Genomic DNA, 57,671 nt, shown 5'->3' on the forward strand with positions numbered 1-57,671 from the left:
CGTGTAATCCTGGTTGAATATGGGTGGACCATCATCCAAGGCTAAATACTACTTACTGACCGATAGTGAACCAGTACCGTGAGGGAAAGGCGAAAAGAACCCCGGAGAGGGGAGTGAAATAGAACCTGAAACCGTTTGCGTACAAGCAGTGGGAGCATTTCTTCGGAGATGTGACTGCGTACCTTTTGTATAATGGGTCAGCGAGTTACTTTCAGTGGCGAGGTTAACTGAATAAGGAAGCCGTAGAGAAATCGAGTCTGAATAGGGCGCGAGTCGCTGTGAGTAGACCCGAAACCGGGCGATCTAGTCATGTGCAGGATGAAGGTTGGGTAACACCAACTGGAGGTCCGAACCGGGTAATGTTGAAAAATTATCGGATGACGTGTGACTAGGAGTGAAAGGCTAATCAAGCCCGGAGATAGCTGGTTCTCCCCGAAAGCTATTTAGGTAGCGCCTCGTGAATGATTACTGGGGGTAGAGCACTGTTTCGGCTAGGGGGCTGTCATGGCTTACCAAACCGATGCAAACTCCGAATACCGGCTAATTGAATCACGGGAGACACACGGCGGGTGCTAACGTCCGTCGTGAAGAGGGAAACAACCCAGACCGCCAGCTAAGGTCCCCAAGTACTAGTTAAGTGGGAAACGATGTGGGAAGGCACAGACAGCCAGGAGGTTGGCTTAGAAGCAGCCACCCTTTAAAGAAAGCGTAATAGCTCACTGGTCGAGTCGGCCTGCGCGGAAGATGTAACGGGGCTAAAACTAGTCACCGAAGCTGCGGATGTGTACTAAGTACACGTGGTAGGGGAGCGTTCTGTAGGCTGATGAAGGTGGATTGAGAAGTCTGCTGGAGGTATCAGAAGTGCGAATGCTGACATGAGTAACGATAATGAGGGTGAAAAGCCCTCACGCCGGAAGTCCCAGGTTTCCTGCACGACGTTAATCGGAGCAGGGTGAGTCGGCCCCTAAGGCGAGGCTGAAGAGCGTAGTCGATGGGAACCAGGTTAATATTCCTGGACTTTTTATAAGTGGTGAAGTGGGGACGAAGAAGGCTAGATGAGCCAGGCGTTGGTTGTCCTGGTATGTGCATGTAGGGGGATGGTTTAGGCAAATCCGGACCATTACTAACTCTGAGGTGCGACATGGTGCTGACACTTCGGTGTACAGCGAAGTCATTGATGCCCGGCTTCCAGGAAAAGCTGCTAGCCATAACTTATAGAGAACCGTACCGCAAACCGACACAGGTGGACAGGTAGAGAATACTAAGGCGCTTGAGAGAACTCGGGTGAAGGAACTAGGCAAAATGGTACCGTAACTTCGGGAGAAGGTACGCCCTTTTTGGTGAGGAGATTTACTTTCTGAGCTGAAGAGGGCCGCAGAGACCAGGTGGCTGCGACTGTTTATTAAAAACACAGCACTCTGCAAATTCGTAAGAAGACGTATAGGGTGTGACGCCTGCCCGGTGCCGGAAGGTTAATTGATGGGGTTATCTTCGGAGAAGCTCTTGATCGAAGCCCCGGTAAACGGCGGCCGTAACTATAACGGTCCTAAGGTAGCGAAATTCCTTGTCGGGTAAGTTCCGACCTGCACGAATGGCGTAACGATGGCCACACTGTCTCCACCCGAGACTCAGTGAAATTGAAATCGCTGTGAAGATGCAGTGTACCCGCGGCTAGACGGAAAGACCCCGTGAACCTTTACTATAGTTTTGCACTGGACTTTGATGATAACTGTGTAGGATAGGTGGGAGGCTATGAAGTGAGGACGCTAGTTCTCATGGAGCCAACCTTGAAATACCACCCTGTTGTTATTGAGGTTCTAACTTGGTCCCGTAATCCGGGATAAGGACAGTGTATGATGGGTAGTTTGACTGGGGCGGTCTCCTCCCAAAGAGTAACGGAGGAGCACAAAGGTACCCTCGGTACGGTCGGACATCGTACCAAGAGTGTAAAGGCATAAGGGTGCTTGACTGCGAGAGTGACGGCTCGAGCAGGAACGAAAGTTGGTCTTAGTGATCCGGTGGTTCTGAATGGAAGGGCCATCGCTCAACGGATAAAAGGTACTCCGGGGATAACAGGCTGATACCGCCCAAGAGTTCATATCGACGGCGGTGTTTGGCACCTCGATGTCGGCTCATCACATCCTGGGGCTGAAGCAGGTCCCAAGGGTATGGCTGTTCGCCATTTAAAGTGGTACGCGAGCTGGGTTTAGAACGTCGTGAGACAGTTCGGTCCCTATCTGCCGTGGGCGTAGGAAAATTGAGAGGAGCTGCTCCTAGTACGAGAGGACCGGAGTGGACGAACCTCTGGTGTACCGGTTGTCACGCCAGTGGCATTGCCGGGTAGCTAAGTTCGGACGGGATAACCGCTGAAAGCATCTAAGCGGGAAGCCTCCCTCAAGATGAGTTTTCCCATGAAGCCCGTTGAAGACTACGACGTTGATAGGCAAGGTGTGGAAGCACAGTAATGTGTGAAGCTAACTTGTACTAATTGGCTGATTGTCTTGACCATATAATCTGAGTTACTTCAGATTTTGATTGCGAATACGGATACGAGAAACAACAAATAGTGTACTTCTTTATTTACCTAATGCTTGATTGAGGTATAATGCCTGACAATCAATGCAAAACCAGTTTTCCTGGCGACCATAGCGGTTTGGAACCACCTGAATCCATCTCGAACTCAGAAGTGAAACGAACCCGCGCCAATGATAGTGTGAGGTTTCCTCATGTGAAAGTAGGTCATCGCCAGGGTTTTATTCTTAGAAAGCGGCTTTACGGCCGCTTTTTTTTTCTGCACTATATAACTATAAATGACTCACAGCTTTTAGGCCGTTTCTATGAGCACGATGAATTGAAATATATTCTTGTCTGCTTTTAATTTAGTTTCCGTATTACTGTTATTTCTTGTAAAGTCTAAATAATTGATTTTTATGTGACTTTAGTTTAAGTTAATTTTATTTAAGGATAGGTTGTAGTTTATGTTAGTCCAACGAATTTTGGATTTTATTCAAACTCTAGAAAAGGAAAACCCTCTCATTCTATGTGATGCAAAGTTACATGAATGTCTTTCTGGTCGTTTTTCGAAACGAGGACCCAGTGACAATTTGACCCATGATGATTTTAATTTCCTTCTTACTTGCTATAAAAGCCGCTGGGAAGCAATTGTCGATCGTGATGATGATTATACACGTAATCCCTCGGTTATTAATCAACACTGGATCGATCTGGCTAAAGAACTGGCTCCCTTAGTGAGGATTAATTATTTAAAAATTCTAATACCAACTTTAATCAATGAAAAGGATTTAAATGATTTTTCATCGCTTGATGAAACTGTAAATCTCTTTAATTTTTATCTTGGTCATGGCGGGAAAACTCTATATAGAAAATTGAGCTTTTGTAAGCACCTAGAAAGTTGGCAGTTTGAGTTATCGACCTACAGAGAAAATAAAAAACTAAGCGTTGTTACGGTAGATGAATTGGCTCGTCTCAAATTATGCAAACAAACTTCTCGAGAAGTAGCCGTAGACTCTGAACGATTCAAAAATTTTTGGGATCTTATGCGTAAAAAGGTTTTTGTTAATTTAAGAAATCATGGCCGCATGCCTATAGCTTTTTTGCCTCATTTACTGGAGTTAATTGAACAATACTGTCATATGAAAGCGGAAGGGTCACCGTTTGCACATTTCAAAATGGAGATTAATAATCTTTTCCGCCGCTTATATGATTATAATTTAGCTGATGTGAATTTCTTGTATGGTACGAAAATTAAGTATAAGGAAAATGAAGAGTACTTGTTGGATTTATTTATCGCGCTTCAAACTGCAAATAGTTATAATGAGATAAATTATGAAGTACAAATGCTCGGCAAATGGTTATTTGAATATAATTCCGATTTAAAAGCCTCAAGTATGGAATTACAACCTGTTTATCAAACTTCTGCTGAAGAAAGCGAAAAGGAGCAATTTATTAAAACAGATGCTTTTGTGAATTGCTGCAAGCTACTTGTTTCATTATTTACTACTCAATTTGAACTTTCGATTTTCTTCACCCGGCAAACTCACAGTTTATGGGATAAAAAAAATAACGTTTTTCCAGAAGCATATGGAATTTTTACTGTTTTGTTGCCACTTATTGCAGCGAATAAGCCTAAAGCTTTGGAAACAGCTTATGCAGAAATTATCGAGGATATTGTTATTCCTGCACGGAGAGATAATAGTTGGTGTACATGGTTTACTCGTGATCGATCAACAACTAAATGGTTGGAGTTAGTGCAAAATTGTAAGCTAAACGAACTAGGTGTTCACTGGTTTGAGCCAGAATTGTTATTTAACGCATTACAGCTTTTTGATACAAAGAATCCGTCGGTGCAAATGCGGATTAATCATTTATTAGATGACATAATTCAAACTTATGCTCAAAACCAGAATGATCTCATGAAGCAGTTTCGTGTCAATATCTTATTTACTGAATTCCTTAATGGATTAAACAAAGACCACTCTAAGCGGTTATTGATTTTAATCAAATTATGTAATTTAGAAATCGCAAAGTCTCAATTTCTCAGTAATTGCACTAAACATATCAATGAACAAATAGCTCAATTGGGTCAAGCTATTGATAGTTCGTCGTCAGGTTTTTTCTCTCGTACCCGTAATAAGCTAGACAGGGTTAAATTATTTAATTTGCCTGAAAAAGCAAAGGATGTTGAATCAATGATTGTTGCGTATAAAACTTACTTATCTGGACTCTCTATGGAGCCTAGAAAAGCAGAGAGTATAAGTACATACTTATTTAAAATAGGCCAACCTATTTTAACCGCGACACAAAAAGAAAAGGCTAAGAATAGCGGCAGAACTACCCTTGATTATATAGCTCAATATACTTAGAAATTTTACAGTCCTTAATCGAATTGAGAAGAGGGATTAAGCGAGCGATCTACGAGTTATAGCTTTGTTTTCATCCAGGACTTAAATGGTCAGTTTGGTTGCGAAATAGGTTTTATTTAGTATATTGTGTACAGAGCTTGAGGAAATTTTCATATCTTTTTTCTGAAATCAAGCCGTCATTTTTGGCCTTAATAATGGCGCAATGCGGGGTGTCTTTATGACTGCAATTACGAAATTTGCATTGCGACACGTAAGGCCTAAACTCAGGGTAACCGCGTACAATTTCAGCAGTATCTATATGCCATAGGCTAAACTCTCTTACTCCAGGGGAGTCAATTAAAGCCCCGCCGCTGGGTAGATGATAGTAGCGAGAATTGCTCGTGGTATGCCGACCTAATTCTGATATTTCAGAAATTTCATTTATCGAGATATTTTGTTCGTGAGGTAGAATACTCGAAATAAGCGATGATTTCCCCACTCCAGATTGACCTACAAAAACACTGATTTGATGATTTAATCTATGTTTGAGTTGCTCCATGCCCTCAGAATAGTTTTTATTAGTCAGTAGAATAGGATAATTAAGAGCTCCATAGTCCAGAAGTAATTGTTCTTTAAGAGAATCACAGGGTAAGTCGGTTTTATTTAATAAAATTACTGCATGTAAGTGCAGTGTTTCAGCCATAACCAAATAGCTATCAAGCAATGGCCAAGATATTTCTGGTTTGGGTGCGATAACAATAATGAGTTGCGTAATATTCGCTGCCACAGGTTTTACCTGCCCTGAACTGGTTGGTTTTGCCAAGACACTGCTCCGTGGGTAGAGGCTGACTACCACTCCTTGATTTACTCCCTCTACTTGCCAAATTATCCTATCCCCGGCTACCACTGTTTCTAGGTTTGGCCTGATGGAACAATGTATCTGTTTCCCTTGATTGTCTTCGACTACAACGTGCTTGCCAAAGCGAGTAATGACTAAACCATCAGCCAGATCATCATGACTTGTTTTATTTTCATGATAATTTTGTTGGATTTTTTCAATACGGGCAGATTGTTGTTTACTAATACGTCTTTTACTCATCGTTCTGATCTATATTATAATTATTAAAAATATCCTTAGCTCAGGGAGAAAAGCCAGAGCTAAATAATCATACAGTATGAAGGTAAATTAAATTTAATGAAAGTCTACTTGGTTGGTGGTGCTGTTCGTGATCAATTATTAAATCTTCCAGTTAAGGAACGCGACTGGGTTATTGTAGGCTGTAGTCCTGAGGAGTTACTAAAAAAAGGGTTCAGAAAAGTTGGTCGTGATTTCCCTGTTTTTTTGCATCCCAAGACCAGTGAGGAATATGCTTTAGCACGAACAGAAAGAAAATCAGCGCCTGGATATTACGGCTTTTCTTGTGATTTTAATAAAAATGTAACTTTGGAAGAGGATTTAGTCCGACGTGATTTAACCATTAATGCAATGGCCCGGGATGAACAGGGGCGACTCATTGATCCCTACAACGGGCTTAAAGATTTAGAGGCTAAGTTACTCCGTCATGTATCTCCTGCTTTTATAGAAGATCCTGTGCGTGTGCTGCGTGTTGCCCGTTTCGTCGCACGCTTTCACCATTTGGGTTTTAAATTAGCTGATGAAACACGTTCATTGATGTATACAATGGTTCAACGAGGTGAATTGGCTCATTTGGTGGCTGAACGAGTCTGGCAGGAATGGCAAAAAAGTCTGGAGGAAAAAAATCCAGAACAATTTATTGCGACCTTACGCTCTTGTGATGCATTGCGTATAATTTTGCCTGAACTTGATGCGCTGTTTGGTATTCCTAATCCTTATCGCTACCATCATGAAATAGATACTGGAGTTCATACTTTGTTGGTTTTGCACGCTGCAGTGACGTTAACTTCAGATCCGGTGATCCGTTTTGCTGCATTAGTTCATGATCTAGGTAAGGCTTTATCGCCAACACACAATTGGCCAAGCCATCATGGTCATGAAGAACGAGGTGTTCCTATTATTGATGCTTTGTGTTCTCGTTTACGGATTCCTAATGATTATCGTACTCTCGCAACTATGGTTTCACGATTTCATTTGAATATTCATCGTTTATTTGAGTTGCAAGCCAGTACTATTGTAAAACTTTTGGAACAATGCGATGCATTTCGTCGGCCACAACTTTTCTATAATATGTTAATTGCTTGTGAATCTGATGCAAAAGGTTGTGGCCGAGATATTGATTACCGACAGAGTAAACTATGGGATTACGTACTCGCTGAGTGCGCTAAAGTAAATAGCCAAACGATTATTGCTGAAGGTTATAAGGGTGATGCAATTAAACAAGCCTTGCATCAAAGACGAGTGGCTTGTGTAGAACTGATACTAAACTCCTGGAAGACAAATGAAAAATAATCAAAATTTAATTTGGATAGATTTGGAAATGACTGGACTTGAACCTGAAAAAGACAGGATCATTGAGCTAGCTACGGTGGTGACGGATCCCCATTTAAATATAATTGCTGAAGGACCGGTTTTTGCTATTTCTCAACCTAAAGTATTGCTGGATGGAATGGATTCCTGGAATACCCGACAACACGGACAATCTGGTTTAGTCACTCGAGTTTTGCAAAGTCAAGTCAGCGAGGCAAAAGCAGAACAATCAACCATTGAATTTCTCAAGCAGTATTTGGATAAGGGGAAATCACCAATGTGCGGTAACAGCGTGTGCCAGGACAGGCGATTTTTGTATAAGTACATGCCGGATCTCGCTGCGTTTTTTCATTACCGAAATTTGGATGTGAGTACATTAAAAGAGTTGGCCATACGTTGGAGACCTGAATTGTTAAATGGGGTGGTTAAAGAATCAAAACACCTTGCATTAGATGATATTAAAGATTCCATTGCAGAATTGGTATATTATCGTCACCATTTTATAAATTTGCCGGATGTAACAAAATGACGCAAAGAGAGCGATTAGAACTACCTAACAGTGCAGATAAATTGTTATTACATTCCTGTTGTGCCCCCTGTTCTGGCGAGGTTATGGAAGCGCTCCTCAGTTCAGAAATTAATTTCACTATCTTTTTTTATAATCCGAACATTCATCCTGTTCAAGAATATGAAATCAGAAAAGATGAAAACATTAATTTTGCACAAAAACACAATATCCCATTTATTGATGCAGATTATGACAAAGATAATTGGTTTACTCGGGCTAGGGGTTTGGAATGGGAACCTGAGCGGGGTAAACGATGCACCATGTGTTTTGATATGCGTTTTGAACGCACAGCCCTATATGCTCACGAACATGGTTTTCCTGTGATCAGCAGTTCTTTGGGAATTTCACGCTGGAAAGATATGAATCAAATTAATGACTGCGGTATTCGAGCTGCAAACAAATATCCCAATCTGGAATATTGGACCTATAATTGGCGAAAAAATGGGGGTTCAGAACGTATGTATGAAATTGCCAAGCGCGAAGGATTTTATAAGCAGGAATATTGTGGATGCGTGTATTCTTTACGTGATACAAATGCTTGGCGTAAACAAAAAGAACGTAATCGAATAAAAATTGGTATTAATTATTATTCTGAAGAACAAAAAGATGAAGGTGCGTTATGAGTATGCACTCACACGGCGGGGGTTCCCATCATCACCATCATCATGGGCAAGAACATACTGCGGCGACCTATAATAAAGCGTTTATCATTTCCATAATAGCCAATGGTCTTTTTGTAATCATACAAATTGTTTTTGCCTATTTATCTAATTCGACCAGTTTATTGGCCGATGCGTTTCACAATTTAGGTGATGTTTTAGGTTTGGTTTTAGCCTGGATTGCTACAGTACTTATGAAACGCGCACCTACGATGAAAGCGACTTATGGTTTAAAAAAAATATCAATTCTCTCAGCATTAGCAAATGGGATCTTGTTAGTCTTTACATGTGGAATTATTGCTACTGATGCTATTTATAAATTATTTTCACCAACAGAGATACAGGCTTTATCCGTAATGATCGTCGCAGGGATAGGTATTGTAATTAATTCGACTACTGCATTATTGTTTGCGCACGGTTCTGATGACTTAAATATTAGAGGTGCTTATTTACATTTATTTTATGATGCTTTAGTTTCAGTTGGCGTAGTTTTGGCAGCGGCATTATTGTATTGGACTGGTTGGCTTTGGATAGATCCTGTAGTCGGTTTGTTGATTGCATTAATTATGCTCAAGGGTACCTGGACTTTATTTGCAGGGAGTTTCAGATTAATTATAGATGGAGTGCCAGATAATATTTCCTGGACGGCTGTGAGTGATTTTCTATTAAGCAAACCGGGCGTAAAAGGATTTCATGATTTACATATTTGGGCGCTCAGTACCCAGGAAAATGCGATGTCAGTCCATTTACACATGCCTGATGAAGAGCTTTCTGATGCATTAAGGGCTGAATGGGTTGAACAATTACGGCATGAATTTAATATTCAACATGTAACCATCCAAGTAGAAAAAACCAAGACAGATTGTAATGATGCATGTCATCACCCAAAGTTCTTATAGATAAAAATGAGCTAAAAGCATCGTTCGGGAATCTGGTGGGGCAAAGCCTAATTTACACTTTCTACGTGGCTGATATGTAATAGTTCAGTGTTCACGTTAATATAATACATTTTTCTTGAAGAAATAAATTGTAACGTAATGGGTCAACTTTAAAATCCTCAAAAATAGGGATGAGGATTCTAAAGTCAATCAGCATTAATTTTTATTGCAACTACCCTATTGGATATGCTGCTTTTAATTGAATTGAATTGATTGAATAATTTGAAGAACCGGTAGAACCTACCCATCCAAGAGCAATGCTACCTCCTGATTTCTTTGTTAAATCAAGCCAAATACCCAGCGATCCCATATTTTGAGGAAGGTTACCCACAATAAAATTGTAATTGAATTCTGGGCCTAAATTCGTATAAAAGAGTTCTTGGGATTTATTACCTCCAGAGTTGTAACTGTATTGAGTTCTTGCGGATGGAGTGAGTATCCAAGTTTCAAATGCAATGATTTTTGATAGAAAAACCCCTGTAGACCATGATGTATTTGAGGAATCCAAAGAGTTAAAAGTTAGCGCCATAGGGCCACCTTGTTCCACAAATTGGTTTAGTTCGGCAGATACTATATCAGCGCGGCAAAATAATTGAGTAATTACAGTTTTTATTGTGAATAAATTAGATATACTCAAAGAACCATAAGTCATTTTACCATTTCTATTACTAAGAAGGGTTTCACCACTGAGCTCTGACCGGCGTCTGTTTGAAAATTTAGGCTCTCCATAACCTATTAATGCGTCCACAAACCAATTATTTATGGGCTGGTAGGTGGCATAGCCGGTGAGGGATAATTGATGGGCGTTGCTTACAGAAGTAAAGTGATTAATTGAACTTTTGTCAGTTGCATATCCTACAGCAAAACCTGCAATCAGTGATTCTTTAGCTTGAAAATCAACTCCCGCCGTTAAGCCTTCCAGAGTAAAATTATTACGACTATTTCCTGGATTATTTATCTTACCGTAACTGGTATTACCATTACCCCATAAAGACATGGAGAGATTATTAACCAAGAAACTATTTAGAGTTAAGTTATTCAATTCATACGAATCTAAATTTGAAAGTGGATAATTACTTGAATTTTGGTTATCAATCTCATTTGATGTGATAAGAGGCGCAGTACCAGAAGCGAATGCTAACTGTTGTTTATCATATTGGTTGATCATCCTTCGAGAAGCGGAAGAATACTCTTGATATTGCTGAGTTAGCGGAGTATGAAATCCTAAGGTCACCTTATTTTTTTTAAGATCAAAACGATGTAATTGTTGTAAATGATCCGTTATTTGTATTATGTGCCCTTCGGCAAAGTGTTGTGTAGCAACTACTTGTGCATTAATTAACCCAGTCATTGAAGTATCTGAAGTAGGATTGGGTGGGGTAAAAGCGGAAATGATAAGGATGAATGACTGAGTGGCAGGATTTCCTATACCATTTGTTGCTGTAAAAGTAATTGGATAATTACCTGTTTGGGTAGAAATGCCTGAAAGAACCCCTGTTGAAGAATTGAAAGTAATACCTGTTGGCAATGTTCCTGTTACTGTCAGTGTAGGCGTTGGTGATCCAGTTACAGTAACGATAAATGAGCTTGAAACCCCAAAGGGAAACGTGGTTGAAGCTGCTGAGGTAATTGCAGGAGGAGATGAACCAACGACAGACATACTTTGTTGTACTTGAGGAGCAGGAGCATAATTTACATTACCCGGTTGATTTGCATTGAGAATACAATTCCCAACGCCAATAAATGAGACAACACCTTCGCTTATGGAACAAATGTTACTACTGCTCGTATCTACAGTAATCGTCACGGGTAAGCCCGATGTAGCAGTAGCTGTCGGGATATAAGTACTGCCATCTACACTAGGATTGGTTGGGGCTATGCTAGTAAAAATGATAGTCTGATTCAATTGATTTACGGTTAATATTGCGGCGCTACTTATCACAGTCCCAGCCGAATTGGATACATCAACGGTATAGTTTCCTGCATCTGCTAATACTACACTTGGGATGTTATAGCTTGCTGCAGTGGCTCCAGCAATTGCTATCCCATTTTTTTTCCATTGGTAGGAAAGAGGGGCGGTACCGGTTGCGATTACCGAGAAGGTTACAGATTGCCCAACGGTTACTGTTTGGCTAACGGGTTGTGTGGTAATTGACGGGGGAGTTCCGGAATTTACAGTTAATACTGCAGTACTACTTGTTACAATTCCAGCCGAATTGGATACATCCACTGAATAGTTTCCTGCATCTGCTAATACTACACTGGGGATGTTATAGCTTGCTGCAGTGGCTCCAGCAATTGCTATCCCATTTTTTTTCCATTGGTAGGAAAGAGGGGCGGTACCGGTTGCGATTACCGAGAAGGTTACAGATTGCCCAACGGTTACTGTTTGGCTGACAGGTTGTGTGGTAATTGACGGGGGAGTTCCGGAGTTTACAGTTAATACTGCAGTACTGCTTGTTACAGTCCCAGCCGAATTGGATACATCAACGGTATAGTTTCCTGCATCTGCTAATACTACACTGGGGATGTTATAGCTTGCTGCAGTGGCTCCAGCAATTGCTATCCCATTTTTTTTCCATTGGTAGGAAAGAGGGGCGGTACCTGTTGCGATTACCGAGAAGGTTACAGATTGCCCGACGGTTACTGTTTGGCTAACGGGTTGTGTGGTAATTGACGGGGGAGTTCCGGAATTTACAGTTAATACTGCAGTACTACTTGTTACAATTCCAGCCGAATTGGATACATCCACTGAATAGTTTCCTGCATCTGCTAATACTACACTTGGGATGTTATAGCTTGCTGCAGTGGCTCCAGCAATTGCTATCCCATTTTTTTTCCATTGGTAGGAAAGAGGGGCGGTACCTGTTGCGATTACCGAGAAGGTTACAGATTGCCCGACGGTTACTGTTTGGCTAACGGGTTGTGTGGTAATTGACGGGGGAGTTCCGGAATTTACAGTTAATACTGCAGTACTACTTGTTACAATTCCAGCCGAATTGGATACATCCACTGAATAGTTTCCTGCATCTGCTAATACTACACTTGGGATGTTATAGCTTGCTGCAGTGGCTCCAGCAATTGCTATCCCATTTTTTTTCCATTGGTAGGAAAGAGGGGCGGTACCTGTTGCGATTACCGAGAAGGTTACAGATTGCCCGACGGTTACTGTTTGGCTAACGGGTTGTGTGGTAATTGACGGGGGAGTTCCGGAGTTTACAGTTAATACTGCAGTACTGCTTGTTACAGTACCCTCTAGATTGGATACATCAACGGTATAGTTTCCTGCATCTGCTAATGCAACGCTGGGTATGTTATAGCTTGTTGCAGTGGCGCCAGCAATTGCTACCCCATTTTTTTGCCATTGGTAGGAAAGAGGGGCCGTACCTGTTGCAGTTACCGAGAAGGTTACAGATTGCCCGACGGTTACTGTTTGGCTAACGGGTTGTGTGGTAATTGACGGGGGTATAAATGTACTCGATATGGGTGATTCCACATTCGTGTTGAAGTCGTGGCCCAAATGAGGATTTGCAAAAGCATTATTAAGTTGCCCGAATTGCAATATAAAACCCAAGAAAAAACAGAACATCACAAAGAATGACCTACATGGTCTCATTATTTAATCCAAAAAATTTAAGACAATTTCACATTAATTTAAAATTTAACATTATTGCTTTCAAAAAGAAATTTGTTATATTTACTTATTAAATTGGAATTAATTAAATTAATGAGCTTGCTTAGCAAAAATTTTTCACAACCCGATCAAACCTAACTGGTTCCTGATTAGGAGCTAAGAATTTACGTGGATATGGTTTTAGGTTTCTTTTGTTATGAGTTCTAAGCCCTTCTTATAGCTTTTACATGCAAGTGACTCTTCGCCAAGCTTTTCATGCAACTGTCCTTGAATTTCGTAGGCCAAGGCTGTCGGTTCGATCTCATTTGCTTTTTCAAGATAATACTTGGCTTTGCCCCAGAGCTGTTGTTTTATGCAGATTTGCCCTAAAGATAAATAAAGTGCTGCTGAATGCGCATTTTTTTTGAGTAACCCTTCAGCAAAAGCCAATTGCTTCTCATCAGATGGTAATAGGCTATAAAGCCTAATCAATTGAGGACTGAGATCTTTACGCAGTGCGCGTTGCAGTAGATTACTTGCCGTACCAAAGTCCGCTTTTTTTAATAAGAAACGTACATACTCTGCGATAATATTTGGCTCATTAGCCAAAGGTTTAGGGACCGAATGAAAAAAGGCATCTACAACTTCTGGTTGATTTTGCTTCACCAGGTCAATAAGCCTTTGCAAATAAGCATTGTATTGTAATAACTCAAGTTCTTGCTGATTAACAACCCGATGCTTTTTTAAATCAGGCAAAATAGCAATGAGTTGCGGCCAGTCTTTTACTTCCTGATAAAGTTGCATGATGAGTTTTAAGACGTAAGGATGGCGTGGGGCTATATCATGTAAATGTTTTAAGGTCGCCAAAGCTTGTTCCCATTGATGATTTGCCAGTTGTAATTCTGCTTGGGTTAATTCAACAGCAATTTTAGCTTCTGGCATTGAGTGCTGTGCTTCACGCAAATAATCATCACGTAATTGATTGTCTCCCATTTTTTGAGCTGCTCGGGCTGCTGTTAAATAATTTAGTAACGGTGTATCGGTATTAGGTAAGGCCTGAATCAAATGATTTTTTGCTTTTAACCAATATCCTTCACTGTATTCAATTAATCCTTTTCGAGTAATAGCTTGTGCTTTTTGAGCAAGTCGTTTTGAATGCCATCGGGTTAATGAGCGTGGGGTATGCGAAATTTTCTGACATAAACGAAGAATAAGATACAAAACAATGAATAAAATAATAATACCAAAGACGGCTACCCAGACCGTAGTTTCAATGGTCCAATGATTGATTGCAATCAATACATAGCCTGGATCTTTATTGAGTTGAATTCCTAAAACTACCGCACCCAATAAAATCAAAAAAGCAAAGAGAAGACGCATCATTATTGATTTCCTCCTTGTTCGCTATCTATGGATTGATTTGCTGATTTTTTGGTGTCAATTAATTCATTGAGCATAGGGAGTGCAGAACCCATACTGGGTCTTTTTTGAGTTATATTTGTTTGGTGTAACTCAGTAAGTTTTTTGATTAAAGCCGCTGTATTTGGCGTATTTGCATTAAAATTCATTTTAAGACTATCAATTGCCTGTTTTAGAACCAGTTGATAAACAAAGGGCTCATTATTTAAAATTGCCCATTGTGCTTCTTGCAGATTAAGCCGGAGCTTTTCTTTAAGTATGGCTTCGAATGCGGGGGATATAAGTGGTTTAATCTCCTGATCATGACGTCGAATCACAACAAGTTTCTCCAGTACATTCATGCTGTTTTGAAAGCGATCGCGCCAAGTAGGTGAGCTATTGGCTGGCGTTGTTGTTTTTTTTGTTGAGGTCAGATTCTCATTTAGCGGTAATGGAGTTCTCAAATCATTAATGCTGCTCTGTGCCGCATCCAATTGGCTAAGCAATCCAGCAACATCCACAGAAGGTAGGGCTTGGGTTTGAACTATATCCTTAGCGATGGCTTGCCGTATATCCAAAATTTTAGGGTCGTTAAATTGTTTTAAAAGCTGATCTGCTTGTTTTAACAATGCTATTGTGGGGTCAACTCCATTGCTCCAATGTGCATTGATTTGTGCTAATTCAAGGTAGTAACGTGCTTTGAGAAGAAGCCAGTCCTGATTTTGATAAAACTTTTGGTTCATTGCATTTTGTAACTGTTTGCTTAAACTTTCGAATTTAGTTTGTAATTGTTTCTGTATTTCTTCAGCATTATTTGTTTTTGCATTGAGCTGCTCTTGAGCTTGATCTTGTTTTTGCTCTAGTTGTTGTAGGTGCGCGGAAAAATTATTTTGCGTTTTATTTAATTGCTCATGCAATTGTTTGTTCAGAAAAAGAGTATAGGCAGCGACGCCAAGCGCTACCAGCGCAACAATAAAGCTTAATACAAATATTAGATATTTATTTTTACACACAGTGGAATTAATTTTTGGTGTCGTCTTTTCATTATGTGTTGTTTTGACTGCCTTTTTTGCTTTTTGTATTTGTTCTTCTTTGCCGCTTGCCATAAGTTAATCCTTGTTTATGTAGTCAAACAATGTATTCATTAGTTGATTAGGATTGCATACCCTAATATTTTTTATATTCATTGAAGAGGCAACTTGAGCCAGGCGCTCACTAATTATTAGCCATTTTTTATTGCGAAGCCAATCATGGGCTTCCTTATCAAACAGTTTAAAAAGGTGATGCAAAGACTGTTCGCTTGTTAACAGTATAATGTCCACTAAATCATCGCGCCATATCGATTGAATAAATTGACGGCTTATTTGAGGAATAACCCTTTGATATACTTTGAGAATAATCAGGTTAGCTCCTCTGTGCATCAATTGTTCTTCAATGAGAGGCCTGCCTCCTTCACCCTTAAATAGTAGCACATTTTGTTTTTCTGGTTGTTGTAATGTTTTTAATGCCAATAAATGTTCACTGTCAGGTACATCAGGAACTGCACTCACGCGGATGCCGAATTTTTGCAACGCCGCAGCACTACCTTGACCAATTGCAATGACTTGAATCGAAGATGGCCACTTAATATGTCGCTGGTTTAATTGAGTAAAACAATAATGAACAGCATTTGCACTAACAAATATGGCTTGATCCACTTTTTCTAAATGAGGCAAAGAATTGATCCAATTGCTGTTTGCTGCTTCAATTTCTAGAGTTGGAAGTTCAATTGCTATTCCTCCCGCCTCACGAATACTTTGGCTCAACTGATGTGCTTGCTCTCGTGGGCGAGTATTTAAAATGCATAAACCGTGAAGCGAGCTACTCATTGTGGAACTGATGCGAGAAGGTTTGCTGCACCTTGGACTTGCAAAGATTGAGCACAGCGCTCAGCCAAGCTGGTTGCCTGCTCTATTGGGCCGGTTTGCGTGCTCGTGATGATCTGTGATCCATCAAGGGCTAAAATTTTTGCTTGCAAAGAAAGTTGTTTGTTTTCTATTGGAGCGCAAAAAACTGCTAAAGGCACATGACAATTACCGCCAAGCAGAGCATTAACCTTTCGCTCTGCGTGGACACAAATAGAGGATATGGGATCATTGAGCTCACTAAGCAGGGCTTGGATTTTGTGATCGTCACTTCTGCATTCGATTGCTAAGGCACCCTGGCCGCACGCAGGAAGCATGATGTGTGCTGATAATTGTTCGGTGATGACATTAGTGAAACCCATACGCTCAAGGCCTGCAGCAGCAAGGATAATTGCGTGATATTCTCCTGATTTGAGTTTCTCAAGTCTAGTATTGATATTCCCTCGTAAGGATTTAACACTTAAATCCGAGCGGTACGCTAATAATTGCGATTGCCGTCTAAGGCTAGAGGTTCCAACAATAGATTGGGCTGGCAATGTGTGCAAATTGTTGTGTTGGTAACTGACAAAAACATCGAAAGGGTTATCTCTTTTACAGATTGCAACTAAATCGAGGCCTTCAGGGAATTCTGCGGGCATATCTTTTGAAGAATGAACAGCAAAATCTGCTCGTTTATCTAACAACGCTTCTTCTAATTCTTTTACAAATAAACCCTTGCCGCCAATAGCCTGGAGTTTATCCTTAAGAAATTTATCTCCAGAGGTACTCATGGGTAATAATTCAATCTGCAGATTCGGCCATTTATTTAATAATAAATCGCGAACATGATTTGCTTGCCATAAAGCGAGGGGGCTTTGGCGCGTTGCTATACGTAGTATTCTTGAGTGCATAAGGATACCGCATTTTGTAAAGAATGCAGTATCATACTATGTTCATTATAAGGATGCACGCACCGAAAGAGCGATAAAAATATAAGTCCAACCATTAACAATCATATCAATAGCAATGAACATTCCTATAACCCATAAACCACTAATTGGCCATTGCATGATGATCAATATTCCAAGAATAATGGCAATAATTCCTGCAAATACGAGCCAACCCCATCCCTTGGTGTCTTTTAAAGATAGTGCGAGAATTATTCGTATGATTCCGATAACAATCAGTACTCCGGCCAGAAACGCTGTAATTAAAGTAGATGCTAAAAAGGGATCATACAATACCACTCCAGCACCAATCAGGTATAAAATTGCGATTATTGTTTGCCAGAATATCCCTTTCCAGTCTCTATGTTTGAAAATATCAAGAAAATGAGATATTGCGGAGATAATTAACAAGGCGCCAAAAAAATACATGCTGACCAATGTTAAGCCAATGACCATGCTCAAGCCGATACAACCTAGAAAAACAAGTAATATCCCCAATCCCAAGAGCCATCCCCAATTCCTCCTTAAAGCGTCTGGAGTGTATGTTTCATTTATGTTTGCCATACCATTTCCTTATTGTGATCCATTCATAATGAATTACCTCAATTGAAATATAACCTAACGCTCAAAGAGTTGTCGAATGAAGTTTTAAGTTGCTTTTTATATCCTAAGATGTGTTCATCGTGTTTAAAGCAAAGCGGAGCCCGGATTTTTCATTGTATAAAAATCCCCGGGCACGGCAGCGCTTTATTCAGGTGACAGAATAAGAATACTATTTGCAGTTATCATAAAGGGCATAAGATTTTTGTTTATAATAAGCCCAGTAACGGTCTCCGTAAGACCAATGCCAATATTCATTGCGATAATTAACGAAACCAACTGCTTCTAAGACATAACTCATGATTTTGCGATTTTGTTTTGCTACCTCGGGAATAATTTCTGAGGCAGTAAGTGAAAGAGAGCCATCTATGTCTTCCATCCAATCTTTAGGATGAATTCCCATTTCAATGGCCTCTCCTTGCTCATTGATTAAATATACATCAATTGCCGCGCCTGTTGAGTGCGGTGGGATATTGGGTGAACCGTCTTGGTTAATTACTGGAGAAACCATTCGAGTAGTTTCAATGAAGATCTGTTCGGGTGACCATTCAGGATGTTTGTTCTTCACTTTCTCATAACGTGTATCAAAGAGCGATTTTTGTAATGTCAAACTCCGATAACTTTCATACAAACAAAAACGTAATCCATTAGGTAACAAGAATTGGGCTTGTTTTAATTTTTCATAAACCGTTTTCCGCATTTTTGTGTAATCAGTATTGTTGGGGATTTCCGGAGAGGGACCATAACTTATTTCTCGAAGATCCACTAAATCAATCATTGGTTCGAGATTATCAATCACCGGGATAGCGACTATTTTAGGATCTGCAATGAGCAAAATCGGATCCAACTCAGTGTATTCTGACATTTCAAGCCCTTATAACATCACTTATTTTTTGCCATTGATGTGAAGAAATCTGCTGCGTTTTTTCTGATTTCCTCATCGGTTAGATCTCGGGTATGCGAGGCAATCATCCAGGAATAGCCAAAAGGATCTTTAATATGTCCGGCACGATCTCCCCAGAACATTTCCGATACAGGCATGGTTATTTGACCACCAGCAGCTACTGCTTGTTGAAAAACGGAGTCTACGTCAGCAACATAGATATAAAATCCTATTGGCGAGTTGCCAAGGGTCTCAGCGCTTTTAGAGCAATTGTCCCCTTCCATTTCATCACCCATCATCATAATAGAATTACCAATTTGGAGATGGGCATGCATAATGCCTTTTCCATCCAAAGATGGGAAAACATCCAGTGCTTTGGCATTAAATGCCTTTTTATAAAACTCAATTGCTTTCGCACAATCTTTAAAAGTAAAGGTTGGCGTTACCGTATGAAAGCCTTCAGGAATTGCTCGCACCATGTTTTTATCTCCATAAAATTTTGGCTAGAAGAGTCATTATAGTTTGAAGATTGTCTTATGGGAACAAAGGTCTGAGGGATCGTCGGTTCTCATTTTAAATTTCTCAGCGTACCGCTTAAATTTCTCTACGTACCTCTTAAATTTCCTATGTACTGCTAAATTTCTCTACGTACCGTGCTTTATGCACGGTATCCAGATGGATATTTTAAGATGCGGCGGAGCATTTCTAGAGCAAAATCCTCTGGATACCGTGCATAAAGCGCGGTACGTAGGCGAAAAAATTAAGAGTGGTGTGCTTCGATACTCGAAAATCAGGCCATTTTGACTCAAGCTTGCGAAAGGTAAAACAGCTCCCTTTGTATCTAGCTGGAAAAAAAATTCACTTCTAGGTATTATGTCAAATTATTATCTTGCAGGGTAAACGCAGCTAATTTGTAAGCATAGCGTAGCTCTACTTGTTGTGTTTTATACAAGGAATCCAGTCGATGGAGTAGGAAGACTAAAGCTGGATTTCGCGCATAAAGTGCTGAATGTGGGTATTTTTTATTATCATTTTATTAAATGTATTTTACCCTGTATTATCATGAGGTGTCTGGGCATGAAGTTGCAGTTTTTGATGTTATTGTCTTGTTTTTCATTTGCACTGTATGCAAGTAATGAATTGCAGCAACGAGAAATCCAATTAAGAATTCAACCTGTAGGAAAGGTTACTGTACAGGGCCAGACTCAAATAGATAATAAAGAAATGAGTTCTACCGGAACAAAAACAGAGCCCGGAGAAGAAACATATCAACAATATTGTATTGTGTGTCATCGAGATGGTCTCGCGGGGGCACCAAAATTCAGAAATGAACAGGATTGGCAACCGCGTTTATCGGGGAGAGAATTAAATGATTTACTTGCTTCTTCAATTAAAGGTTTGAATGCTATGCCCTCAAAAGGAACATGTATTAAATGCAGTGATGATGATCTTAAAGCGGCTATATCCTATATGTTGCCAAAATCATGAAAAAACTTACTTATAAAAAAATTCAAACTTTTAATGCAATGCTGACTGTATTTGTATTGTTTGCTTCTTTTTATTTTCAATATATGGTCGGCCTTGCTCCATGTCCTTTATGCATTATGCAGCGCCTATGTGTTTTTTTATTGTTAGCGGTTATGGGATTAAGTTTTCGAACTTTAAAGAGGGCGCGTGTTATCAGTTTGCTGCAAATCATCATTGCCTGCGCAGGGTTATATTTTTCTTTACGTCAATTATGGTTACAGTCTTTACCGGCAGGTGAAGCACCCGCTTGTATGCCAAGCCTGGATATTTTAATTCGTTATTTACCCTGGCAAGATGTAGCGAAAGCTTTATTTTGGGGAACTGGGGATTGTGCTGAAGCCAGTTGGCATATGTTAGGAATCTCAATGCCTGGATGGGTTGCCATATACTTTTTATTCATGGCCCTTATGGGATGTTTTTTGTTTTGGAACACCCGATCCAGCGTGCTCCATAATGATAATTTATAGTCGCTAGGCGTTTTATAGCCCTGAGTTTTATTTCCACAGGTATTTAAATTGTTGTTGAGGTATTGAATTGCAGATTTTTCCCGGCAATACCTTCATATTCTTGTGCTGCTTGGGATAAATTAGCAATGGGCTGATTTCTTTCAGGATGAGCGAAACGAAGCATCTGATTTTTAAAATGAGCGATGCGGGCAGCTGATTCTGGTGATTGAGGCAAGTTGATTTTTTGCACCAGTTCTAGTACTACGTGACGCGGTTGATGGCAGACGATTAACATATCACAACCTGCTTTAAGCGCTTCCTCTGTGCGGGTCTTTAAATTGCCTATATCGGCACCCGTCATACTCAAGCAATCACTTAAAACCAAACCTTTAAATTTCAATTCATGGCGTAAAATCTCTTGCAGCCAAATTGTTGAAAAACCAGCAGGTTTATTTGCATCAATTGTTTTATATGTTACATGCGCGGGCATGACCGCACTGAGCAGTCCTTTCTTGATCAGTTCGATGAAAGGTTTTAAATCTTTAATTTTCAATTCATCCATCGAGACGAGAGAAATGGGCATCGCAGTATGTGAATCAGCACCAACTGAACCATGGCCTGGAAAATGTTTGGCAACTGCAGGCATTCCAGCTGCATTCATGCCTTCAATAAAAGCACTTGCCAAAGCAATAATGACATCAGGATTATGGTGAAAAGCGCGATCCAAACGTGCAATGACCAGACTTTTGTCATGGAGATCAAGGACCGGAGCAAGACTTAAATCGATACCAAATGCTAATAAATCTTTGGCCATAATTTCGCCATATTGTCTCGCAAGGCGGATGCCCACTTCCGGGCTTAAATCATACACATCACCATAGACTCGAGGGGCAGGCAGGGAGCGAAATCCTTGGCGCAAAAAACGTTGCACAAAACCACCTTCATGATCGGTTGCTATAAAAATGCTGGGATTGATTTCGCGAATTTCATGAATTAGGTGTTCTAACTGCTGTGGACTTGTAAAGTTGCGTGTGAAAAGAATCACGGATCCGACATTAGGATGTTTTACGATTTCCCGTTCAAGGTCTGAAAGTTCAGTATTTTCTATATCAATCATGAATAAGTGAGAATTTGAACTGGGCATATACGTGTATCCTTTTTAGAATGGATGAATGAGGCCATGCTTCCATCGGTTTTGCGGATGATATCATAGATTATACTTCTTTCGAAACGTTACTGTAGCGGCAAATTGCTTCGTTGAGGCAGTGAATTTTCATGTGACCTGAATCTTCTATACATTGCTGAAAAACCAGTCCAGCTCTTATTCTGATTTCCCGCGGTCTGTCCGCGGAGGGAGTCAAGAGACTGCTCACATGAGTGTAGCTCTACTCCATTGCTGCTGCAGCAAGTTGGGGTTGATAAAAGAAGCCTACTGATTCAAGATTAATCATGACTAATGCTGGTAATCTGGGTTTGACTTAGCTATCATCGGCATTTTGAATAATTTTTAGCAGATGAAAACCTTTTCTTGTGACGTCTTGTATCAGCACTCAGCTACCCAGGCACGGGTGACACGTGTCACTACTGCTCATGGTGAATTTATTACTCCGGTTTTTATGCCGGTTGGCACACGTGCAGGTGTAAATAATATGACCCCTGTAGAATTGCATGATGCGCACAGTCAAATCATTTTAGGGGGTAATACCTATCATATGCTGTGCGCCCCAGGTATGGAAGTCATCGAAAAAGCAGGAGGCATGCATCCTTTTATGGGATGGCATGGACCTATGTTAACGGATAGCGGGGGCTTTCAGGTTTTTAGTTTATCCAAGAATAAAGAAATCTGTACTATTGATGAGGAAGGAGCGCATTTTAGATTACCAAGCAGTGGCCGATTAATCCATATGACACCGGAAATGTCTTTGGAAACCCAAAAGATCATTGGTGCAGATATTATCATGGCTTTTGATCAATGCACACCAGACAGTTGTACCAAAGATGAAGTAAATCATATCATGACGCGTACACATCGTTGGTTAAAACAATCCATGCAATACCATCAACAATACCCCAATTCACGATATGGGTATGAGCAAGCGCTTTTCGGTATTATCCAAGGGGGTACTTTTAAAGATTTACGCCGTGAAAGTGCGGATTTCGTATCTTCCCTGAATACGGAAGGTATTGCGATTGGTGGTGAAACCATAGGTTTTGATATGAAAACCACGGTTGAAGTTATCCGGTGGGTACGTGATTATCTTCCAGAGAATAAACCGCGATATACCATGGGCGTTGGAATGTCACCCCAAGATCTTTTAGATGTAGTTGCCGAAGGAATTGATATGTTCGATTGTGTTGCTCCTACACGTAACGCGCGGCATGGGTCTTTATACTGTGGTCAGTTGATTCAGGAAGGCAATTGGCTACGTTTTGCCAGTGAGTACGAAAATGAACGAATTCAAATAAAAAAATCATGTTTTGCTGATGATATGTCGCCAATTATGGCACAATGTTCTTGTTATACTTGCCTTAATTATTCACGTTCCTATTTGCATCAGTTAGCAAAACAAAAAACAAATTTATTTACTGCATTAGCAAGTATCCATAATGTTCATGTAATGCACGATGTTTGTGATAAAATGCGTGAGTTGATTATGAGTGACAGTTTGAACTAAAAGACAACTCATGTCATTTACGTCGCATAACGAATATTATCCTGTAAAAAGCAACGTCTTTTTATATATAGGATCCATCAATTAATTTAAAAAATGACAGGAGATATAATGGTTGTAATTAGTACATCTAAAGGTGATATTCATCTACAGTTAGATACAGAAAATACTCCGACTACAGCAGAAAATTTTCTTAATTATGTGCGCAGTGGTTTCTATAATAATACAATTTTCCATCGTGTTATCGCCGGTTTTATGATTCAAGGCGGTGGGTTTGATTCAGATATGAAACAAAAATCGACTCACGAACCCATTAAGAATGAAGCCAAGAATGCGAAGCCAAATAAGCGAGGGACGATTGCAATGGCACGAACTATGGATCCTCATTCTGCAACGGCACAATTTTTTATTAATGTTGCGGATAATGCATTTTTAAATTACAGCGGTGAGCACATGCAAGGATTTGGGTATTGTGTATTTGGTGAAGTTGTGGAAGGAATGGATGTTGTAGATGCTATTGCCAAAGTAAAAACGGGACAGAGTATGGGGCATGCTGATGTACCCATCGAAGAAGTGAGTATTCTTGAAGTTAAAGAAATTTAAGTGTGATTCGTAGCCTGCCTGCAACTGAATCTTCTACACATCACTGAAAAACTAATCCAGCTCTACTCCGACGTTCCGCGGCTTGTCCGCGGGATCCAGGGGATCTTCGCTAAAACACTGGACCCCGCGGACAAGCCGCGAGGCGTAGGCTGAGATGTTATCAAGAGACAGTTGCAAGCAGCCAGGCAGGCTACTGCTAGGATTTCCTTTTGCGTTTTTTGATACTTTCCGAATAATCAAATATCGGTATTTCAATGTGGAAAAAAATGGCTAATAGACGTGCAGTAAAAATACTGATTAGGGTGATGATTATATTAATATTTTCTGAAATATGAAAATAGTCGAGCGCAATAAACAGTACTGCGCCAGCCAAGGCAATGACTGCATAGAGCTCTTTTCTTAATACTAATGGAATATCGTTGCATAAAATATCTCGTAACATCCCCCCACAAATACCGGTGATCATCCCGCTAATGACTGCAATACTTGGTGATAAACCATGATTTAGTGCTTTTTGAGTGCCAATGATCACAAAAGTGGATAGTCCCAGGGCATCCAGGATTAAAAATATTTTCATGATTCGAATCAATGAATGTGCAATAAATATGGTGAGGAATGCAAATAATGATGTGTAAAGTAAATATTCAGGATGAATAACCCAGGTCAGAGGATAAGTATTAAATAGAGCATCTCGCACAGTACCACCACCTAATGCTGCAATGCAGGCAATCAACATGACACCAAAAAAATCCATTTTTTTGCGACCGGCAGCTAATGCGCCAGTGATCGCTTCAACACAAATACCTATGATGAAAAGACAATGGAGTAACATATAAACTCAGTGTTTTTTTAAAATGCAATAATACCACTATTAGATCAATGGTGGAACATATTGTTAGGCGTTAATTTTTGCGAGCAAGAACTATCCATAGGACAAGTTGGTATTATATCGCTTGCGAATGACTAAAATGTTTCACTGTAGATAAAGCCAAATCAATGATTTTTTTAGATTGTTCTTCATCCGCATTAATTAGGCTGACATCACTGATTAATTCCATTAAAAAATTAGGTATTTCCTGTTCCATTAGCGTGCCGTTATAAAGGCTTGATGCTTTGGCGAAAATATAGTGAAGCAAATTTTTATTAATTGATATTTTTTTTGGGGTGATTCCCTCATCATTATGGGAGTCTCCAAATAATAACCATCCTGGTGAAACATGAATTTTTACTGCGATTTCTCTTAATTTAACGGGATCGGGAATGGCTTCACCGCGGAGATACTTACGACAAATTTGTACTGAATAACCTGTAATTTCTGACAACGTATGGATGCAGACCCCTGAAGTAGAGCGTTGCGAATTAAATCCAGCCGCAATCATTGCATCACGCAAGCGGTTAGCGAACTGTTTTGCTAGGTTAACTTTTTCCATGATGATACAAGCCAGCTTTTAAGGATATGAAGTATAACAAATCGATATGATTTATGCAAAAATAAGGAATTTTGGAAACTTATAGTTTCCAATAGAAATTTATTGTTGACATTGGAAACTAAAAAAGTATAATTTCACCGAAACCTAAAGGAAAAGGTTTCTAACTTGCCTCCAATAAGGGCAACTCGTGATATACGATGGAACATATCACATAGTACAGTCCAATGAGAGAAAAAAGTGGCATAAATCATAGCGGTTACCTCGCAATATCATGGCTTGAATGGTTCCCCCTCTATTCAAGCCTTTCTAGCGAATTCAAAAGAGTTCCTAAAATTCAATCAATAGTGAGGTAAAAAGAGATTATTTAACACTTTACTGAAGCGACTAAATCTAAAGTAATTCATATTCCAGGGTGGTATTTAATTTCATGAATGTCATGAAAATTTATTGAAGGATAGGTTCCTCATCATATTTGTATTTTAAATTATGCGAATTTTCTTTATTATTTCTGTAATTAGGTTTTAGAAAGACGGTTTATTGCTCTATTTCCGTTTTTATGCTCCGCAAAATGGATATTTTGTTTTTTCTATTGTGTATGGGCGCGGGTTGTTTAATTTTCGCTTTTGGATTAGCGTCCAAATGCAACAAGGGATTTGATTATGATGATGATGGACATTTTAAAATTTAGGAATTTAATCAGATATCGAAACTGGTTTATGCGATCTCTATCATATGTCCTCACTACTATTTTGTTATGTTTTTCTATATCCCTCTACGCCGTGTCATTAGCTATTCCTCAAATTCCCCTGGTTATCGCTAGTCCAACACATCCTCAGGTATTGATCCTGATAGGAAATTCTCAATCGATGGATGGTAACTTTAGCGGTGCGATTATGACTGGTTCAGGTTCACTGTCAAGCAGTCTAATTTCACTTTACAATTCAAGTTCGCCTGTTAATTATCAAGTCCCACCAGGATTTACTCCACCCGTACAAGCCCCAGATGCCAATGGATTCGCGCCTTATACTGTTACTCAGGGAGGAACTAAAATTGATAATAGCCCCAGTCGATTAAATATCGCCAAAGCAGCTGTCGAAGCCATTATTGAACATTATATACCTTCAACGGATTTTGCCTTGGGGACCTACAGCACGAGCAGCATCAGCATTTTTAATACGTGGGTTTATTACATGTCGCCTCAAGGGAGTAATTTTGTTTTTACAAATACTCCAATTGTCGGTAATCGATATGTCACTAATCCTTGCTATAACTATAGCTCAGCATCGTCTACCATTGCGAGCAATTGCGCATCCATCGCTACGCTTTATGGGGCCAATGAGGTGTCTTCAAACCAGTATATGCAAATTGGGGATTCCAGTGACGATCCAGTAATTAATGATATGCTTTTTAGTTCAGGTGGTCTTCCAGGGGTATTCGTGAGTTATAATGGTCCCACCCCATCTAATCCTTATCCTCCTAATTATACCCTATCCAATTATAATCAAGGGAATATAAGAATGACCTATGCCAATACAAGACCTTCTATTGGCAATTTTATCACAGCACCTACAAATGCTGGATTTGTACCTTTTTCACCGCAGGTTATGTACGTGCAGCGCGGTTTCGCCTATTACAGTAACAATTCGTTTAATACGGGTAATATACGGATAAACATGACTACTGCTGGAGTCAATCCAACTCCTACAAGTGTTGCCAATGCCTTGAATATTTTTCTGCCCTTATTAAAACCGGAAACTAATTCGACATCTACCACTGAAATAAAAGCATCTGCTACCCAATCTCCCCTTGGAGGGATGCTGACCCGGGCTGGAAGTTTTATGAAGACTGTTGGAACAACGAGTGGTGATTGCCCGCAAAAAAAATACGTTATTCTGATTTCAGATGGTTTGCCCACTCAGGATCTCCAGGGAAGATACTGGCCGCCATTAGGGAGTGCAGCAGCAGTAGGATATGGTGTCACTGCAACATTCAATGCGGATGGATCGCTCAATAGTACAAATGATCAAGCTTTAAGTGATGTAATTGATGAAGTAGTTAAGCTAAAAAATGATAAGGTTACAACTTTTGTCATAGGCTTGGGGGCAGGCGTTGATCCTACCGTGAATCCGCAAGCTGCCGCGACGCTAAAAGCCATTGCAGTAGCAGGGGACACGATAGATTATTACCCTGCCACGAATCCAGAGCAACTAGTCAATAGTTTTAATGCAATTCTGGCAAATATTCAAAATGGATCATTTTCAACGTCAGCAGCGACCGTCAGTTCAACGCGTATCGATACGGACATTGTGGAGTACCAAGCTAATTTTACCACTAGAGATACACCTTACGAAGATTGGACTGGAAATTTGTTAGCGATAAACCTTGATCCAGATACTGGCGCACCAACAAGTACCGTCCTCTGGTCAGCCCAATCCCAACTTGACTCTTTAGTGGCCGGAGCGGGGTGGTCAGCAAACCGAAAAATAGCTACATGGGATCCTGTGGCCCAAGTCGGCGTTCCCTTTAGATGGGAAAATATTAATACAACCCAACAAGCTCAGTTACAACCTATAGATGCATTAGGAGCACAGCGATTAGAGTACATACGAGGCAATACCGGATTGGAAAAAAGAAATGGGGGTACATTCCGTAATCGTTCGCATGTCCTAGGGGATATAGTTGATAGCCAAGTCATATACGTTGGCGCACCTCAAGCTCCTTATTTAACGACCAGTTATATCGATTTTGCGAAAACACACGTTAATCGACAACCCACCCTCTATGTGGGGGCCAACGATGGGATGCTCCATGCGCTTAATGCGACCACGGGTCAAGAACTCTTCGCCTTCATTCCCAATGATGTATTTAATAATCTCTCTCAGCTTACTTCTACTCTCTATAATCAGAACCATTTATTCTATGTCAATGGATCACCAGAAAGCGCCGATGTTCAATTCACTGACGGCTCCTGGCACACTATTCTTGTGGGAGGAGAAAATGCAGGTGGTCAAAGTATCTATGCGCTTGATATAACTAACCCTACTGGCCTAAGTACTGAAACTGCGCTGGCAAACGCTGTCTTGTGGGAATATGCTGATATTGATTTAGGACTTACTTTCAGTACCCCCAAAGTGGGTCAAATAGGAAAAACAAGCCCTACCTCCTTAAATTTTGCTGTCTTTTTTGGTAATGGGTATAACAGCACGAATAATAAATCGGTACTTTATGCAGTCAATCCTCAAACAGGAGTATTAATTCGAAAAATAGATCTTTGTGCTGCTGTGCCGTCAGCCTGTAATGTAAATTTACCCCAAGGACTATCGACAGTTGCATTAGCTCAAAGAGATGGATTGCAAGGGGAACCTATCACAGCTGTCTATGCCGGCGATATACAAGGTAACCTATGGGCAGTTGATGTTTCATCTAATGATCCTGCCAATTGGAGTCCTCGACTCCTGTTTCAAGCAAGAGATTCTACTGGTGTTGCTCAGCCTATAACAACAGCCCCTATAGTGACTCTAAATCCGAATTATCCACGTTATCAAGGCCCATTTGTCCTCTTTGGCACAGGGCAACTTCTGACAACGTCTGACTTGGCCAATGCCCAACCTCAAACAATTTATGGGATATGGGATAAACCGCTTACATCCGCAACCTTTACACGAACTGATCTTCAGCAGCAAACATTATCACTGGTTAATTCAGCGACTTCTGGTTTATCTACAGACCTCATTACAGCAACGGCTAACACCATAAACTGGACTAACAAAGTGGGGTGGTTTGCCGATTTACCTATAGCAGGCCAAAGAGTGATCGGCAGTCCGGAGCTGATAAGCGGAGCATTTATTGCGACACTCAATACACCACCTCTTGATTCATGCGGATTTGGATTTTCATCCATGCTTTTAGAATTGAATTTCTTAAATGGAGGCGCTTTCCAATATGCCCGATTTGATCTAAATGGTGACAGTGCTTTTAATGCCTCTGATCAATACAATGGGGTATATGCTGTAGGTGTTGGTTTATCAAACAGTTATGCAAATTCGCCAACGATTTTAGGTCCTGATAAAAATAATAATCTGGTGATTCTCATCACACTATCTGATAGAACTCAAAAAACGATTATTGCACCTAATCTTGTGCGAAGAAAAACGGGTTGGTGGCAAATCCAGTAGAGGATATAACTGGAATACCCGAGCAAAGCGCAGCATATCTGGCTTTGCAGGGTGAACGAAAAAACATGCTGATGAAGGCTGCGCTATCTCAGCATGTTGCGTTCAACTTGAGCTCAAATCTGATTTTCCACCAAGATTCAAACATATTCCCTGAACGATTACCCTTTTCTTGTTAGTCTGGTGTCTTGTAGACAATACGGAACCAATTGTTAGTCTGGATAAAAAATAAATTTTGATTTTCTTTTAAATGTCTTTTAAGAGATTAACCAATAAATTAATTGAGTTAGCCAGAATTATTTGTTCCTGTTCATCCAGAGAACGAAGATTTTCATTAAGTCGATTATGCAGAAGGTAGGGGGCGGCACGAACGAAATCTTTTCCTTTTTCAGTAATATCGATGTAAATAATGCGACGGTCCTTACGGTCTCGTGTGCGCAGAACAAATTCTTTTTCTTCCAAGCGATCGATCACACCCACTAAGGTGCTCATGGATAGATACACTTTTTTCGATAAGCTAGAGATGGTCATAATTCCATTTTCATAAATTTCATACAAACATGCGATTTGCGGTACAGTTAAACCATAACATTTATTTAAACGTCTGGAATGAAAATCCATTTGCTGCATGATTTTGCGCAAGGCAAGAATAATGCTTTTGGAACGGAGTTCGGATTGTGTTTGCAGATCAATTTTTTGATCCACTTGATCTTTTTCAATAGTGTTCATGGATGGTCTTATAAAAATTCACGGTTGAAATTGGGCGCTTTAACCATTAGTATCGTAAATGATTTGTGTACGAATTATTTCATCAGATATGAATATTTAATGGTATATTTATTGTACATCACTATTAAATCTAACTGTATAGAGTTCCTCAAAAATATCCAAAGAGGATACTTTTCTATGCTATTTCCAATAATAAAAAGAAGGTTAACCTTGCAAAGTCAACTCAACGAATCCTTATCAGCGCAAACATCAGATACTACTCAGCCATTATTAGCATCAGAAGATGAAATTCTTTTTAACAGTAATGGAATATTGACTTTGGGTAGAAATAGAACTACAACTCATTGATGCTGAAAGCATACAATTTATGCTCTCGAGCAGAAGATGTTTTAAATGCTGTGTCCCATCTTGAGAAGATCAAACTGGAATTCTATTTAAGTACCATCGAAGTCAATACGTCCAAATGCACTTTGGTGCAAGAAGTTAAGAAGATCTTTATGCAACACTTTTTGAGCTTCAGCATGTTGCGAAAAAATTGGGTATTTTACTGGCAACAACGGGCTCTCATCCCTTCTCAAAATATGCTGATTGGGTGATCTCACCCACAGATCGCTATCAAGATTTAATCGATCGCAATCAATGGCTTACCCGTAGGATGAGTGTATATGGTCTTCATGTGCATCTAGGTATGTCGAGTGGGGAAGAATGCATACGGTTTGATAATTTTTTCATGTATTTTTTGCCTCATGTATTAGCGCTTTCCTCCAGCTCCTTTTTGGCAAGGAATTGACACAGGACTTGCTTCGTGTCGCCCCACTACCTATGAGGCCCTTCCTACAGCAGCTCAACCTTACCATGTACGCTCATGGCAGGATTTTGAATATTTGTATAAGACGCTTAAATCATGCGGCTCTATAAAGTCACTTAAAGATTTATGGTGGGATTAAGACCAAGTTGTGGTTTTGGAACTTTGGAAATTCGTGCTTGTGATGGAGCAGCAACACTTGCAGAAACATTGGCGCTTGTTGCATTTATCCATGTTCTTGCTCACTGGTTTGCTGATAATGGAAGTTGGCTTGAATCAGTAGCCTATCCTCCTTATTGGCTTTCTCGAGAAAATAAATGGAGAGCTATTCGTTATGGTTTGGATGCTGAATTAGTAATGAATATGGATGGAAAAAATCAAATTAATGGCGACGAGTTGAAGGAGTGGTTTGAGAAATTAAAACCCTACATCGAGCAACTCAATTATCAACCTTATTTTGCAACGCTTCAGGCAATTATGGATTCAGGAACAAGCTCCGAACGCCAACGAAAAGTATTTGTTTCTAATAATTGTTTTAAAGAGGTTGTGAAACACAATGTAAGCGAGTTTTTACTGCAAGTTCTGCTCTATAGGCGTGAAATAGCAATTTCTTAAGGATGAAATAATTCAAAAAAGCAAAGCCGAGGAGCGCTAAATCTACTGGATCTTTAAATTTTTGTTGGCCGTAGAAGATGAATACTGCTCACAAAAAAGATTTAAATATCCGGTATCTCCCACACACATTAACGTGTGCATTATGCACTCAACAGCTTTTTCTAGGTTAAATGATTGCTTTGTAATATCACCTTATTATATACTTCACCTCAATGTATATGCAGGTCGTTTTATAGGCACGTAGCTCAGTGGTAGAGCACCACCTTGACATGGTGGTGGTCGGTGGTTCGATCCCACTCGTGCCTACCATGCAATAAATCGTATTCCAGGAGCCCCGTTTTCATTTGGGATGATGCTTGGTAACCGTTCAAGATGAGCCAAATATGGATTTCCAGCGATAGAGCGAAAACGTTTACGATGCTTGAGATTGACTCCTCTTAATTAAGGTTTAAGCCCTGCCATGCAGGGTTTTTTTTTGAAAAGAAGTGCTTACGGATAAAATTATGCCAAACATTAAATTGCCTGATGGAAGTATAAAACATTTTGAAGCGCCTTTAACTGTTTATGATGTCGCCCACACTATAAGTCCGGGATTGGCTAAAGCTGCCTTAGCAGGTCGTGTCAATGATCGCCTGGTAGATACTTCTTTTCTTATCGAAAAAGATTGTGCATTAGTTATCCTTACTGAAAAACAAGAAGAAAGTCTTGAAGTTATTCGTCATTCTACGGCGCACTTACTAGCCCAAGCGGTTAAGAGTCTTTTTCCAACAGCCCAAGTGACCATAGGTCCTGTAATCGAAGATGGTTTTTATTATGATTTCGCATTCCAAAGACCATTTACCCCTGAAGATCTCGAAGCAATCGAAGCAAAAATGGCGGAATTGGCCAAGGCAAATTACCCTGTAACGCGCAGGGAACTGCCACGCGATGAGGCAATCAAGTATTTCAGAAGTCTCGGTGAAGAGTACAAAGCAAGGATTATTGCTGATATTCCCAAAGATGAAGTATTGTCTTTATATAAACAAGGAGACTTTGAAGATCTTTGTCGAGGTCCTCATGTGCCTTCTACTGGATTTTTGAAGGCATTTAAGCTGACCAAATTAGCTGGCGCATATTGGCGCGGCGATTCCAATAACGAAATGTTGCAACGTATCTATGGAACTGCCTGGGCTGATAAAAAATCTTTGGCTGATTATTTATTTCGTCTTGAAGAAGCCGAAAAACGTGATCATCGTAAATTGGGTAAGAGTTTAGAATTGTTCCACTTTCAGGATATTGCTCCTGGAATGGTGTTTTGGCATCCCAAGGGTTGGACAATTTATCAAGAACTTGAACGCTATATGCGTAGCCGATTGGCTGATTTTGGTTACCAAGAAATAAGAACACCCCAATTAGTTGATAGGGTGCTTTGGGAAAAATCCGGTCATTGGGCTAATTTTAGAGATGAGATGTTTGTCACCGAGACAGAAAATCGTCACTATGCAGTGAAGCCAATGAACTGCCCCTGTCATGTGCAAATATTCAATCAAGGATTAAAAAGCTATAGAGATTTACCATTAAGATTTTCCGAGTTTGGTAATTGCCATCGCTGCGAACCTTCAGGTGCATTACATGGCCTGATGCGTGTTCGTAACATGGTTCAAGACGATGCTCATATCTTCTGTACGGAAGATCAAATTCAATCCGAAGTGGCGATGATGCTTGAGCTCGTCCAGTCTGTATATACCGATTTCGGTTTTAACGAGATCAAATATCGTTTGGCATTACGCCCCGAAAAGCGAGTTGGAAGTGATGATGTTTGGGATAAAGCCGAGGCTGCTTTAAAACAAGCAATGAAAGGCAGAAATATAGAATGGGTTGATGCTCCAGGTGAAGGAGCTTTTTATGGGCCTAAAATTGAATGTTCCTTAGCTGATTGTTTAGGTAGAATCTGGCAATGTGGAACCATACAAGTAGATTTTTCGATGCCAGGTCGTTTGGATGCTTCTTATGTCGCAGAAGACGGTAGCAAACAGACCCCCGTGATGTTGCATCGTGCAATTTTAGGTTCTTTTGAGCGTTTTATGGGGATTTTAATAGAGCACTATGCAGGAAAATTACCTTTATGGTTATCCCCGGTACAAGCAATTGTTCTGACAATTAGTGAAAAACAGAACGAGTATGCGAGTAAAGTGACCCAAATTTTACAAAAAAGAGGTGTTCGGGCCAACTATGACTTGAGAAATGAGAAAATTGGCTTTAAAATTCGCGAACATACTTTACAAAAGGTACCTTATCTTTTAGTGATAGGAGATAAAGAGGTTGAATCAAACCAGGTTGCTGTGCGCTCTCGTGAAGGAGCAGATTTAGGTGTGATGACAATCGATACAATTTGTGATACCTTGGCGCAAGAAATTGCTCGTAAAGGGTCAATTATTAATTAACAAACAGGGGGGGTTAAACCATTAGTGCACCAACTAAGCGTGAAAATGATCGCGCACGAATTAATGAACAGATCAATGTACCTGAGGTACGCTTAATTGATGTCGATGGTAACCAGGCAGGAATTGTCTCTACACGTGAAGCGCTACGTGCAGCGGAAGAAAGTGGGTTGGATCTGGTGGAAATATCACCAACAGCCAAGCCTCCTGTATGCCGAATTATGGATTATGGCAAGTTTCTCTTTGAACTGAGTAAAAAGCAAAATGAAGCAAAGAAAAAGCAGAAGCAAATTCAGGTCAAAGAATTAAAATTCCGTCCTACGACGGAAGATGGAGATTATCAGGTCAAGCTACGCAACCTGATCCGTTTCCTAAATCATGGTGATAAAGTCAAAATCACGCTACGTTTTCGTGGCCGTGAAATGGCGCATCAAGAACTCGGTATGAAGATTCTTGAGCGTTTACAGCAGGATACTGCTGAATTTGCTGTTGTAGAACAGCAAGCGAAACGCGAAGGAAGACAATTACTGATGGTATTGTCACCCAAAAAAACTAAGTAGCTGAAATAAATGCGGAGTACATTGTTATGCCGAAGTTAAAGTCACATCGCGGAGCATCTAAACGCTTCCGTAAGACAGCAAGTGGCGCGATTAAACGTCGCGGTGCTTATAGAAATCATATCCTCACCAAAAAGTCTACCAAAGCAAAACGACATTTGCGTGTAGAAGCCGGAACTTTGAAGCCATGCGATGCGCGTTTGGCAGAACGTATGTTGCACGGTAGTTAAGGGGGGGAATGAAGAATGCCAAGAGTTAAACGTGGTGTGACAGCGAAAGCACGTCACAAGAAAGTTTTAGACCAAGCAAAAGGTTATTACGGAGCCCGTAGTCGTACCTACCGCATGGCAAAACAAGCAGTAATTAAAGCAGGTCAATATGCTTATCGTGATCGACGCCAGAAAAAACGTCAGTTTCGTGCATTGTGGATTACGCGTATTAATGCACAAGCTCGTGAGTGCGGATTATCATACAGCCGTTTAATTGATGGATTGAAAAAAGCATCAATTGAACTGGATAGAAAAGTATTGGCTGATCTGGCTGTTCATGACAAAGTAGCTTTTGCTGCAATTGCTGAACAAGCTAAAGCTGCATTAGCAAAATAATCTTTATTAAAGGTAGCTTGGGTGAAGCCTAGCAGAACCGGGATCGGGGTCTGCTACCCTTCACCCAGGCCAAGCTCGTTAAGAACGCTAGATAAAGATGAAATTTATTTTAAGGAGGCTGCGGCCTCCTTTTTACTTGTGGGTATAATTATGCAGGATATCATCACCATACAAGAGCAGGCTTCTGAAGCAATTAAGAATGCACAAGATGTATCTGAATTGGAATCAATTCGCGTTGATTTTTTAGGCAAGAAAGGTAAGCTAACGGAAATTTTAAAAAGCCTTGCATATCTATCCGCCGAAGAAAAACCTAAAGTAGGTCAATTAGTAAATCAGTCAAAACGTGAAATCAGTACATTGATTGAAACGAAAATGTTTGAACTCAAAGAAAAGCAATTATTAGAAAAACTCTCCGCAGAACGTATCGATGTCACCCTTCCAGGACGTAAGAAAGAAAGTGGTTCACTGCATCCAGTGACGCAGGTGAAGCACCGAATTAATGAGTTTTTTAGTCGCATGGGCTTTGATATTGTCGATGGCCCGGAAATAGAAACTGAATTTTATAATTTTGAGGCTTTAAATATTCCTGGGCATCATCCTGCACGTGCAATGCATGATACTTTCTATTTTGGTGATGGCCGATTATTGCGAACCCATACCTCACCTGTACAAATTCGTACTATGGAGCAACGTAAACCGCCTTTCCGCTTAATTGCGCCTGGACGGGTCTATCGTTGTGATTCAGATTTGACCCACACACCCATGTTCCATCAAGTAGAAGGTTTGTTGATTGATAAACAGGCTACTTTAGCAAGTTTAAAAGGATTGCTCGAAGATCTTTTTGCCGATTTTTTCGGTCGCAAATTAGCATTGCGATTTAGACCATCCTATTTCCCTTTTACGGAGCCTTCCGCAGAGGTAGATATTGAGTGTACACAATGCAGTGGTCAAGGGTGCCGCTCCTGTAAGTTTACCGGATGGCTTGAAGTTTTAGGTTGCGGCATGGTGCATCCTAATGTACTTAAAGCGGTAAACATTTCTCCAGATGAGTATCAAGGTTGGGCATTTGGTATGGGCATGGATAGACTGGCAATGTTGTATTACGGAATAGATGATTTACGTATGATGTTTGAAAATGATCTTACTTTTTTAAGTCAATTTTAAGAAATGTCGCTGGTTGAGTGTATTCAGTATTGAAGTTCAATAGATGGGCGCTGTCTACAGAGTTCAATAAATAGTTTAATAAGGTGGTAAGGACTATAAATGAAATTAAGTAAATTATGGTTACGTGAATGGGTGAATTTCTCATTAACTGAACAAGAATTAGCAAAGCAACTGACTATGGCCGGCCTTGAAGTAGATGCGGTGAGTCCAGTAGCAGGGGAGTTTACTCATGTAATCGTTGCTGAAGTTCTTAGTACCAAACCCCATCCTAACGCGGATAAATTAACCTTATGCCAAGTGAATGCAAATACCGATAAGCCGCTGCAAATTGTTTGTGGGGCTTCTAATGTAAGGCCTGGATTAAAGGTTGCCTTAGCAATGATTGGAGCGCATTTGCCAGGTGGTTTTAATATTAAAGAATCTAAATTACGTGGTGAGCTGTCCCAAGGAATGCTGTGCTCTGTAAGTGAATTGGGAATGGCTGAGCAATCCGAAGGTATTATGGAGTTGGAAAGTGATGCACCTGTGGGAATGGATTTACGTAAGTATTTAACTCTTGATGACCATGTTTTTGATATTGATTTAACCCCTAATCGAGCCGATTGTTTTAGTGTTTTAGGTATTGCCCGCGAAGTAGCTGTTTTAAATAAACTCCCCTTAGCGGAAAAAAATATTTCCGAGGTGACTCCTAGCATTGATGATGTATTGACCATTGAGTTGAAACATACAGAGGCTTGCCCGCGTTATTGCGCCCGAGTGATCCGTAATATAAATCCTAAGGCCAATACGCCTTTGTGGATGAGTGAGCGCTTGCGTCGAAGTGGTATTCGCACATTGCATCCTGTTGTGGATGTTATGAATTATGTAATGCTCGAATTGGGGCAACCTATGCATGCTTTTGATTTAGCAACAATCAAAGGTGACATTAAAGTGCGTTTTAGTAATTCCCAAGAACAGTTGGAGCTGCTTGATGGTCAAGAATTGACTTTAAATGAAAAAGTATTGGTTATTGCCGACAAAGAAAAACCCTTGGCAATGGCTGGTATTATGGGGGGAGAGGCGAGCTCGGTACAGGCGCATACACAAGACGTATTTTTGGAAAGTGCTTATTTTAATCCGATTGTCATTGCGGGGGTTGCAAGAAAGTTTGGCTTATTCAGTGATTCGTCACAACGCTTTGAGCGAGGAGTGGATCCATGCTTGCAGATAAAAGCTCTAGAACGAGCTACTGCGTTAATTTTAGAAATTGCAGGTGGGAAACCTGGACCCGTTATTGAAGCTCAAGACCAAAAATATCTACCCGCAACGGTAAGTTTTGCTTTTGATACAGATAAAGTTAAAAAATTAACCGGACTTGATATTTCCTTGCAAGAAATGAAGAGTTTATTGGAAGGACTTGGCATTGTTATTGGAAAAGAACGAAATAATTTCCTTGATGTTACGATTCCTTCTCATCGCTTTGACATCCAGCAAGATGTGGATTTAGTGGAAGAAATCATCCGCCTTTACGGTTATGATAATTTACAGGCTCAACCTACGTATACATTTGTGCAGCCAGGAAAAGCATGCGGAAATGAAGAAATTGCGACAAAGCTTTCGCGTTGGTTCAGCAACAGAGGCTATCACGAAACAATTAGCTACAGCTTTGTTGATCCGGAATTACAACACGAGCTTTATCCTCATAAAGAGTTTATGCAATTGCTAAACCCCATTTCTTCAGAATTATCACAAATGCGTGCAGGGATGTGGCCAGGATTGATCGCCTCAATGATTTATAATGTTCATCGTCAGCAAAATGCAGTTAAGTTCTTTGAAATTGGCGTAGTATTTGATGTTAACAAGGGGCATCTCATCGAACGTCCTTGTGTTGCGGGTTTGTTGATGGGAGAACAAGGAAGTGCTAATTGGAGTGAGCCTACCCGGGTTTTTGATTTTTTTGATTTGAAAGGTGATCTTCAATCACTATTTGCTTCACTCAAATTAAAGCAGGTTGAATTCACAGCTGCGGCACATGATGCGTTACATCCTGGACAATCAGCCCAGATAAAGATTAATGGAGTCGTTGCAGGATGGGTAGGTATGCTCCATCCGCGTTTGGTAGACGCATTGGATTTGCAAGAAGATGTTTTATTGTTTGAAATAAATTTAGCAGCATTAATCGGAGACGAAGCGCCACGCTATAAAACAATTTCAAAATATCCGCAAATACGTCGAGATTTATCGTTTTTAGTTGATGTTGATATCAGCGTGATGCAAATTGAATCCGTTGTTCGCTCAACTGTAAAAGAAAATTGGTTAAAATCTTTTGATGTATTTGATGTGTATACCGGGGAAGGGGTTCCACATGGGAAGAAAAGCCTTGCAGTTGCCATGACTTTGCAAGATGAAAGCCGCACTTTGGTGGATGCGGAGATTAATTCTCTAATTAGTGCTATAATCAATACGTTAGAAAATAAATTTTCAATCATATTGAGGGAATAATCGTGAATGCACTGAGCAAAGCAATAATGGCAGAAACCTTGTGTGATGAATTAAAATTGTCTAAACCCGCATCAAAAGAAATGGTCGAAAATTTTTTTGAGGAATTGCGGCATGCTCTTGAGCATGGACATCATGTAAAATTATCTGGTTTTGGTAATTTTACATTAAGGGACAAGCCACAAAGGCCGGGTAGGAATCCTAAGACAGGAGAGGAAATTCCTGTAGTAGCCAGGAGAGTTGTAACGTTTAAACCTGGTTTGAAATTAAAGACAAAAATTGAATCTATAGGAAAGTAACCGTTGGCTTATTACAATAAACATGTTCTGATATGCACCAATCAAAAGGCTGCAGGCAAGCAATGCTGCGCCAATTCTGGCGGTGAAATTTATTTTGATTATATGAAGTCGCGACTCTTAGAACTGGAAATGCATGGTCCAGGTAAAGTTCGTGTGAGTAAATCAGGTTGTCTAGGACGTTGTAGTTCGGGTCCATGCATCGTGATTTATCCTGAAGGTGTGTGGTACTCTTATTCCTCCTTTGCTGATATTGATGAAATTATAGAAAGACATTTGATTTCTGGCAGGGTTGCCGAGCAGTTACTTATTGATCAAGAATGATCAATAAGATTGTAATCTGAACCAACGAAGAGAATCCCTGGTTTTCTATAGTAACGTTTTCCTTGGTTTCTGCTTCGTTGCTGTCTCTAGAACACGTCTCTGCCTATGTGGTCTATCCGCGGACAAATCGCGGGGTAGAGCCGTGTTTTTCAGCGATGTGTATAAGATTCAGTCGCTGCGCAGGACGATAATGAAGTAAAAAATTATTATGATTCTTGTTTGAAATTTGATATATTTACGCGGATTTAATAATTGTTTATAAATTTTTATCCTTTTTACTTGTAGGATGTTTCTGTTTTGGTTAAAATCGCCCGTCCATGATAGAAGATTACCAAATTTAGGCGGTTCGGAGTTCATTTAATGAAGACATTTAGTGCCAAAAGCCACGAAGTCAAACGTGATTGGTTAGTAGTTGATGCCAGCGATAAAGTTTTGGGTCGCTTAGCAACTGAAATTGCTCGTCGTTTACGTGGCAAACATAAAGCTGAGTATACCCCCCATGTTGATACAGGCGACTACATTGTTGTTACAAATGCGGAAAAAGTTATTGTAACCGGTCGTAAGTTTACCAACAAGATGTACTATCGTCACACCGGATATCCTGGTGGAATAAAATCAGATAGTTTTGAAAAATTACAGGCCAGAAATCCTGTTAGAATTATCGAACTTGCTGTTAAAGGCATGTTACCAAAGAATCCTTTAGGTAGAGAGATGTATCGTAAGCTAAAAGTATATGTCGGCAACGAACATCCACATACTGCACAGCAACCCAAGCAACTTGATATTGAGGAATAAGTATTATGGCTGAAGTGAAGCAATACTACGGCACTGGCCGTAGAAAAAGTTCAACAGCTCGTGTGTTTTTACGTCCGGGTAAAGGCGAGATCAAGGTAAACGGCCGTACTTTACAGGAATATTTTTGTCGTGAAACTTCTTGCATGGTTGTGATGCAGCCATTAGAAACCGTTGAACTTGTTAATAAATTTGATGTTTATGTTACGGTTTCTGGCGGTGGAATTTCTGGCCAGGCAGGTGCTGTACGTTTGGGTATCGCAAGAGCATTAGTTGCTTATGATGAAAAAGGATTGGCGGAAGATGCTGAGCCCAATCCAAATTCAGTCCGTAGAAGACTGCGTGCACGTGGCTTATTAACACGTGATTCACGTCGTGTTGAAAGAAAGAAAGTGGGCTTGCACAAAGCACGTCGTGCAACTCAATACTCAAAACGTTAATCGTATATTGGTCAAAAAACCCCGCCGATGCGGGGTTTTTTGTTTTACGTAGCCTGGGTGCAGCGAAGCGAAACCCGGGATTGTGATCTAGATAAAACTAGATTTCCCTGGTTTCGCTTCGCTGCACCCAGGCTACATACATGCATAGCAAACGATATGGTGAATCAAATTACTGATCCTGAGCAGGATAAAAACGATCTGGTAGATGAAGATCGTCGTCGTTTTTTGTTAACTACAACTTGTGTATTAGGAGGGGTAGGTGCTCTATGTGCTTTAACTCCCTTCGTTGCTTCTTGGTTGCCCAGTGCCAAAGCTCAAGCCGAAGGTGCGCCAGTGCAAGTTGATTTAAGTAAACTGGAACCAGGTAATCTGGTAGTTGTTGAGTGGCGTGGAAAACCTGTATGGATAATTCGACGAACTGAAGAAATGTTGCAACGCTTAACTACGTATTCCTCAAGGTTACGCGATCCGAATTCGCTGACAAGACAGCAACCTTCCTATGCAAAAAATAACCACCGATCGATTAACCCAGAATATTTAGTACTTATAGGCATCTGTACTCACCTAGGCTGCTCGCCAAAATACAAACCCCATCTTGGCGATTTAGGACCTGATTGGCCTGGTGGATTTTTCTGTCCTTGCCATGGTTCTACTTTTGATCTTTCTGGCAGGGTTTTTAAAGATGTCCCTGCACCGATTAATATGGAAGTACCCCCATATTATTTTATCGATAAGCAAACTATTGTGATTGGCGAGGATAAAGCATAAATTCCATGTCGCATAATATATAGCCTGGATGCAATTTATGATAGGTAACAGAAAAAGGCTCGATTAAATGAATAAACTCCTCAAATGGCTCGATGCGCGCTTTCCGTTGATGAGCACCTGGAAAAATTATTTCAGTGCCTATTACCTACCAAAAAATTTAAATTTTTTTTACTTTTTTGGTTCATTAGCTCTTGTGGTTTTAGTTAATCAATTCATTACAGGTTTGTGGCTGACTATGTTTTATACCCCAAGCGCTAAACAGGCTTTTTCGTCCATAGAATACATAATGCGCGATGTTAATTTTGGTTGGTTATTTCGGTATATGCATTCAACAGGTGCCTCTGCATTCTTTATTGTTATTTATTTACATATGTTTCGCGGCCTACTTTATGGCTCGTACCAAAAGCCACGGGAGCTGGTTTGGCTTTTGGGGATGTTGCTCTACATCGTGCTATTAGCTGGCGCATTTTTTGGTTATTTGTTGCCTTGGGGGCAAATGTCCTATTGGGGAGCCGAAGTAATCACTTCATTGTTAAGTGCTATTCCATATATTGGTGAACATCTTGTTATTTGGTTAAGAGGTGATTACACAGTGGGCAATGCCACCTTACAACGTTTTTTTGCTTTGCATGTTATTGCCCTTCCATTCTTACTATTTTTTCTGGTCTTCTTGCATGTGGTTGCCCTACATAAGGTAGGTTCTAATAATCCGGATGGGATTGAAATCAAAAATAAGCTGGATGAAAAAGGAAAGCCTTTAGATGGGATTCCTTTTCATCCTTACTACATAGTTAAAGACCTAGTCATGGTGATTGCTTTCCTCACCCTCTTTTTTGCAATTGTGTTTTTCGCTCCTGAAATGGGGGGGTACTTTTTAGAGCATAATAATTTTGTCCCGGCGAATCCTTTAATCACTCCGGATCATATTGCTCCAATGTGGTATATGGCTCCATTTTACGCCATATTGCGAGCGATCCCTGATAAACTATTAGGGGTGGTGTGTATGGGATTCGCTTTATTAGTTCTTTTCTTTCTACCTTGGCTTGATCGTAGTCCTGTTCGCTCCATTCGTTACAAAGGAAATTATTCCCGAATTATGTTGTTTCTAGTGGGCGTAGCTTTTGTACTATTAGGTTATTTGGGGACAATTCCTGTAACTCCTGTGCGTTTGTTTTTAGCACGTATCTGTACTATATTGTATTTTGCCTATTTTTTGTTGATGCCTTTTTATACTCGTTTTGAAAAGTCGCGCGCAGTACCTTCACGCTTAGGAGGGGAATAATGCGCATGAAAGGAGTGTCTTTTTACTTGTCTTTATGTTTTTTTATCTTACTTCTAAATTCAGTTGTACTGGCCCATTCAGCAGAAGTTGATGTACAAGATAAGGCAAGCCTGCAAAGAGGCGCTAGACTATTTATGAATTATTGCTCTGGTTGCCACTCCTTGAACTATTTGCGTTATAATCACATGGCCAAAGGATTAGGCATAACAAGATTTGATGGTCGAATAAATGAAGATTTATTAAAAAATAATCTGATTTTTACGCAAGCAACAGTTAATGATCCGATTCGCATTGCTTTGCCGCCCGAAGATGCAAAACAGTGGTTTGGGATAGTACCCCCGGATTTATCTTTAGTTGCTCGAGAAAAAGGAACCGAATGGCTCTATAGTTATTTAAATGGCTTTTATCGAGATGATGCTAGGCCTTTTGGTACGAATAACCGCCTTGTCCCGGGTGTGGCTATGCCCAATATTTTAGAAACGTTGAATCATGAACTACCCAAAGATCAGTTTAATAACGAGTTACACGATTTGGTTAGTTTTCTTGCATATGTTGGCGAGCCAATGCAGTCAATAAGATACCGGATAGGATTGTATGTTGTTAGCTTTTTATTTGTTTTATTTCTTGTTGTTCTCGGGTTAAAGAGAGTTTATTGGCGAAAAAACGGCATAAAGTAACCCAAAAAGGTAAAAATGTGGTAAAGTGCAGGTTTTGTGTGTTTGTACTTACTTTTGTTATAGTTGAATTAAATAGGAGTTGCTCATGGCAATTGTTGCGAAGCGCACTATAATGTCATTATTTTCCGATACAGATGATGTTTACAGCCATCAGGTTCGGATTGTGTTGGCTGAAAAAGGGGTAAATGTAGAAATTCTTACTGCCAAACAGGTAGATCCCAGCGCTGATCTGTTATCCGTTAATCCATATGGGACCGTTCCTACTTTAATTGATAGAGAACTTGTGCTTTATGAACCACGTATTATTATGGAATATTTAGATGAGCGATTTCCTCATCCTCCATTGTTGCCTGTCTACCCTGTTGCTCGTGCTGAAACACGAAAAATGATGCACAGGATAGAACATGATTGGTATTATTTAATGAATCGCATTTTAAAAGATGATAATGCAGAACATGCCAGGACAAATTTATTCGAAAGCATTACCGCGCTTGATCCTGTATTTGCAGATAAATCTTATTTTTTAAGTGATGAGTTTTCTTTATTGGATTGTGCATTAGCACCTTTGTTGTGGCGCTTGCCTCGATTGGGAATTGAAATTGCACCGGAGTTTAAAGGAATAATTGCTTACATGCAGCGCTTGTTCAAACGTGAATCGTTTCAAGCAAGTTTGACTGATGCTGAGCGACAACTAAGAGCGGCATAAATAATGACAATGACATCAAACAAACCTTATTTAATTCGCGCTGCCTATGATTGGATAGTAGATAACGAATTAACTCCTTATATCATGGTTAATGCAGCATATACGGGTGTACAGGTGCCGAGAGAACATGTAAACCATGATCGCATTGTGTTAAATATTTCTCCGGCAGCAACACGCGGTCTTTTATTGGAAAATGATCGAATTATCTTTACTGCGCGTTTTTCAGGAAAAACAGAACAAATTTTTGTTCCGCCAGGATCAGTACTGGAAATCTATGCTAAAGAAAATGGCAGGGGTATTGCTTTTGCTATCGAAGAAGAAGAAGAGCCGCCTCCAGCATCTTCTGGCTCATCAGGTTCTGAATCTGATGGTTCAACTACTTCTAAAAGCAAGCCTTCGTTAAAGTTAGTCAAGTAAATGGAAGTAGCCTGGTGAAGGCGTGAAAACGAAACTCGGGTTTGATTCACCCTTTCCTAGACTGCATATATGAAACGTGTTCGAAATATAGCGTCATCCAACTAAGTTCTAGACAAGGCGCAAGTAAAGTGAAGTGAAGGAGTGTACACAAGTACATGACTGAACTGAACGAGCTTGCAATGTATAGAACTTAGTGGTGGCGCTATAGTAAATTTGGAGCACAAGGTGATCATACCAACAAACGCGCTTTATCGTTGTGAGCAAATTAGAGCTTGTGAGCAACAGGCTACTTCTATATATCAATTAGATGAAAATGCACTTATGTCTCGTGCCGGAGCAGAGGCATTTTTTCTTATAACAAAACTATATCCCCATGTTCGTCATATTGCTGTGTACTGTGGCGCCGGAAATAATGCAGGTGATGGATATGTCGTGGCACGTTTAGCACATGAACATGGATTATTAGTGACAATTTACCAATGTAAGGCGGTGGCCGACCTTCCTGTTGCAGCCCAACATGCGGCTTTAATGGCTATAAGTGCAGGAGTTGAATGTCAAGCTGTAGATGAACCATTAGACAGTGAAGCAGAATTAGTTATTGATGCTTTATTAGGGATAGGGCTGAAAGGACCTGTTCGTGGGGTTATTGTATCGGCAATTAATCAGATCAATATGAGTGGTCTACCTGTCGTAGCTTTGGATATTCCATCGGGCCTTAACGCAGATACAGGCAAGGTAGAGAATTTTTGTGTTAAAGCCAATACCACGTTAACGTTTATTGCCCAGAAATCGGGTATGTATACTGCGGATGGTCCTGATTATTGTGGGGATATACACTGTTGTTCTTTACAACTTGATTCCTGTGTGACTCAATTGACTCCTGCTGCCTGTCTTTTAAGTTCAGAGACCTTGGCTTTGCCGCTTGCTGGGCGCAAAAAAAATTCACATAAGGGAAATTATGGTCATGTTTTGGTAATTGGTGGAGGGCCAGGGATGCCTGGAGCCATTGGCCTCGCCGCCAAAGCGGCAATGCGAACAGGCGCAGGTTCAGTAACTATTGCAACATGGCCTGAACACGCAAAGAGCGCCTTACCATTAATCCCCGAGGCTATGGTAAGTGCTGTTGAAACCGCTAAAGATTTAATGCCGCTTTTAGATCGAGCCACAGTGTGTATTATTGGCCCTGGCCTGGGAGAAAGTGAATGGGCTATTAACCTGTTTTTAATGGCAATTACATCACAATTACCTATGGTTATTGATGCATCAGCCTTAAGATTATTAGCCGAAAACTCACAGATGGATGATAATTGGATATTAACCCCACATCCTGGTGAAGCGGCTTGTTTGCTCTCTTGTACTACTGATTTGATTCAGAAAGATAGATATCAGGCGGCAGCAAATATCCAGAAGCAATACGGGGGAGTCGTTGTACTGAAGGGGGCTGGAACCGTAATTCAAACAGCAGAGAAAGATGCGTTTGTTTGTTCTCGGGGTAACCCTGCTATGGCTAGTGCTGGTATGGGTGACGTGTTAAGCGGTATTATTGGAGGGCTTTGCGCCCAAGGATTTTCTTTATCCGAAGCAGCGCAATGTGGTGTATGGGCGCATGCAGTTGCTGGAGATCTGTCAGCGAAAAAAATAGGAGGAGCTGGTTTACTGGCCAGTGATTTATTTGATGTTTTACCTCATGTCTTGAATTACCCTGAATGATGATAAATAGCGAATCGAATACGGTTATAACACTGAATTTACCAGATGAAACGGCAAGCGAAAATTTTGCCGCTCATCTGGCTTCTTGCCTTTGTCCTTCCTTAATCATGACCTTTAGTGGTGATTTGGGTGCAGGCAAAACAACTATTATTCGCGCTATGTTGAAACATTTAGGCATTCAATCTGCAATCAAAAGTCCTACCTTTTCATTGGTAGAAAGTTATACATGCAATCATTTGACCATACACCATTTTGATCTCTACCGAATACACCATGAGGAAGAATTGGAATATATTGGATTCAGAGATTATTTTACCCAGGAGAGTATCTGTTGTATTGAATGGGCAGAACATGCTGGAGGAATATTGCCTCCTGTAGATATTCGTTTTAAGTTAGGTATTAAAGGGGCTGGACGTGAAATGCAAGTTATGGCATTGAGTGCAGCGGGTAAAAGAATTTTAGTTCGCCTGGCAGGTGAAAGATGATATTTCGCTCATGGTGTTTTGTTGTAATGTGTCTTTGTTCTATTACAACATTTAGTGCTCAACTACAGTCTGTTGTTTTAAAACAACAGGGTAACCAAACCTCACTTTTTCTATCTATTAATGGACCATTCACCCACAAATTATTTTTTTTGGATCATCCTGGTCGGGTTGTATTGGACTTAAAGGAAACACAACTTGCTGTGGATTTAAATCAATTGGGTTTAATTAATGGATTAGTAAAACAAGTTCGGAGTGGGCATTCTGAACCTAGAACCTTAAGATTGGTTTTTGAAGTGAATCAAAAAGTCCAACTGCGCTCCTCTCCTTGGAAACCTAACGGCGCTTTTGGAGGTATACGCGTTGATTTAGTTCATAGTGGCCCTCTTGTTGCACCCATTGCCGCAAGTATTCCTAAATCTGCTGTAGTATCGAAGACATATGCTACACCGAAAATACAACAGGCTAAATTATCTGCAAAAACCGAACCCAAACAACAAGCACGTCCTATTTTGACAAATCAGAACCCTATTAAAGTAAGCAGGAGACCAACTAAACTGCGTGATGTTATTGTGGTTTTGGATGCGGGGCATGGGGGCAAAGACCCTGGCGCTCGAGGTCCTCGTAATTCCCGAGAAAAGGATGTTGTATTGGCAATTACTTTAAAACTAAAACAACTAATCGACAGACAGCCTGGTATGCGTGCAGTATTGACTCGTTCGGGAGATTATTACGTGGGTTTACGACAACGGCTGGATATTGCCAGAAAATATAATGGAGATGTTTTTGTTGCCATTCATGCTGATGCATTTAATAACCCTCATTCAAATGGTGCTTCGGTATTTGCTTTATCACAAAGGGGAGCAACAAGTGAAGCAGCACGTTGGCTTGCAGAAAAGGAAAACTATTCTGAATTAGGCGGAGTGAATTTAGGTGATTTAGATGATCAGAATGGGGTTGTTCGCTCTGTACTCATTGATTTATCACAAACAGCCACGATTAATTCAGGTTTGCAAATGGGTGGGCGTGTTTTAAATCAGCTCGGTAATTTTACTAGTTTGCATAATAACAAAGTGGAGCAAGCTGGGTTTGTAGTTTTGAAGTCTGCTGATATTCCTTCAATTTTGGTGGAAACAGGATTTATTTCCAATCCTATAGAGGAACGAAATTTAACTAACCCTGCTTACCAGGCTCGATTGAGCCAAGCAATTTTTCAAGGCATTAAAGGGTACTTCTGGGAAAATCCCCCTCACGGATCGCGCATTGAAGCAATGACAACCAATAATGTCCATTTGGTTCGCGCTGGAGAAACGTTACCTGCTATCGCTGCGCGTTACCATGTTTCAATTGGGGCCTTACAATCCATGAATCATTTACGCGGTATTACTCGGCTTAAGCCAGGTCAAAAATTGGTGATTCCTCAGGCATGGGCATAAGAATTCAGCAATTACCACCGCTTATAGCAAATCAAATTGCTGCGGGAGAAGTAATAGAACGGCCTGCATCGGTAGTGAAAGAACTACTGGAAAATTCTTTTGATGCAGGTGCAGATACGATTACTATAGAAATAGGTTATGGTGGCCTCAATCAAATCAAGATCAGTGATAATGGAGTTGGCATCGTAGCAGAAGACTTGCCTTTGGCAATTGCTGCACATGCAACCAGCAAAATCAGTACACTTAATGACTTATATGCAATTGATAGTATGGGCTTTCGTGGAGAAGCATTAGCCAGTATTGCTTCTGTAGCAAAAGTCACGATTAGCTCCAAGCCGGAACAACAAGAAACGGCAATGATGCTGCGAGTGCAAGGTACAGAAAGAGCAATATCCCCTTGCGCTCGCACTGCAGGAACGACAGTAGATGTTGTTGATTTATTTTTTAATGCACCGGTACGAAAACGATTTTTAAAAAGCGAAAAACTAGAATTTCAAGCAATCGAAACAGTAGTGAAACGTTTTGCTTTAAGTGTTCCTGGTATTGCACTAACACTGAAACATAATGGGAGACAGGTTTTATCGCTTCCTGCCGCAACCAATGAACAAACTCGTTTAACCCGTATGACCCGTATCTTGGGTAGTACTTTTGTTAAAGAATCAATTTATCTTGATGTAGAGCATGGTGCAATGAAACTTGGCGGATGGATAAGTAGCCCTAATTTTCAGCGCAGTCAGAATGATCGATTGTGGGTTTATATTAATCAGCGCATGGTAAAAGATAGACTAATTCACCAGGCACTTAAGCAGGCATATGATGGCTTATTGTATCCTGGTCGTTTTCCTGCCTGTGTGTTGTATTTGACGATTAACCCTGCAGAGGTAGATGTGAACGTACATCCTACCAAACATGAGGTGCGCTTTCAGCAGCCTCGCTTGGTTTTTGATTTTTTTACGTCACAATTGACTGCTGCATTGAAGTCAAAAAATGAGTTCAATGAAGAGATAGCATATGCATTATTCGAACAGCCGAGGCATGAAGAGGTTCAAGCGGTTTATGAGCCCTACCCTAAATTGGCTGCATCAAGCAAAAGTCTTTATAATTTAGAAACCGAATTACCCTGGATCATTTTGAATAGCCAATACATTTTGGCATTCATCCATCAACAGCCGTATGTTGTTGATGTTGTGAGTCTGCATCAATATAGACTGCAGGAGCAAATACCTCAATTGGTATTGCCTTTGGCGAGCAGGCCTTTATTGGTAGCGATTCCATATTCCTTTCCCCAGAAATTACAAAGTAGTTCTTTGGAGTTAGAACAGTGTCTCCAACAATTAGGAATAAATCTGGAATGGTTAGGAGAAAATGAAGCAGTCATTCGCAGTATGCCGCTGTGTATGCCCCATTTAGATTTGCGGTTATTCTTGGACTCTGTTGCTGCTTGTGATGTAGTGAACCAGAATACCTTGCTTGAATTAATGAACCGCTCGCAAGTATTTGATCCCAGACTTTTAAGTCTTGAGGAAAAAATGGAATTAAATGAGTTACTCCTTAGACTATATAATGAGGAAAACAAAAGACCAGGACTATTTAAAGTGTTGACGAGCGAAGATTGTAAAAATTTATTACATGTCTGAAAACCTGAGCGCTTACAACTGAGTCTCCTGCATATAGTTGCAAGCAACCAGGATAAGCTTGCTTATCTTAAACTGAAAATAATTCCTGTAGGGCCATCCATACCTGAACCGGTTTGGGTACAGTTAATGATATCCCCATTCGCAGCTACTTGGCATTTCGAGACAGTATCATTAACGGCTTGAGTAATATAGACCAAGGGCTCGGTTGGATGAAATACCAAATAACGGGGTTGATTAATTGTTTGGGAGTTTACACAATTTATTAAGTTTCCATTGGAACTCACTCCACATTTAGAGACAAAGTTCCCAAATTGATTCGCTATATAAGCTAGAGTTTCTGTCTGATTCAAAGTAATTCCGAGTGGAGTGTTAAAACCGGTTCCAGCAGGTGTAGGGCTGCATGTTAACTCACCGTTTATAGCAACATCACATTTTGTTATTTCGCCTGAACCAAAATTACTCACATACGCTCTTGTGTGGGCGAAATTGAATATTATATCCACGGGGTCGATAAAAGTTGCACCTACTGCGGTTAAATTACAGATGCTTAAATTACCAGCTGCATCAATTTGGCATTTTGATATAGAGCTACTGGCGGTATTAGCGATATATGCAAAAGTTCCTGCAGCGTTCAGGGTAATTCCTTCAGGGCTATTAAATCCGCTGCCTGCTTGATTACAATTAACTAAACCCCCAATTGAATCGAACTCGCATTTAGTTATATTATTTCCGGTTGCATTTGTAATGTAAATCAAAGTACCCGCAGGATTTATAACCAGATCGAAGGGGTTGTTAAACCCTCCTGCATTAAGGCAGTTGAGAAAATCACCATTAATACCTACTTCACAACGAGTAACCTGATTTGTACCACTTGCAAAATCATTCGCTATATAAGCTAATAGGGTTTTCACAGCAATTAATACGGGCACAGTATTGGTATTGGAGCCTTGTACAGGCACGGTTATCTGAGGGTGGGCTGTGCCGCTCGGTGTAAATCGTAATAGACAGCTAGCGCCTGGGGCAATATTGGCACAATTACTGGCATCTTGGATGACATCATTCCAGGTTGCAGGCAGAAGGGCGCGAACATTGATAGCCGTCACATTCGTTGAGGTATTCGTGACGGTTAGGCCAAGTGTAGAACCATTTTTAATGAGGATTAATGGGGAGCCGGTGACCGTAATGGTTGCACTGGGTGGAGGGGCTACGGAAAGCAAAATGCTTGCCTGTATGGTATTATCCCCCTGGATAAACACAGTGCTTTGAGGGCGAGGGATAGTTCCCGGTGTCACGCGCAACTGACAACTGGCGCCTGGGGCAATACTGACACAATTACTCGCATCTTGAATGACATCCGTCCAGGTAGGAGGCAATAAAGCATGAACATTAAAGGCTGTTATTGTCGTTGAAGTATTGGTTATTTGAATAACACCGGGAATGCCGCTTCCTGCCATTAAGGTGAGTACAGAAGGATTGACCGCAAGATTGGCTAACGCAGGGCTTACACGAGTAATGTTTAATTGATTCGAGGGGCTGGGTTGAGAACAAAGAAAAGGATCTGGGCTATTATCTCCTGGCCCCTTTGTTTTGCACACCACAGGTCCGCCATGAATACCCGCCGGTGGCAGCTGGGGACCTAAAATCGTTAAAGTTAACAGACAAGATTGCTTGGGAGCGAGTATGAATGGATTGGGACAACTTCCTGCTTGAGTACTTGTTTGGAATACTCCAGGTAGTGGCACAATCGTTAAAGTACGGGTAATTTTGGTTTGATTGCTCACTTGATATTGTAGGGTAGCAGCACCATTAGCAGGAACCTGCACCGTAGTCGCGGTTGTGGGAATGAGTGTGAACTTAGGCTGGGGGGCTGCATAAAGCGAAGCGGCGGTCATTAGCAAAGTAAAACAAGCGACAAGGCCCTGTAGCATCCGTTTCATAGGTTTTATCCTTAAGCAATAAACGTAACGTTAAACTGCAAAGTATGGGTATATAAATGAGAATCCGATAAGCCATTGCCTAGTGTTTGCCCAGGAGCTCGGCCTAATTGACTCCTACCCCAATCAGCAAACTCATAACCCACACCAGCTGACCAATTAGAGTGAAATTGTTTTTGTAAGCCAGCCCCAATGCTATAAGAAAGAGAAGTTTCAGTTTTGCTAGAAAAGAAAGGTGCAGGAATTTCTTCGGGAATCTTTGGTATAATGCTGTAATCTGAGGCGCGATTAAAACTGACTCCTAGAGAACCACTAAGATAAGGCAGTGCCCAAAATCTGATATCCGTCAGAATTTTCCCTTTTAAGGCTATCCGGATAGGTCGAATATCATATTGATACCAGTAATTATTAAAATCAGGATCAGCATCTTCCCAAATATCACCTCTTACGGTGATCTTGCTAACTGCCTCAATGGCAAAACCCAGTTGTCCCAGCCAGCTTGGATTTATATTTTTTTGGAAGCCTATAAATAATCCGCCTAGGCCCAATGTCTCTGATGCATTATCCACGGCATAATTTTTAAAAACATCAGGTTGTAAAGAGAGTGTTTGTGATTTGCCCGGATTATCTGCCCAAGCAGGCCCGCCGCTTAGAGTTATTACCCAGGAATAAGCAGGGGAAATGGTGATTTGGCCCATGGTTCCAGCTGATAAGAGCGTCGGAACAAGGAGGAGTAATCCTGCGGACAGTTTCCTTGTTGGCATTGGTGTTATCCTTAACAATCAAGCTTAGTCGAAAAGTGAGTAGCAAAAAATGCAATCTTAACGTGGAAAGAGAACACGAGCAAGTGCAGCCAGACTGCTTGCAAATCAGAGTTTAGCAGAGTAAAGAAATAGGATTGGGTAGCGTCACTTTCTTTCACTACATCAATACCTACAAAATCATACAAACTCATGCTAATCTCCAATAGTTTGTAGAAATACCTCGGATACTATTTATCTTCTTGCAATGCGCCTAATCTACAATTCAGGCTTTATGCCCAGCCTGGTATAGCGTACGAACCCCCAGGTTTGTTAGAATATTGGGCCACTGGCTTATGCTTTGCTCTGCGCCCAGGCTACATGAAAGGAAAGGCTTGTTTTTTAATTGAGATACTTAATGGTTAAATTAATTTTTTGTTTGATGGGACCAACTGCCTCAGGAAAAACGGCTTTAGCTTGTGAATTAGTAGCACGATATCCTTTTGAAATTATTAGCGTTGATTCTGCAATGATTTATCGTGATATGAATATAGGAACTGCCAAACCAACTCCTCAGGAGCTGAACATGGCACCACACCACTTAATTGATATCAAGGCTCCGATTGAGTCCTATTCTGCTGCTCAATTTTGTACCGACTCTTTATCTTTGTGTGACGCGATCATCAAAAAAGGCAAAATCCCTTTGCTTGTCGGAGGAACGATGATGTATTTTAATGCGTTACAAAAAGGCTTATCTGCTTTGCCTGAGGCGAATCCGGCGATACGTCAGCAATTGGAAGCTGAGGCTGCTTTGTTGGGGTGGCCCGTTCTTCATCAAAGATTGGTACAGATTGATCCCGAATCTGCTGCGCGAATTCATGCTCATGATGCACAACGAATTCAACGGGCATTAGAGGTCTATTACGTGACTGGTAAGACCCTGTCTGCGTTTCTTGAGCAGCATAAGGAAAAGCCAGATTATCATTTTGTGAATTTTATTCTCTTTCCAGAGCAAAGAGCGTGGTTGCATGAACGTATTGCACAACGTTTTGATCATATGTTAGCCGCGGGTTTTATTGAAGAAGTAAAACAGTTACAACAAAAATGGCATTTAACCATAAACCTACCTTCCATGCGTTGTGTGGGGTATCGGCAAGCCCTTGAATATCTTCAAGGCGATTATGATTATTCTATAATGCGTGATAAAGGGATTGCTGCTACCCGGCAATTGGCGAAGCGTCAATTAACTTGGCTCAGGCATTGGGGAGAAGCTTTTTATTATGATCCACAAAATGGGGCTTTTCGCGAAGAGATTATAGCGAAAATTGAGGAAATATTAGATAATCCTATTAAATAAGATTTAAAGGAGCATCATGTTAAAAGCAAAAAAAAAAGAACCAGCGAGTACAAAAAAAAATTATGTGGTACACCTTGATGAATTACCTCTGAGCTGTCCGACAAAAGATATGGTGTTATGGAATGCTCATCCTAAGGTTTATTTGCCGATTGAAAAAACCGGAGTAGAAGTGTGTCCTTATTGTGGTTCGCGGTTTGTTTTACAGAATGATTAAATCCATTTGTATTGTACGTTTATCGGCATTAGGTGATGTTCTAATGGCTGTTCCACTCATTAGAACGTTACAAGCCAATCTACCACAAGCCAAGTTGACTTGGATTATTTCCAGGCCTGCTTTTGATTTGGTAGAAGGAATGGATGGAGTAGAGTTCATTTTAATTGATAAACCGCACGGTCTTATGGACTACTGGCGCTTTAAAAAGCAAATGAAAGGACGTATCTTTGATGTGTTATTGGCGCCGCAAGCGAGTCTCAGAACGAATTTTCTTTATCCCTTTATCAAAGCAAAAAGAAAAATAGGGTACGATGAGCATCGAGCAAATGATGCACATGGCTTATTTGTCAATGAACGAATTACGCCAGGCTTAGAGCATACCTTGGATGGTTTTTTGAAATTTGCCCATGCCTTAGGAATACAGGAACGTGTTATTCGCTGGGATTTACCTATTTCTTCTGCAGATTATGAATGGGCAGAACAACAGTTACCCAAGCAAGGTCCCATTTTGGTAGTGAATCCAGCGGCAAGTAAACCTGAACGTAGTTGGCCTGTTGCCCGTTATATTGAGGTTTTGCAAAAAGCGCAAGAACAATGGAGTGTACAGGTAATTATTACGGGAGGACCAATTGATTTTGATAAACAGTTGGCAGAACAGATTACGCAAGCGATTCCTGCTGCAATTAATCTTGTGGGTAAAACCAAACCCAAACAATTATTGGCACTTATCAGTAAAGCAACAGTAGTTCTTTGCCCTGATACGGGCCCCTCCCATATGTCTACTGCGGTAAACACCCCAGTTGTAGCATTACACGCGGTAACTAACCCGCTTATTTCTGGTCCTTATCTTTTTCAACATTTAGTTGTAAACCATTATCCTGAAGCTGCAGAAAAAATTCTTGGCAGCAAGTGCATTGAAGATGTTTGGGGACAGCATGTACATGGTGAAGAACCTATGCAATTAATTTCTGTTGATGAAGTGATGGAAAAGTTATCAATTGTTTTAGAGGGTACAGCTCAATAAATTCATAGAATTGTAGCTTTTATAACCCTGGCGCAGCGCTTCAAACATATCCTTGAACCTACATAAAGCGACGCGTCCTGGTTTTTACTGTGCTTACACTTAATGAGAGTATGAACAACTTGCCGCCTCCAAAATAGATTCATTTTCTTGTGGTGGTTTTTCCTTACTTTTATATGTTCTGTCGAGGAAGAAATCATTCGTTTTCTCCCTGGCTATTGTATCAATTGGCTCCAGCTGGCCAGGTTCATCTTTATTTGAAATGCTGCTTGGATGATATTCACTTGCATCTTGGGTACATTGTCCAGACAGTAAAGAAGTTGACAGGATACCAAGGAACACACCAATTAGACTAATCGCCGATAAAGTACATGCGCTACTAAACCCTATAGCCGTTCCGGCTGTAAATGCTATAAGCGGTAAGGCTAATCCCCCTGTTGTAATTGTTGCTACTAAAACACTACCGATGAGTAGGGTGCTTGCTGCCAATAATAAGCCAATTGAGAGATTGGAGCTTAATAGTTTTTTAGGCCATGCAATCTCTTTATCTAAAGCGGAGTCAATATTGAGTTGAGTTCGATAAGAATTAAATAAAACAAAAAGTGTTGTTGATAGCATAATAGCCATTGGGATTAATGGAGAAACAGCAACTCCCGCTATAGAAAAACTCATGATAAAGGCAAGAAATGCGATAGTACTATAAATGAGTATGCCTTTGTTTTGGCTTATATTTTGCTGTAGGGCGCAATTTAATTTATTGTGTTTAAATAGATAATCTAATGAACCATTAAAAGTAATATCAGTAAAAAATGCTGATTTATCATTGGAATCCATGGCACAGCTAACTCCTCCTTTTTCAGAGACAATCCGACAACAAGGCGCATCATTTAAGCCATCCCCTACAAACCACACTCCTTTAGGATTGCTTCTTTCTGTACTCATCAATTTTCTTAAAAATGATTCTTTGTCTTTTGGCGTTTGCCCTGCATGGATATCTTCTTCATTAAAAATAAAGCCCATTTGTTTATTAAAGCCTTTGGCTGATAAAAGGTTATCTCCGGTTAACATGATAATTTTTTTGCCTTCTCTTCTTAACCGGTTGAGTGCCTCGAGGACCCCTTTTCTTACTTCATGTTTCACATAGATAATTCCTTTATAGATGCCATCTTCTGCTACACAGACCGCTGAAAAGCCTTGTTCGATTTTTGATTGTTCAGGTTCAGGGAGAGTAATGCCACTCTCTCTTAAGTAGTCAACGTTTCCAATTTGTATTATTCTTCCTTGCACTCTCGCTGTGAGTCCTCGATTTTTCTGGTCCATCGTGCATTCGTTTATTTCATCAAAAAGAAGTTGATTATTCATCGTAACTTCATAGTGTTTTTGAATTGCCTTAGCAAGAGGGTGCTCTCTGCCATGAGCTTTTTCCAATAAATAGATTCGTTGCCATAATGAGGAATGTATAGGAATGTCGGAAGATTCCACAATGGAATTTCCTGTGGTTAATGTTCCTGTTTTATCAAAAACTACAGTATGGATTTCATCCGATTGTGGTGAAATTAAACTGTCGTCACGTAATTGGATGCCTTTATTATTACGATGATGGATGCTGATGAGTTGGGGTAATTGATGCGCGATAGCAATCGTGCAAGGACATACAGAAAACAAAATGCCAATAATGTTTTGTATTACTAAAGGAATAGTCGCTATTCCCAATCCGATTGGAGTAAAAATAGCCGCCATAAGACCAATGATAACAAGTGTCGTATAAAGATAAGCAAATTTGGGGGTTTCTTCTTTGGGAGTGGCTGATTCTTTAGCTCGGTTTGAGCGAAAGAGAAGCGTATTGACAGTACTATTGTATGAGTTTTTCTCAGCGTAAACAGTAACTTTTTTTCCAAGATTAATAGCACCCGAAGGAATATGCTGCCATAATTGTTTTGTTTGATGCGGTTCACCGGTTAGAAGAGATGCGTCAATTACGGTGTTGCCTTGAACTAAAACACAATCCACTGGAAAGCACTCGCCAGCGTTAACTTCAATGAGCATTCCTTCTCTTAAAAGATTTCTTTTTTCTTCGCTTATTTCCTTGGTATCTAATAATTTTTGAATAAATAATAGGTGCTCCTGTTCTTCTTTATTCGGTTGCGAATCAATTTCTGAAGGGTTTTGTTTCTTAGATGAAAGTAGGTGCTCAATTTTTTTTGATAAGAGTTCGAGTTCGAGTTGGGTTAACTGATAACAACGGTAGTTTTCTGACATTTGAGGAAATAATGTTTTAATTCCTTTCAATTGAATTTTTTTAGATTTTTCAATAACGAGACGTTTAATCTCATCCATACCATTGATGCAAGCAATCAACATGGTTGGCATCATAAAGTTCATAAAGATCATGGAAAAATTACTTGCCAAAGGCATGCT

At 40.4% G+C, this 57,671-nt stretch carries 51 protein-coding genes, 1 tRNA gene, 2 rRNA genes and 1 pseudogene (2 of these 55 running past the window's edge); 38 read left to right on the plus strand and 17 right to left on the minus strand.

Annotation, left to right across the window (positions count from 1 at the left end; all coding sequences use genetic code 11):
- From FOLKNPGA_RS01270 to FOLKNPGA_RS01280, 3 genes are all read left to right on the plus strand, one after another.
- Positions 1-2,509 (plus strand): 23S ribosomal RNA (locus FOLKNPGA_RS01270) (it extends 388 nt beyond the left edge of the window).
- A 126-nt stretch (positions 2,510-2,635) separates the two neighbouring features.
- Positions 2,636-2,751: ribosomal RNA gene (gene rrf / locus FOLKNPGA_RS01275) — 5S ribosomal RNA — on the plus strand.
- Positions 2,752-2,978: 227 nt separating this feature from the next.
- Positions 2,979-4,883, plus strand: a complete 1,905-nt coding sequence (locus FOLKNPGA_RS01280) for a hypothetical protein (protein ID WP_182351387.1) — start codon at positions 2,979-2,981, stop codon at positions 4,881-4,883.
- Between the two features lie 112 nt (positions 4,884-4,995).
- Here FOLKNPGA_RS01280 and rsgA read toward each other — a convergent pair whose 3' ends face one another.
- Positions 4,996-5,961: a small ribosomal subunit biogenesis GTPase RsgA gene (gene rsgA, locus FOLKNPGA_RS01285; protein ID WP_182351388.1), complete on the minus strand. Its 966-nt coding sequence runs from the start codon at positions 5,959-5,961 to the stop codon at positions 4,996-4,998.
- A gap of 96 nt (positions 5,962-6,057) precedes the next feature.
- Here rsgA and FOLKNPGA_RS01290 point away from each other — a divergent pair, with 96 nt between their 5' ends.
- From FOLKNPGA_RS01290 to FOLKNPGA_RS01305, 4 genes are read left to right on the plus strand one after another with little or no spacing between them, the layout of a single operon-like run.
- Positions 6,058-7,290, plus strand: coding sequence for a multifunctional CCA addition/repair protein (locus tag FOLKNPGA_RS01290; protein ID WP_182351389.1), 1,233 nt, complete (start codon positions 6,058-6,060; stop codon positions 7,288-7,290).
- Positions 7,280-7,837 carry an oligoribonuclease gene (orn, locus tag FOLKNPGA_RS01295; protein ID WP_182351390.1) on the plus strand — a complete coding sequence of 186 codons (558 nt, stop codon included), beginning with the start codon at positions 7,280-7,282 and terminating at the stop codon, positions 7,835-7,837. The genes FOLKNPGA_RS01290 and orn overlap by 11 nt, the downstream gene beginning before the upstream one ends.
- The gene (locus FOLKNPGA_RS01300; protein WP_182351391.1) at positions 7,834-8,499 is read left to right on the plus strand and encodes an epoxyqueuosine reductase QueH; all 666 of its coding nucleotides are present in this window, start codon (positions 7,834-7,836) and stop codon (positions 8,497-8,499) included. The genes orn and FOLKNPGA_RS01300 overlap by 4 nt, the downstream gene beginning before the upstream one ends.
- The gene (locus tag FOLKNPGA_RS01305; RefSeq protein WP_182351392.1) at positions 8,496-9,434 is read left to right on the plus strand and encodes a cation diffusion facilitator family transporter; all 939 of its coding nucleotides are present in this window, start codon (positions 8,496-8,498) and stop codon (positions 9,432-9,434) included. Before FOLKNPGA_RS01300 ends, FOLKNPGA_RS01305 begins: the two co-directional genes overlap by 4 nt.
- A gap of 211 nt (positions 9,435-9,645) precedes the next feature.
- Here FOLKNPGA_RS01305 and FOLKNPGA_RS01310 read toward each other — a convergent pair whose 3' ends face one another.
- From FOLKNPGA_RS01310 to FOLKNPGA_RS01345, 8 genes are all read right to left on the minus strand, one after another.
- Positions 9,646-13,089, minus strand: a complete 3,444-nt coding sequence (locus tag FOLKNPGA_RS01310; RefSeq protein ID WP_182351393.1) for an immunoglobulin domain-containing protein — start codon at positions 13,087-13,089, stop codon at positions 9,646-9,648.
- 198 nt (positions 13,090-13,287) lie between these two features.
- Positions 13,288-14,469, minus strand: coding sequence for a heme biosynthesis HemY N-terminal domain-containing protein (locus FOLKNPGA_RS01315; RefSeq protein ID WP_182351394.1), 1,182 nt, complete (start codon positions 14,467-14,469; stop codon positions 13,288-13,290).
- Positions 14,469-15,590: a uroporphyrinogen-III C-methyltransferase gene (locus tag FOLKNPGA_RS01320; RefSeq protein WP_182351395.1), complete on the minus strand. Its 1,122-nt coding sequence runs from the start codon at positions 15,588-15,590 to the stop codon at positions 14,469-14,471. Before FOLKNPGA_RS01320 ends, FOLKNPGA_RS01315 begins: the two co-directional genes overlap by 1 nt.
- Positions 15,591-15,593: 3 nt before the next feature.
- Positions 15,594-16,352, minus strand: coding sequence for a uroporphyrinogen-III synthase (locus FOLKNPGA_RS01325; RefSeq protein WP_182351396.1), 759 nt, complete (start codon positions 16,350-16,352; stop codon positions 15,594-15,596).
- Positions 16,349-17,278 (minus strand): hydroxymethylbilane synthase, encoded by a 930-nt coding sequence (gene hemC / locus FOLKNPGA_RS01330; RefSeq protein WP_182351397.1) that lies wholly within the window; start codon positions 17,276-17,278, stop codon positions 16,349-16,351. Before hemC ends, FOLKNPGA_RS01325 begins: the two co-directional genes overlap by 4 nt.
- 45 nt (positions 17,279-17,323) lie before the next feature.
- Entirely contained in the window at positions 17,324-17,878 is a 555-nt protein-coding gene (locus FOLKNPGA_RS01335) for an HdeD family acid-resistance protein (protein WP_182351398.1), read from the minus strand.
- A 208-nt stretch (positions 17,879-18,086) separates the two neighbouring features.
- Entirely contained in the window at positions 18,087-18,779 is a 693-nt protein-coding gene (locus FOLKNPGA_RS01340) for a M15 family metallopeptidase (protein ID WP_182351399.1), read from the minus strand.
- A 17-nt stretch (positions 18,780-18,796) separates the two neighbouring features.
- Positions 18,797-19,276, minus strand: coding sequence for a VOC family protein (locus FOLKNPGA_RS01345; RefSeq protein WP_182351400.1), 480 nt, complete (start codon positions 19,274-19,276; stop codon positions 18,797-18,799).
- Between the two features lie 598 nt (positions 19,277-19,874).
- On the opposite strand from FOLKNPGA_RS01345, the gene FOLKNPGA_RS01350 reads away from it, so the two are divergent.
- On the plus strand, positions 19,875-20,285 hold the full coding sequence (locus tag FOLKNPGA_RS01350; RefSeq protein WP_182351401.1) for a cytochrome c5 family protein: 411 nt from the start codon (positions 19,875-19,877) through the stop codon (positions 20,283-20,285).
- The gene (locus FOLKNPGA_RS01355; RefSeq protein ID WP_182351402.1) at positions 20,282-20,791 is read left to right on the plus strand and encodes a disulfide bond formation protein B; all 510 of its coding nucleotides are present in this window, start codon (positions 20,282-20,284) and stop codon (positions 20,789-20,791) included. The genes FOLKNPGA_RS01350 and FOLKNPGA_RS01355 overlap by 4 nt, the downstream gene beginning before the upstream one ends.
- Before the next feature lie 43 nt (positions 20,792-20,834).
- On the opposite strand, the gene nagZ is transcribed toward FOLKNPGA_RS01355, so the two are convergent.
- Positions 20,835-21,914 carry a beta-N-acetylhexosaminidase gene (gene nagZ, locus FOLKNPGA_RS01360; RefSeq protein WP_182351403.1) on the minus strand — a complete coding sequence of 360 codons (1,080 nt, stop codon included), beginning with the start codon at positions 21,912-21,914 and terminating at the stop codon, positions 20,835-20,837.
- A 370-nt stretch (positions 21,915-22,284) separates the two neighbouring features.
- Here nagZ and tgt point away from each other — a divergent pair, with 370 nt between their 5' ends.
- Both tgt and FOLKNPGA_RS01370 read left to right on the plus strand, forming a co-directional pair.
- The gene (gene tgt, locus FOLKNPGA_RS01365) at positions 22,285-23,445 is read left to right on the plus strand and encodes a tRNA guanosine(34) transglycosylase Tgt (protein WP_182351404.1); all 1,161 of its coding nucleotides are present in this window, start codon (positions 22,285-22,287) and stop codon (positions 23,443-23,445) included.
- 108 nt (positions 23,446-23,553) lie between these two features.
- The gene (locus FOLKNPGA_RS01370; RefSeq protein WP_182351405.1) at positions 23,554-24,045 is read left to right on the plus strand and encodes a peptidylprolyl isomerase; all 492 of its coding nucleotides are present in this window, start codon (positions 23,554-23,556) and stop codon (positions 24,043-24,045) included.
- Positions 24,046-24,241: 196 nt separating this feature from the next.
- Here FOLKNPGA_RS01370 and FOLKNPGA_RS01375 read toward each other — a convergent pair whose 3' ends face one another.
- Complete coding sequence (locus FOLKNPGA_RS01375; RefSeq protein WP_182351406.1) at positions 24,242-24,877, minus strand: trimeric intracellular cation channel family protein; 636 nt, start codon at positions 24,875-24,877, stop codon at positions 24,242-24,244.
- Positions 24,878-24,989: 112 nt separating this feature from the next.
- Positions 24,990-25,475: a helix-turn-helix domain-containing protein gene (locus FOLKNPGA_RS01380; RefSeq protein WP_182351407.1), complete on the minus strand. Its 486-nt coding sequence runs from the start codon at positions 25,473-25,475 to the stop codon at positions 24,990-24,992.
- A gap of 668 nt (positions 25,476-26,143) precedes the next feature.
- Between FOLKNPGA_RS01380 and FOLKNPGA_RS01385 the strand changes: the two genes are divergently transcribed.
- Positions 26,144-29,650, plus strand: coding sequence for a PilC/PilY family type IV pilus protein (locus FOLKNPGA_RS01385; RefSeq protein WP_182352717.1), 3,507 nt, complete (start codon positions 26,144-26,146; stop codon positions 29,648-29,650).
- 243 nt (positions 29,651-29,893) lie between these two features.
- On the opposite strand, the gene FOLKNPGA_RS01390 is transcribed toward FOLKNPGA_RS01385, so the two are convergent.
- Positions 29,894-30,376 carry a MarR family winged helix-turn-helix transcriptional regulator gene (locus tag FOLKNPGA_RS01390; protein ID WP_182351408.1) on the minus strand — a complete coding sequence of 161 codons (483 nt, stop codon included), beginning with the start codon at positions 30,374-30,376 and terminating at the stop codon, positions 29,894-29,896.
- 177 nt (positions 30,377-30,553) lie between these two features.
- Here FOLKNPGA_RS01390 and FOLKNPGA_RS18820 point away from each other — a divergent pair, with 177 nt between their 5' ends.
- From FOLKNPGA_RS18820 to mutL, 23 genes and pseudogenes are all read left to right on the plus strand, one after another.
- Entirely contained in the window at positions 30,554-30,724 is a 171-nt protein-coding gene (locus tag FOLKNPGA_RS18820) for a hypothetical protein (protein WP_255466028.1), read from the plus strand.
- Between the two features lie 187 nt (positions 30,725-30,911).
- A pseudogene (locus tag FOLKNPGA_RS18825) lies at positions 30,912-31,323 on the plus strand (glutamate-cysteine ligase family protein).
- Positions 31,311-31,796 (plus strand): hypothetical protein, encoded by a 486-nt coding sequence (locus FOLKNPGA_RS18830; RefSeq protein WP_255466029.1) that lies wholly within the window; start codon positions 31,311-31,313, stop codon positions 31,794-31,796. The pseudogene FOLKNPGA_RS18825 and the gene FOLKNPGA_RS18830 overlap by 13 nt, the downstream one beginning before the upstream one ends.
- A 234-nt stretch (positions 31,797-32,030) precedes the next feature.
- Positions 32,031-32,105: transfer RNA gene (locus FOLKNPGA_RS01400), tRNA-Val, on the plus strand.
- 194 nt (positions 32,106-32,299) lie between these two features.
- Positions 32,300-34,219, plus strand: a complete 1,920-nt coding sequence (gene thrS, locus FOLKNPGA_RS01405; protein ID WP_182351409.1) for a threonine--tRNA ligase — start codon at positions 32,300-32,302, stop codon at positions 34,217-34,219.
- Between the two features lie 20 nt (positions 34,220-34,239).
- Positions 34,240-34,776: a translation initiation factor IF-3 gene (gene infC, locus FOLKNPGA_RS01410; RefSeq protein ID WP_182352718.1), complete on the plus strand. Its 537-nt coding sequence runs from the start codon at positions 34,240-34,242 to the stop codon at positions 34,774-34,776.
- A gap of 26 nt (positions 34,777-34,802) precedes the next feature.
- Complete coding sequence (rpmI, locus tag FOLKNPGA_RS01415) at positions 34,803-35,003, plus strand: 50S ribosomal protein L35 (RefSeq protein ID WP_019234612.1); 201 nt, start codon at positions 34,803-34,805, stop codon at positions 35,001-35,003.
- 15 nt (positions 35,004-35,018) lie between these two features.
- On the plus strand, positions 35,019-35,378 hold the full coding sequence (rplT, locus tag FOLKNPGA_RS01420) for a 50S ribosomal protein L20 (RefSeq protein WP_019234611.1): 360 nt from the start codon (positions 35,019-35,021) through the stop codon (positions 35,376-35,378).
- A gap of 150 nt (positions 35,379-35,528) precedes the next feature.
- A complete protein-coding gene (pheS, locus tag FOLKNPGA_RS01425) occupies positions 35,529-36,542 on the plus strand; it encodes a phenylalanine--tRNA ligase subunit alpha (protein ID WP_182351410.1) in 1,014 nt (337 codons plus the stop codon).
- A gap of 99 nt (positions 36,543-36,641) precedes the next feature.
- Positions 36,642-39,023 carry a phenylalanine--tRNA ligase subunit beta gene (pheT, locus tag FOLKNPGA_RS01430; protein WP_182351411.1) on the plus strand — a complete coding sequence of 794 codons (2,382 nt, stop codon included), beginning with the start codon at positions 36,642-36,644 and terminating at the stop codon, positions 39,021-39,023.
- A 2-nt stretch (positions 39,024-39,025) separates the two neighbouring features.
- A complete protein-coding gene (locus tag FOLKNPGA_RS01435; protein WP_019234608.1) occupies positions 39,026-39,319 on the plus strand; it encodes an integration host factor subunit alpha in 294 nt (97 codons plus the stop codon).
- Positions 39,320-39,322: 3 nt separating this feature from the next.
- Positions 39,323-39,640, plus strand: a complete 318-nt coding sequence (locus FOLKNPGA_RS01440) for a ferredoxin (RefSeq protein WP_182351412.1) — start codon at positions 39,323-39,325, stop codon at positions 39,638-39,640.
- 360 nt (positions 39,641-40,000) lie between these two features.
- On the plus strand, positions 40,001-40,435 hold the full coding sequence (gene rplM / locus FOLKNPGA_RS01445) for a 50S ribosomal protein L13 (protein WP_182351413.1): 435 nt from the start codon (positions 40,001-40,003) through the stop codon (positions 40,433-40,435).
- Between the two features lie 5 nt (positions 40,436-40,440).
- Positions 40,441-40,872 (plus strand): 30S ribosomal protein S9, encoded by a 432-nt coding sequence (gene rpsI / locus FOLKNPGA_RS01450; RefSeq protein ID WP_182351414.1) that lies wholly within the window; start codon positions 40,441-40,443, stop codon positions 40,870-40,872.
- Between the two features lie 156 nt (positions 40,873-41,028).
- A complete protein-coding gene (gene petA / locus FOLKNPGA_RS01455) occupies positions 41,029-41,640 on the plus strand; it encodes a ubiquinol-cytochrome c reductase iron-sulfur subunit (RefSeq protein WP_182351415.1) in 612 nt (203 codons plus the stop codon).
- A 67-nt stretch (positions 41,641-41,707) separates the two neighbouring features.
- Positions 41,708-42,922, plus strand: coding sequence for a cytochrome bc complex cytochrome b subunit (locus FOLKNPGA_RS01460; protein ID WP_182351416.1), 1,215 nt, complete (start codon positions 41,708-41,710; stop codon positions 42,920-42,922).
- Positions 42,922-43,599: a cytochrome c1 gene (locus FOLKNPGA_RS01465; protein WP_182351417.1), complete on the plus strand. Its 678-nt coding sequence runs from the start codon at positions 42,922-42,924 to the stop codon at positions 43,597-43,599. Before FOLKNPGA_RS01460 ends, FOLKNPGA_RS01465 begins: the two co-directional genes overlap by 1 nt.
- Before the next feature lie 85 nt (positions 43,600-43,684).
- Positions 43,685-44,305 carry a stringent starvation protein SspA gene (gene sspA, locus FOLKNPGA_RS01470; protein WP_182351418.1) on the plus strand — a complete coding sequence of 207 codons (621 nt, stop codon included), beginning with the start codon at positions 43,685-43,687 and terminating at the stop codon, positions 44,303-44,305.
- Positions 44,306-44,308: 3 nt separating this feature from the next.
- A complete protein-coding gene (locus FOLKNPGA_RS01475) occupies positions 44,309-44,722 on the plus strand; it encodes a ClpXP protease specificity-enhancing factor (RefSeq protein WP_182351419.1) in 414 nt (137 codons plus the stop codon).
- Positions 44,723-44,947: 225 nt separating this feature from the next.
- Positions 44,948-46,432: an NAD(P)H-hydrate dehydratase gene (locus FOLKNPGA_RS01480; RefSeq protein ID WP_370529172.1), complete on the plus strand. Its 1,485-nt coding sequence runs from the start codon at positions 44,948-44,950 to the stop codon at positions 46,430-46,432.
- Complete coding sequence (tsaE, locus tag FOLKNPGA_RS01485) at positions 46,432-46,917, plus strand: tRNA (adenosine(37)-N6)-threonylcarbamoyltransferase complex ATPase subunit type 1 TsaE (RefSeq protein WP_370529197.1); 486 nt, start codon at positions 46,432-46,434, stop codon at positions 46,915-46,917. The genes FOLKNPGA_RS01480 and tsaE overlap by 1 nt, the downstream gene beginning before the upstream one ends.
- Complete coding sequence (locus FOLKNPGA_RS01490) at positions 46,914-48,350, plus strand: N-acetylmuramoyl-L-alanine amidase (RefSeq protein ID WP_182351421.1); 1,437 nt, start codon at positions 46,914-46,916, stop codon at positions 48,348-48,350. The genes tsaE and FOLKNPGA_RS01490 overlap by 4 nt, the downstream gene beginning before the upstream one ends.
- A complete protein-coding gene (mutL, locus tag FOLKNPGA_RS01495; RefSeq protein WP_182351422.1) occupies positions 48,341-49,987 on the plus strand; it encodes a DNA mismatch repair endonuclease MutL in 1,647 nt (548 codons plus the stop codon). Before FOLKNPGA_RS01490 ends, mutL begins: the two co-directional genes overlap by 10 nt.
- A 62-nt stretch (positions 49,988-50,049) precedes the next feature.
- On the opposite strand, the gene FOLKNPGA_RS01500 is transcribed toward mutL, so the two are convergent.
- From FOLKNPGA_RS01500 to FOLKNPGA_RS01510, 3 genes are read right to left on the minus strand one after another with little or no spacing between them, the layout of a single operon-like run.
- Positions 50,050-51,924 (minus strand): hypothetical protein, encoded by a 1,875-nt coding sequence (locus FOLKNPGA_RS01500; RefSeq protein ID WP_182351423.1) that lies wholly within the window; start codon positions 51,922-51,924, stop codon positions 50,050-50,052.
- Positions 51,925-51,935: 11 nt separating this feature from the next.
- Entirely contained in the window at positions 51,936-52,685 is a 750-nt protein-coding gene (locus tag FOLKNPGA_RS01505; protein ID WP_255466032.1) for an outer membrane protein, read from the minus strand.
- A gap of 11 nt (positions 52,686-52,696) precedes the next feature.
- Complete coding sequence (locus tag FOLKNPGA_RS01510) at positions 52,697-52,876, minus strand: hypothetical protein (protein ID WP_182351424.1); 180 nt, start codon at positions 52,874-52,876, stop codon at positions 52,697-52,699.
- A gap of 203 nt (positions 52,877-53,079) precedes the next feature.
- Between FOLKNPGA_RS01510 and miaA the strand changes: the two genes are divergently transcribed.
- The 3 genes from miaA to FOLKNPGA_RS01525 are packed head-to-tail and all read left to right on the plus strand — an operon-like array spanning position 53,080 to position 55,256.
- Complete coding sequence (gene miaA / locus FOLKNPGA_RS01515; RefSeq protein ID WP_182351425.1) at positions 53,080-54,018, plus strand: tRNA (adenosine(37)-N6)-dimethylallyltransferase MiaA; 939 nt, start codon at positions 53,080-53,082, stop codon at positions 54,016-54,018.
- 16 nt (positions 54,019-54,034) lie between these two features.
- Positions 54,035-54,232 (plus strand): zinc-finger domain-containing protein, encoded by a 198-nt coding sequence (locus tag FOLKNPGA_RS01520; protein ID WP_182351426.1) that lies wholly within the window; start codon positions 54,035-54,037, stop codon positions 54,230-54,232.
- Entirely contained in the window at positions 54,225-55,256 is a 1,032-nt protein-coding gene (locus FOLKNPGA_RS01525; RefSeq protein ID WP_182351427.1) for a glycosyltransferase family 9 protein, read from the plus strand. The genes FOLKNPGA_RS01520 and FOLKNPGA_RS01525 overlap by 8 nt, the downstream gene beginning before the upstream one ends.
- A gap of 99 nt (positions 55,257-55,355) precedes the next feature.
- On the opposite strand, the gene FOLKNPGA_RS01530 is transcribed toward FOLKNPGA_RS01525, so the two are convergent.
- On the minus strand, positions 55,356-57,671 hold the 3' portion of the coding sequence (locus tag FOLKNPGA_RS01530; protein WP_255466033.1) for an HAD-IC family P-type ATPase. 609 nt of this gene lie beyond the right edge of the window; only the last 2,316 of its 2,925 coding nucleotides appear in the window; its start codon lies off the right edge, out of view; it ends in the stop codon at positions 55,356-55,358.

The sequence above is a fragment of the Legionella sp. PC1000 genome (assembly GCF_014109805.1).
GTDB lineage: Bacteria > Pseudomonadota > Gammaproteobacteria > Legionellales > Legionellaceae > Legionella > Legionella resiliens.

Coding starts and splice junctions, on each gene's coding strand:
- FOLKNPGA_RS01500 (WP_182351423.1), bottom strand. CDS start 51,924: ATGAAACGGATGCTACAGGGCCTTGTCGCTTGTTTTACTTTGCTAATG.
- FOLKNPGA_RS01475 (WP_182351419.1), top strand. CDS start 44,309: ATGACAATGACATCAAACAAACCTTATTTAATTCGCGCTGCCTATGAT.
- FOLKNPGA_RS01375 (WP_182351406.1), bottom strand. CDS start 24,877: ATGTTACTCCATTGTCTTTTCATCATAGGTATTTGTGTTGAAGCGATC.
- FOLKNPGA_RS01525 (WP_182351427.1), top strand. CDS start 54,225: ATGATTAAATCCATTTGTATTGTACGTTTATCGGCATTAGGTGATGTT.
- FOLKNPGA_RS01300 (WP_182351391.1), top strand. CDS start 7,834: ATGACGCAAAGAGAGCGATTAGAACTACCTAACAGTGCAGATAAATTG.
- FOLKNPGA_RS01290 (WP_182351389.1), top strand. CDS start 6,058: ATGAAAGTCTACTTGGTTGGTGGTGCTGTTCGTGATCAATTATTAAAT.
- FOLKNPGA_RS01320 (WP_182351395.1), bottom strand. CDS start 15,590: ATGGCAAGCGGCAAAGAAGAACAAATACAAAAAGCAAAAAAGGCAGTC.
- FOLKNPGA_RS01355 (WP_182351402.1), top strand. CDS start 20,282: ATGAAAAAACTTACTTATAAAAAAATTCAAACTTTTAATGCAATGCTG.
- FOLKNPGA_RS01390 (WP_182351408.1), bottom strand. CDS start 30,376: ATGAACACTATTGAAAAAGATCAAGTGGATCAAAAAATTGATCTGCAA.
- petA (WP_182351415.1), top strand. CDS start 41,029: ATGGTGAATCAAATTACTGATCCTGAGCAGGATAAAAACGATCTGGTA.
- FOLKNPGA_RS01520 (WP_182351426.1), top strand. CDS start 54,035: ATGTTAAAAGCAAAAAAAAAAGAACCAGCGAGTACAAAAAAAAATTAT.
- pheS (WP_182351410.1), top strand. CDS start 35,529: ATGCAGGATATCATCACCATACAAGAGCAGGCTTCTGAAGCAATTAAG.
- pheT (WP_182351411.1), top strand. CDS start 36,642: ATGAAATTAAGTAAATTATGGTTACGTGAATGGGTGAATTTCTCATTA.
- FOLKNPGA_RS01510 (WP_182351424.1), bottom strand. CDS start 52,876: ATGAGTTTGTATGATTTTGTAGGTATTGATGTAGTGAAAGAAAGTGAC.
- nagZ (WP_182351403.1), bottom strand. CDS start 21,914: ATGCCCAGTTCAAATTCTCACTTATTCATGATTGATATAGAAAATACT.
- FOLKNPGA_RS01335 (WP_182351398.1), bottom strand. CDS start 17,878: ATGGCAAACATAAATGAAACATACACTCCAGACGCTTTAAGGAGGAAT.
- FOLKNPGA_RS01505 (WP_255466032.1), bottom strand. CDS start 52,685: ATGCCAACAAGGAAACTGTCCGCAGGATTACTCCTCCTTGTTCCGACG.
- FOLKNPGA_RS01310 (WP_182351393.1), bottom strand. CDS start 13,089: ATGAGACCATGTAGGTCATTCTTTGTGATGTTCTGTTTTTTCTTGGGT.
- tsaE (WP_370529197.1), top strand. CDS start 46,432: ATGATAAATAGCGAATCGAATACGGTTATAACACTGAATTTACCAGAT.
- thrS (WP_182351409.1), top strand. CDS start 32,300: ATGCCAAACATTAAATTGCCTGATGGAAGTATAAAACATTTTGAAGCG.
- FOLKNPGA_RS01370 (WP_182351405.1), top strand. CDS start 23,554: ATGGTTGTAATTAGTACATCTAAAGGTGATATTCATCTACAGTTAGAT.
- FOLKNPGA_RS01490 (WP_182351421.1), top strand. CDS start 46,914: ATGATATTTCGCTCATGGTGTTTTGTTGTAATGTGTCTTTGTTCTATT.
- rsgA (WP_182351388.1), bottom strand. CDS start 5,961: ATGAGTAAAAGACGTATTAGTAAACAACAATCTGCCCGTATTGAAAAA.
- rplT (WP_019234611.1), top strand. CDS start 35,019: ATGCCAAGAGTTAAACGTGGTGTGACAGCGAAAGCACGTCACAAGAAA.
- sspA (WP_182351418.1), top strand. CDS start 43,685: ATGGCAATTGTTGCGAAGCGCACTATAATGTCATTATTTTCCGATACA.
- FOLKNPGA_RS01380 (WP_182351407.1), bottom strand. CDS start 25,475: ATGGAAAAAGTTAACCTAGCAAAACAGTTCGCTAACCGCTTGCGTGAT.
- rpsI (WP_182351414.1), top strand. CDS start 40,441: ATGGCTGAAGTGAAGCAATACTACGGCACTGGCCGTAGAAAAAGTTCA.
- tgt (WP_182351404.1), top strand. CDS start 22,285: ATGAAAACCTTTTCTTGTGACGTCTTGTATCAGCACTCAGCTACCCAG.
- FOLKNPGA_RS01325 (WP_182351396.1), bottom strand. CDS start 16,352: ATGAGTAGCTCGCTTCACGGTTTATGCATTTTAAATACTCGCCCACGA.
- FOLKNPGA_RS01460 (WP_182351416.1), top strand. CDS start 41,708: ATGAATAAACTCCTCAAATGGCTCGATGCGCGCTTTCCGTTGATGAGC.
- FOLKNPGA_RS01340 (WP_182351399.1), bottom strand. CDS start 18,779: ATGTCAGAATACACTGAGTTGGATCCGATTTTGCTCATTGCAGATCCT.
- FOLKNPGA_RS01385 (WP_182352717.1), top strand. CDS start 26,144: ATGGACATTTTAAAATTTAGGAATTTAATCAGATATCGAAACTGGTTT.
- rpmI (WP_019234612.1), top strand. CDS start 34,803: ATGCCGAAGTTAAAGTCACATCGCGGAGCATCTAAACGCTTCCGTAAG.
- FOLKNPGA_RS18820 (WP_255466028.1), top strand. CDS start 30,554: ATGCTATTTCCAATAATAAAAAGAAGGTTAACCTTGCAAAGTCAACTC.
- hemC (WP_182351397.1), bottom strand. CDS start 17,278: ATGCACTCAAGAATACTACGTATAGCAACGCGCCAAAGCCCCCTCGCT.
- FOLKNPGA_RS01305 (WP_182351392.1), top strand. CDS start 8,496: ATGAGTATGCACTCACACGGCGGGGGTTCCCATCATCACCATCATCAT.
- rplM (WP_182351413.1), top strand. CDS start 40,001: ATGAAGACATTTAGTGCCAAAAGCCACGAAGTCAAACGTGATTGGTTA.
- orn (WP_182351390.1), top strand. CDS start 7,280: ATGAAAAATAATCAAAATTTAATTTGGATAGATTTGGAAATGACTGGA.
- FOLKNPGA_RS18830 (WP_255466029.1), top strand. CDS start 31,311: ATGGTGGGATTAAGACCAAGTTGTGGTTTTGGAACTTTGGAAATTCGT.
- mutL (WP_182351422.1), top strand. CDS start 48,341: ATGGGCATAAGAATTCAGCAATTACCACCGCTTATAGCAAATCAAATT.
- FOLKNPGA_RS01345 (WP_182351400.1), bottom strand. CDS start 19,276: ATGGTGCGAGCAATTCCTGAAGGCTTTCATACGGTAACGCCAACCTTT.
- FOLKNPGA_RS01465 (WP_182351417.1), top strand. CDS start 42,922: ATGCGCATGAAAGGAGTGTCTTTTTACTTGTCTTTATGTTTTTTTATC.
- FOLKNPGA_RS01315 (WP_182351394.1), bottom strand. CDS start 14,469: ATGATGCGTCTTCTCTTTGCTTTTTTGATTTTATTGGGTGCGGTAGTT.
- miaA (WP_182351425.1), top strand. CDS start 53,080: ATGGTTAAATTAATTTTTTGTTTGATGGGACCAACTGCCTCAGGAAAA.
- FOLKNPGA_RS01280 (WP_182351387.1), top strand. CDS start 2,979: ATGTTAGTCCAACGAATTTTGGATTTTATTCAAACTCTAGAAAAGGAA.
- FOLKNPGA_RS01350 (WP_182351401.1), top strand. CDS start 19,875: ATGAAGTTGCAGTTTTTGATGTTATTGTCTTGTTTTTCATTTGCACTG.